Origin of the sequence: Flavobacterium sp. CFS9, from assembly GCF_041154745.1 — a bacterium.
In the GTDB taxonomy this organism is placed as follows: Bacteria; Bacteroidota; Bacteroidia; order Flavobacteriales; family Flavobacteriaceae; genus Flavobacterium.
Genome location: NZ_AP031573.1, coordinates 3,977,333 through 4,035,003, shown reverse-complemented (window position 1 = coordinate 4,035,003; position 57,671 = coordinate 3,977,333). Strand labels below are relative to the sequence as shown.

Annotated in this window: 44 protein-coding genes (1 of these 44 cut by a window edge); 12 read left to right on the top strand and 32 right to left on the bottom strand. The window is 36.1% G+C overall.

What is annotated here, in order from left to right:
• The 4 genes from ACAM30_RS16980 to ACAM30_RS16965 form a co-directional block, all read left to right on the top strand.
• Positions 1-233: the final stretch of an exonuclease domain-containing protein gene (locus ACAM30_RS16980; protein WP_369615762.1), read on the top strand. The gene continues 1,129 nt to the left of window position 1, outside the view; only the last 233 of its 1,362 coding nucleotides appear in the window; the start codon falls outside the window, past its left edge; its stop codon occupies positions 231-233.
• 30 nt (positions 234-263) lie between these two features.
• Positions 264-1,103, top strand: a complete 840-nt coding sequence (locus tag ACAM30_RS16975; protein WP_369615761.1) for an ion transporter — start codon at positions 264-266, stop codon at positions 1,101-1,103.
• 84 nt (positions 1,104-1,187) lie between these two features.
• Positions 1,188-2,108 carry a tRNA (adenosine(37)-N6)-dimethylallyltransferase MiaA gene (miaA, locus tag ACAM30_RS16970; protein WP_369615760.1) on the top strand — a complete coding sequence of 307 codons (921 nt, stop codon included), beginning with the start codon at positions 1,188-1,190 and terminating at the stop codon, positions 2,106-2,108.
• Between the two features lie 62 nt (positions 2,109-2,170).
• Positions 2,171-2,917, top strand: a complete 747-nt coding sequence (locus tag ACAM30_RS16965) for an acyl-[acyl-carrier-protein] thioesterase (RefSeq protein ID WP_369615759.1) — start codon at positions 2,171-2,173, stop codon at positions 2,915-2,917.
• Between the two features lie 162 nt (positions 2,918-3,079).
• Here ACAM30_RS16965 and ACAM30_RS16960 read toward each other — a convergent pair whose 3' ends face one another.
• The 17 genes from ACAM30_RS16960 to ACAM30_RS16880 form a co-directional block, all read right to left on the bottom strand.
• The gene (locus ACAM30_RS16960; protein WP_369615758.1) at positions 3,080-3,586 is read right to left on the bottom strand and encodes a tetratricopeptide repeat protein; all 507 of its coding nucleotides are present in this window, start codon (positions 3,584-3,586) and stop codon (positions 3,080-3,082) included.
• Positions 3,570-4,262 (bottom strand): peptide chain release factor H, encoded by a 693-nt coding sequence (prfH, locus tag ACAM30_RS16955; RefSeq protein WP_369615757.1) that lies wholly within the window; start codon positions 4,260-4,262, stop codon positions 3,570-3,572. The genes ACAM30_RS16960 and prfH overlap by 17 nt, the downstream gene beginning before the upstream one ends.
• Positions 4,250-4,861, bottom strand: coding sequence for a hypothetical protein (locus tag ACAM30_RS16950; protein ID WP_369615756.1), 612 nt, complete (start codon positions 4,859-4,861; stop codon positions 4,250-4,252). Before ACAM30_RS16950 ends, prfH begins: the two co-directional genes overlap by 13 nt.
• 12 nt (positions 4,862-4,873) lie before the next feature.
• On the bottom strand, positions 4,874-6,265 hold the full coding sequence (locus ACAM30_RS16945; protein WP_369615755.1) for an RtcB family protein: 1,392 nt from the start codon (positions 6,263-6,265) through the stop codon (positions 4,874-4,876).
• Between the two features lie 3 nt (positions 6,266-6,268).
• Positions 6,269-7,015 carry a hypothetical protein gene (locus ACAM30_RS16940; RefSeq protein WP_369615754.1) on the bottom strand — a complete coding sequence of 249 codons (747 nt, stop codon included), beginning with the start codon at positions 7,013-7,015 and terminating at the stop codon, positions 6,269-6,271.
• 600 nt (positions 7,016-7,615) lie between these two features.
• Positions 7,616-8,332 (bottom strand): response regulator transcription factor, encoded by a 717-nt coding sequence (locus tag ACAM30_RS16935; RefSeq protein WP_369615753.1) that lies wholly within the window; start codon positions 8,330-8,332, stop codon positions 7,616-7,618.
• A gap of 3 nt (positions 8,333-8,335) precedes the next feature.
• Positions 8,336-9,922, bottom strand: coding sequence for a sensor histidine kinase (locus ACAM30_RS16930; RefSeq protein ID WP_369615752.1), 1,587 nt, complete (start codon positions 9,920-9,922; stop codon positions 8,336-8,338).
• Positions 9,923-9,981: 59 nt separating this feature from the next.
• On the bottom strand, positions 9,982-10,578 hold the full coding sequence (coaE, locus tag ACAM30_RS16925; RefSeq protein ID WP_369615751.1) for a dephospho-CoA kinase: 597 nt from the start codon (positions 10,576-10,578) through the stop codon (positions 9,982-9,984).
• A gap of 2 nt (positions 10,579-10,580) precedes the next feature.
• The gene (locus tag ACAM30_RS16920) at positions 10,581-11,579 is read right to left on the bottom strand and encodes a glycosyltransferase family 2 protein (RefSeq protein WP_369615750.1); all 999 of its coding nucleotides are present in this window, start codon (positions 11,577-11,579) and stop codon (positions 10,581-10,583) included.
• A 127-nt stretch (positions 11,580-11,706) separates the two neighbouring features.
• Entirely contained in the window at positions 11,707-12,897 is a 1,191-nt protein-coding gene (gene fabV, locus ACAM30_RS16915) for an enoyl-ACP reductase FabV (RefSeq protein WP_369615749.1), read from the bottom strand.
• A gap of 105 nt (positions 12,898-13,002) precedes the next feature.
• A complete protein-coding gene (gene recN, locus ACAM30_RS16910) occupies positions 13,003-14,655 on the bottom strand; it encodes a DNA repair protein RecN (protein ID WP_369615748.1) in 1,653 nt (550 codons plus the stop codon).
• 50 nt (positions 14,656-14,705) lie between these two features.
• On the bottom strand, positions 14,706-15,590 hold the full coding sequence (locus ACAM30_RS16905; RefSeq protein ID WP_369615747.1) for a DUF4835 family protein: 885 nt from the start codon (positions 15,588-15,590) through the stop codon (positions 14,706-14,708).
• 74 nt (positions 15,591-15,664) lie between these two features.
• Positions 15,665-16,879, bottom strand: a complete 1,215-nt coding sequence (gene coaBC / locus ACAM30_RS16900) for a bifunctional phosphopantothenoylcysteine decarboxylase/phosphopantothenate--cysteine ligase CoaBC (protein ID WP_369615746.1) — start codon at positions 16,877-16,879, stop codon at positions 15,665-15,667.
• 9 nt (positions 16,880-16,888) lie between these two features.
• Complete coding sequence (locus tag ACAM30_RS16895) at positions 16,889-17,206, bottom strand: DNA-directed RNA polymerase subunit omega (RefSeq protein ID WP_007807938.1); 318 nt, start codon at positions 17,204-17,206, stop codon at positions 16,889-16,891.
• Between the two features lie 9 nt (positions 17,207-17,215).
• On the bottom strand, positions 17,216-18,010 hold the full coding sequence (locus ACAM30_RS16890) for an outer membrane protein assembly factor BamD (RefSeq protein WP_369615745.1): 795 nt from the start codon (positions 18,008-18,010) through the stop codon (positions 17,216-17,218).
• 138 nt (positions 18,011-18,148) lie between these two features.
• Positions 18,149-19,030 carry a 4-hydroxy-tetrahydrodipicolinate synthase gene (gene dapA, locus ACAM30_RS16885; protein ID WP_369615744.1) on the bottom strand — a complete coding sequence of 294 codons (882 nt, stop codon included), beginning with the start codon at positions 19,028-19,030 and terminating at the stop codon, positions 18,149-18,151.
• A gap of 16 nt (positions 19,031-19,046) precedes the next feature.
• Entirely contained in the window at positions 19,047-19,505 is a 459-nt protein-coding gene (locus ACAM30_RS16880) for a hypothetical protein (RefSeq protein ID WP_232424364.1), read from the bottom strand.
• Positions 19,506-19,606: 101 nt separating this feature from the next.
• On the opposite strand from ACAM30_RS16880, the gene ACAM30_RS16875 reads away from it, so the two are divergent.
• Both ACAM30_RS16875 and ACAM30_RS16870 read left to right on the top strand, forming a co-directional pair.
• A complete protein-coding gene (locus ACAM30_RS16875; RefSeq protein WP_369615743.1) occupies positions 19,607-20,386 on the top strand; it encodes a 5'-nucleotidase C-terminal domain-containing protein in 780 nt (259 codons plus the stop codon).
• Between the two features lie 27 nt (positions 20,387-20,413).
• Positions 20,414-21,325: a bifunctional UDP-sugar hydrolase/5'-nucleotidase gene (locus tag ACAM30_RS16870; RefSeq protein WP_369615742.1), complete on the top strand. Its 912-nt coding sequence runs from the start codon at positions 20,414-20,416 to the stop codon at positions 21,323-21,325.
• On the opposite strand, the gene ACAM30_RS16865 is transcribed toward ACAM30_RS16870, so the two are convergent.
• The 10 genes from ACAM30_RS16865 to rpsF all read right to left on the bottom strand — a co-directional run bounded on the left by ACAM30_RS16865 (position 21,315) and on the right by rpsF (position 46,044).
• Positions 21,315-22,010 (bottom strand): lysoplasmalogenase family protein, encoded by a 696-nt coding sequence (locus ACAM30_RS16865; RefSeq protein WP_369615741.1) that lies wholly within the window; start codon positions 22,008-22,010, stop codon positions 21,315-21,317. The genes ACAM30_RS16870 and ACAM30_RS16865 overlap by 11 nt on opposite strands.
• Positions 21,997-24,003 carry an NAD-dependent DNA ligase LigA gene (ligA, locus tag ACAM30_RS16860; RefSeq protein WP_369615740.1) on the bottom strand — a complete coding sequence of 669 codons (2,007 nt, stop codon included), beginning with the start codon at positions 24,001-24,003 and terminating at the stop codon, positions 21,997-21,999. The genes ACAM30_RS16865 and ligA overlap by 14 nt, the downstream gene beginning before the upstream one ends.
• A gap of 246 nt (positions 24,004-24,249) precedes the next feature.
• The gene (locus ACAM30_RS16855) at positions 24,250-26,187 is read right to left on the bottom strand and encodes an OmpA family protein (protein WP_369615739.1); all 1,938 of its coding nucleotides are present in this window, start codon (positions 26,185-26,187) and stop codon (positions 24,250-24,252) included.
• A gap of 12 nt (positions 26,188-26,199) precedes the next feature.
• Complete coding sequence (locus ACAM30_RS16850; RefSeq protein WP_369615738.1) at positions 26,200-27,132, bottom strand: type IX secretion system membrane protein PorP/SprF; 933 nt, start codon at positions 27,130-27,132, stop codon at positions 26,200-26,202.
• 46 nt (positions 27,133-27,178) lie between these two features.
• On the bottom strand, positions 27,179-39,802 hold the full coding sequence (locus ACAM30_RS16845; RefSeq protein ID WP_369615737.1) for a gliding motility-associated C-terminal domain-containing protein: 12,624 nt from the start codon (positions 39,800-39,802) through the stop codon (positions 27,179-27,181).
• Positions 39,803-41,029: 1,227 nt separating this feature from the next.
• Positions 41,030-41,503 (bottom strand): DUF6495 family protein, encoded by a 474-nt coding sequence (locus ACAM30_RS16840; RefSeq protein WP_369615736.1) that lies wholly within the window; start codon positions 41,501-41,503, stop codon positions 41,030-41,032.
• A 120-nt stretch (positions 41,504-41,623) separates the two neighbouring features.
• On the bottom strand, positions 41,624-44,794 hold the full coding sequence (locus ACAM30_RS16835) for a carboxypeptidase regulatory-like domain-containing protein (protein WP_369615735.1): 3,171 nt from the start codon (positions 44,792-44,794) through the stop codon (positions 41,624-41,626).
• Positions 44,795-44,894: 100 nt separating this feature from the next.
• A complete protein-coding gene (gene rplI / locus ACAM30_RS16830) occupies positions 44,895-45,335 on the bottom strand; it encodes a 50S ribosomal protein L9 (RefSeq protein WP_369615734.1) in 441 nt (146 codons plus the stop codon).
• A gap of 65 nt (positions 45,336-45,400) precedes the next feature.
• Positions 45,401-45,697: a 30S ribosomal protein S18 gene (gene rpsR, locus ACAM30_RS16825; RefSeq protein ID WP_002987043.1), complete on the bottom strand. Its 297-nt coding sequence runs from the start codon at positions 45,695-45,697 to the stop codon at positions 45,401-45,403.
• A 5-nt stretch (positions 45,698-45,702) separates the two neighbouring features.
• Entirely contained in the window at positions 45,703-46,044 is a 342-nt protein-coding gene (gene rpsF, locus ACAM30_RS16820; protein ID WP_026729424.1) for a 30S ribosomal protein S6, read from the bottom strand.
• A gap of 177 nt (positions 46,045-46,221) precedes the next feature.
• Here rpsF and ACAM30_RS16815 point away from each other — a divergent pair, with 177 nt between their 5' ends.
• Positions 46,222-46,920 carry a LytTR family DNA-binding domain-containing protein gene (locus ACAM30_RS16815; protein WP_026110001.1) on the top strand — a complete coding sequence of 233 codons (699 nt, stop codon included), beginning with the start codon at positions 46,222-46,224 and terminating at the stop codon, positions 46,918-46,920.
• 2 nt (positions 46,921-46,922) lie between these two features.
• Here ACAM30_RS16815 and priA read toward each other — a convergent pair whose 3' ends face one another.
• The 5 genes from priA to nadC form a co-directional block, all read right to left on the bottom strand.
• The gene (gene priA, locus ACAM30_RS16810) at positions 46,923-49,373 is read right to left on the bottom strand and encodes a primosomal protein N' (protein WP_369615733.1); all 2,451 of its coding nucleotides are present in this window, start codon (positions 49,371-49,373) and stop codon (positions 46,923-46,925) included.
• A 102-nt stretch (positions 49,374-49,475) separates the two neighbouring features.
• Complete coding sequence (gene bla-B1-FLAV, locus ACAM30_RS16805) at positions 49,476-50,219, bottom strand: subclass B1 metallo-beta-lactamase (RefSeq protein ID WP_369615732.1); 744 nt, start codon at positions 50,217-50,219, stop codon at positions 49,476-49,478.
• 18 nt (positions 50,220-50,237) lie between these two features.
• Positions 50,238-50,669: a DUF2147 domain-containing protein gene (locus tag ACAM30_RS16800; protein WP_369615731.1), complete on the bottom strand. Its 432-nt coding sequence runs from the start codon at positions 50,667-50,669 to the stop codon at positions 50,238-50,240.
• 1 nt (position 50,670) lies between these two features.
• Entirely contained in the window at positions 50,671-51,594 is a 924-nt protein-coding gene (locus ACAM30_RS16795; RefSeq protein WP_369615730.1) for a YihY/virulence factor BrkB family protein, read from the bottom strand.
• Positions 51,595-51,722: 128 nt separating this feature from the next.
• Positions 51,723-52,580 carry a carboxylating nicotinate-nucleotide diphosphorylase gene (gene nadC, locus ACAM30_RS16790; protein ID WP_369615729.1) on the bottom strand — a complete coding sequence of 286 codons (858 nt, stop codon included), beginning with the start codon at positions 52,578-52,580 and terminating at the stop codon, positions 51,723-51,725.
• Between the two features lie 193 nt (positions 52,581-52,773).
• Between nadC and ACAM30_RS16785 the strand changes: the two genes are divergently transcribed.
• The 5 genes from ACAM30_RS16785 (at position 52,774) to ACAM30_RS16765 (ending at position 57,648) form a co-directional block, all read left to right on the top strand.
• Entirely contained in the window at positions 52,774-53,874 is a 1,101-nt protein-coding gene (locus ACAM30_RS16785) for a DNA alkylation repair protein (protein ID WP_369615728.1), read from the top strand.
• 376 nt (positions 53,875-54,250) lie between these two features.
• The gene (locus ACAM30_RS16780) at positions 54,251-55,132 is read left to right on the top strand and encodes a pirin family protein (protein WP_089077357.1); all 882 of its coding nucleotides are present in this window, start codon (positions 54,251-54,253) and stop codon (positions 55,130-55,132) included.
• 2 nt (positions 55,133-55,134) lie between these two features.
• Entirely contained in the window at positions 55,135-55,530 is a 396-nt protein-coding gene (locus ACAM30_RS16775; protein WP_369615727.1) for an OsmC family protein, read from the top strand.
• A 6-nt stretch (positions 55,531-55,536) separates the two neighbouring features.
• Entirely contained in the window at positions 55,537-55,821 is a 285-nt protein-coding gene (locus ACAM30_RS16770; RefSeq protein ID WP_369615726.1) for a GNAT family N-acetyltransferase, read from the top strand.
• Positions 55,822-56,229: 408 nt separating this feature from the next.
• Positions 56,230-57,648: an adenosine deaminase gene (locus ACAM30_RS16765; protein WP_369615725.1), complete on the top strand. Its 1,419-nt coding sequence runs from the start codon at positions 56,230-56,232 to the stop codon at positions 57,646-57,648.
• Positions 57,649-57,671 lie beyond the last annotated feature (23 nt).

Here is a 57,671-nt window from a genome sequence, read left to right as displayed (position 1 = left end):
AAAATAAAAGCATGATTCTACTGGACAGAGGCCGAAATGTCAACGAAAGAAGCGCTATTTTAATCGAAAATGGTCTTTATAAAGGATATGCCTTTTACGATCTAAATTATCAGATTACGAACATCGAGATTCTAAAAAACATTTTAATTCCGATGCAGCACAATCGTGACGTGAAAAACATTATTCAAAGCTACCTCCGAAAGAGTAAATCTATAAAGGTTCTTCATTTTTAACACTGCAAAACTTTCCTTATCTTCGTGAGGATGAAAAAAATAAAATCAAAATACGAAATCTTCCGCGAAAAAGTCAAAATCATCCTCTACGGGACCGATACATTTTTTGGAAAAATGTTTGATTTGGTTCTTCTTGGATTAATCCTACTAAGTGTTATTTTGATCATGATGGAAACCGTCCAGGGAATCAATCAGAAATACCACACCCAACTTATTGTCTTCGAATGGATTATCACTGTATTTTTCACTATCGAATATATACTACGAATAATTTCGATTCAAAAGCCAATCCGATATATTTTTAGCTTTTACGGAATTATTGATCTGATGGCAGTTCTGCCGATGTATTTATCGATATTTTTCCCAGGTGCAAGCGTGCTTTCCATAATAAGAGCCTTGCGTTTCTTTAGATTGTTTAAAATACTGCATATTCCGCAAATTTCACATCAGTCGATACAACTTCGGGAAGCCATCGAAGCCAGTAAAGAGAAAATCCTTGTTTTTATTTATTTCGTATTGATCAGCACCATAATAATCGGTTCGATTATGTATCTGGTTGAGGGTAAAGAATCCGGCTTTACAAGTATTCCTATGAGTATTTATTGGACCATTGTTACTTTAACCACAGTAGGTTACGGTGACATTTCTCCACAGACTCCTCTTGGTCAGTTCATTGCAGCCTTTGTTATGATTTTAGGTTACGGAATTATAGCTGTTCCTACTGGAATTGTAACAGCTGAATTCGCAAAAAGCAGTCTAAAAAACAGTGTCGTAAGCAGCAAAAAAACATGCAAAAATTGTAATACACAGGTGCATTTTGATCATGCTCAATATTGCTTTGAATGTGGGACGAAATTACCTAACTATTAATTCAACGAAAATTTCCCAAATCACTTTAATCAAAAGTTAACTAATATCAGGTCTACGGTTTAACCGCCATAAAGACTACAAAACATGAAATACCTAATTACCATCGTCGGACCAACAGCAATAGGCAAAACGGCTTTAAGCATTGCTCTGGCGCAGCATTTTAATTGTGAAATCATCTCCTGCGACAGCCGTCAGTTTTTTAAAGAAATGACAATTGGTACCGCAGTTCCAAATCAGGAAGAATTACATTCAGCGACACATCATTTTATACAGAATAAATCTATTTTCGAAAATTATACAGTTGGTGACTATGAAAAAGAAGCGCTTTTAAAATTAGAAGAATTATTCTCCAAAAATGATTTCGCTATATTAATTGGCGGTTCAGGGCTGTATGTTGATGCCATCTTAAAAGGATTTGATGAGTTTCCTGAAATTGATCCCGAAATACGTTCTGAGATAAACGCAAACTACGAAAAACTCGGAATCCATTATCTACAGGAACAATTACAAAAACTGGATCCCGATTATTATCAAAAACTCACTATAGAAAACCCTCAAACACTTCAAAATCCGCAAAGAATGATGCGTTTCACAGAGGTCTGTATTGGGGCTCAGAAACCCTACTCTTCTTTCTTAAATCAGAAGAAAAACAACCGAAATTTTACTCCTGTTTTGATTGGTTTAGAAGCCGACAGGGCTATAATTTACAACCGTATCAATCAGCGTGTAGATATAATGATGAATGACGGTTTACTGGAAGAAGCCAAAGCTTTGTATCCCAACAAAACGTTAAATGCGCTTCAAACAGTCGGGTATCGCGAATTATTTAGTTATTTTGATGGAGAATTCTCGTTGCCATTTGCCATCGAAGAAATCAAGAAAAATACCAGACGCTTCTCCAAAAGGCAACTCACCTGGTTCAAACGAAACGAAGCTGCCAAATGGTTTGATTACGCAACAGATAGAAAAGAAATCACAACTTACATCGAAAACCTTCTAAAGTAAAATCTATTTCTTTCTTCTGATAGAAAAACAAAAATCAACACTCTAAAATCTAAAATTCAGTAATGCCAATATCTCCTAATTTTACTTCCATTCTAAGCAAAGACTGGGAAATCAATTTTACGCAATGTACGCCAAATGGTTTTCTAAAGTACACCGACTTATGCAACATTCTGCAATTGACAGCTGCTGCACATTCTGAAATTGGAGGCATCAGCTTTACTGATATGCAGGAATTTCATCAGGCCTGGGTCTTAAGCCGTATGCGAGTAGAAATTATTGATCTACCAAAATGGCGAGATGTTGTTACAGTCACAACATGGATCAACAGTTTAGAAAATTCCCGTTCCGTTCGTGCTTTAGAGATACACGCAAACGGAAAAAAAATAGTGGGATGTGAAACTTTCTGGGCTGTTTTTAATACACAACTACGACGTCCGGAAGCTTTAGCACTGCCTTACGAACATTTTGAATTGTATCCGGAGAAACGCGCTACTACAGAAGGTTTTTCAAAAATAAATATCACTCATGAAAAAGAAGCTATTTTTGAAAAAACAGTTTACCTCTCTGATCTGGATATTGTAAATCACGTCAACAATGTCAAGTATCTGGAATGGTGTCTCGATCACGTTGACCCCAAAAAAATCCTGAAACAGGAAGTAAAAAGTTTTGAAATGAACTTCATGAAAGAACTTTCGCTTCAGGATAATGTGATCATTCATGAGGGCGAAAACGATAATCAAACTATTTCAACATTCAGTATTACCAAAGGTGAAAAAACATCTTTTGCTTTAAAATTGCACTGGAAATAACAGAAACTTTTAAAAAACTTCTCTTTAATCTCAACTCATGTGGAGTTTCTAATGTGATTTTTCCTTTCAGTCGAAAAGACAAATGTGGTGTATTTAAAATTTGATTCCCTATAATAAAAATAAAAAACGATGCGGTGTTGCATCGTTTTTTATTCAATCAAGTTATTTTGACTTTTTTTTCTTCTTCTTTAACAGATCCATCTTACCTTCAATCCTTTTCTCAACTTCTCTAATGTTGCATTCAAAGGCAAATTGTAACGTACAAAGTTTGGCTTTTTTAATTTCTTTTAAGGCTAATTCAAACTGTTGCTGTGCTTCGTAAAGAATTGCCTTTTTGACAAAAATTTCAGACTTGTTGATTCCTTTTACCGTTAAAGCAAAATCAATTAATTTTTCTGCCTCTTCAAAATCTTCATTCAAAATTAAAGTTTGCGCATAATGCGGATATATCTCAAGTGCATAAATATTTATTGCCAAAGCTTCCTGAAAATACCATTTGGCTTCTTCATAATTCCACAATTGCTCCGCCTGAATCCGTCCATACAAACAAAAAATCATCGTATTTTTAGCATCAAATGAAAATGCATAATCCAAAGATTCAATCGTTTCTTCTAATGAATAAGGATAACTGTCCAGAGCCTGAAAGAGATATTTATCTATTGTTTTCATTTCGTAAATCTGTTGTTAACTTCTGACGCGTTCCTTTATAACTTTTCTCTATTTTATTCTTTTTAAAATCAGTTCCGGTAAAAACTCTGATCGGATTCCCCCGCTGAATGTTCAGTTGATTTTCCCATTGTTTTCCGACATGATTTTTAAGCTGTTGTAAAGTTTCGTCTTCTATTTTTTTTAATAATCGTTCTGTAGCCAGTTTTTTATTCTGATGCTGTGAACGGCTGTCCATCGCAACAACTGCAATTCCTGTTGGAACATGAGTCGCTCTGATTGCCGAACTCACCTTGTTTACATGCTGTCCGCCAGCCCCGGAACTTCGCATGGCCTGATACTGAATGTTACTTTCTACAATTGATACATTCTGTAGTGGTTCAATCTCAAAAATGCCAATAAACCAATTTTTACGTTTGTGCATTTTCCTAAACTGACTTTGATCAATCCACTGAATAGTTCCTGTCCAGGAAGCTGCAAATTGAGCAGCATTTTTACCTTTTACTGCAATTGTTGCCGTTTCAATTGTTCCATTCTCCTGACCTGCTTCCCGCTGAAGTAAAGTCGTTTCTAATTGCTCCTCCTGTGCTTCCTCCAGAACTTTTTTAAGTACCTGAGCCACTACCCAGGTGCATTCTGCCGGTCCCCGACCTGCTGTTATCTGAATTATTTTTTCCATTTTTCTATTATCTTAAGAAGCTTTTCTCTGTTTTTAGCTTCTTTTACAAATTTTGGAAGTCTTGAAACTACTGTACCGTTACCACTTCCTTTATTATTTCTTTCTCTTAATTCTGCTTCAATGTATCTCCCTAAATAATCGATGTGCTGCTGGTTATAAGCCCAAAAAATAGCTGTTCCCACTTCTTTTTGAAACCAAAGTGGCAGATTGTAATAATGCTCTCTAACTAAACCGTTATCTTTTTTTGAGTTCTTCAAAACCTTTTCTACTTTTGGCTTCCATTCTTCCTGAAAATTACAATGCGGACATTTCGTTTTATACTTATTCGGCTTCTCTTTTAAGGGCTGTGATCTAAATTCATACTTCTCATAGCATTGATTGCAATGCGCTTTACCATAAGCAATATACTGATAAACGGGACTATCCAGTTTAAGATAACAATCTTTACATTCAAAAACTTTAGTATAACAATGCCCGCACTCACATCCCTCTGAAAGTTTGCTTTTTATCTTAGCCTTAGAATCACATTTCGGGCACTTCACTAAAATCTCATTTACAAAACTTTCTAAAAACTTATTTTCATCCTGAAATCTTTTCATAATCTTTGTTTTTTATCGGTCCATTCTAACAATCTTTGGTATGAAAGTTCCCAGAACTTCAACCAAATCACTTTGATTTGACATCACCTTAGTAATGTCCTTGTACGCCATAGGTGCTTCATCAATGTTCCCTCCAATCAAGGTAACCTCATTCGCTTTTAATACCTTTTTAATTTCACTTTGCGTGAAAATACTTTTGCACTTTGCTCTCGAAAATAAACGTCCTGCACCGTGGGACGCAGAGTTTAAACTCTCAGCATTACCTTTACCCTTCACGATGTAACCGGGAGCGGTCATCGATCCGGGAATAATTCCTAATTGTCCCCCTCCTGCAGGCGTTGCACCTTTCCTATGTACAATACATTCCTGACCGTTTACCATTTCTTTCCAAGCAAAATTGTGGTGATTTTCAATCGTAACCACTACCCTTTTTCCGATAGCTTTGGCAATTCGTCTGTGAATATCATCGTGACAGGCTTTTGCATATTCACCGGCTAAATTCATAGCAAGCCAATATTCCTGACCGTCATGCGTATTCAGGTCCAACCAGGCCAAATGCTGCACATTTTTTGGCAACGGACATTGTTTTGTCGCCAAATAGGTATAATGTTTAGCAATATTTGCTCCTAATCCCCGAGATCCGCTATGCGATAAAACTGCGAAATACTCTCCTTTATCAAGCTTCCACTCATTTTCAGGGTTCTCAATTTTAGCAATCCCAAATTCTACAAAATGGTTCCCGCCTCCGGAACTTCCTAACTGTTTATAAGCCTTTGGCAAAAGATTTTTCAATAATGGAATGTCTTGAAATTCACTTTTATAAAAAACATCATGATCTACTCTTGAAGCATGAGTTTCATAGATTCCAAATTTGGTATTGTCCTTCAAAATAGCTTCTAATTGATGTTCTTTACCTTTAAAATGAGAAGCTGGTAAGTCAAAAATCGAAAGACTCATTCGGCATCCAATATCTACACCAACTCCATACGGAATTACGGCATTATCAGTGGCTAAAACTCCTCCGATTGGCAGTCCATAACCCGAATGCGCGTCCGGCATTAAAGCGCCGGCTACTGAAATTGGCAGTTTTAAGGAATCATACAATTGATATTTCGCCTGTTCATCAATCTCGTTTTCTCCAAAAATTTTGAAAGGAGCTCTGGTATTTTTAAGCTGATGCATTCTTACCTGAACCGGTTTTATTAAACCTTCTGCCACCTTACCCCAAGTACCATTTCCTTCGTACTTTTCAGGATTTAGCAAAACATCTTTTGCTTCGGTTAGAATAGATTCTTTTTTCTCTCTTTTTCTATATCTGTTTATTTGCCCTAAGGCGATATTTATTGAATTGTTTTTTGGAAACCCCAATTTAATCAGGTCTTTTCCGGATAATTTATTTCCCATGATTTAGATCATTTCGTCTACATATTGCTGATACAATGCCTGCAGACTTTTATTTTTAATTGGACTTCTCTCTTTTGGATTCTCTTTTTCGTAGTAGCTCCATTTATGAGAAGTGCCATGTATTAATCTGTTTATTTTATATCTCAGATGATTGTTTACAATATAATTGTCTATAAACTGAATTTGACTTTCCAAATCAGAATCAACCATTTGGGTATGTGTTATCACATAAGGACTAACACGCAGCACATATCGCCAAGGCTCATTGAATACATAGTTAATTTTGTATCGTTTACAATTGCTACACCAGCGTTCTCTTTTATAAAAATGTGTTTTTTCTTTTTCGGTCAATTCTAATTTTGAACTTTTCCATTCCCATTCAGAAAATTCTTTTACAGTTTGGATATTCTCAACGTATACATGTTTTCTTTTTCTCTTTTTCTTTCTCTTAAAAGATTTTTCAGGAGAAAACCTCCACGTATTTATTTTTTCCAATAATTCTCTGTAAAATGAAGCTTCACTTGATCTGGCGACATCATCTCTTAACTTAAAATTACGCTGCCATCCTTTTTGATAGGGAACTTCCAATAGAACAAGAGGTAAATCTCTACGCTTTTTCCAAAGGTCAGCTTCAAGCTTTCTTAACTCAATTAATTGCTTTTCAAAATCTTCTTTAATTAATCGTCTTTTCTTTCTTTTACTTTTAAAACGAGCACATAAAGCATACTCATCTACCGTATAATTTTCCATAAAAAAATTATAGTGCATTAAATTAACAGCCCAATAGGCTTAGCATTTTATCCGTGAAGGATAAATAAAAATCGATTTTCGGGAAAATTTGAAGTGTCTAGAATAAAAAAAAGCCCGAAACTAAATGTCTTCGGGCTTTTATATATCTAAAAGTATATTTCTAAGATTGAAATAAGCCACGAAGAAGCACTTCATCAAAATTGTTTGATGTGAAGCTCTGAGATGTAGATGTAAATACAAACATTTTTTCTTCGTTTTTAAAGGGTTATTATTTTTTTCGTCTGCAAATATTCAGAATACTTTTTTGATTTTCCAAATTTATTTTAAGAAAAATCATTACAAAAAATTTATTTATATTATGCTAAAACCAAAACAGAAACTACATTGCTTAAAATCAAAAAGATAGAAATTACACTTTAATAATGTTTTTTTTATCTTTTTTGCTTAACCGCAAAGAACGCAGAGAAAAAAACGCAGTATTCGCAAAGCCTTAAAACTAAATCTTAACGAACTTCTCGTGCCAGGCTGTTAAAATTTCGCATAAAAAAAGTCCTGATTTCTCAGGACTCTAATATTTTTCTGTTTGGTCTTTATTTTTTGTTATTCTGTAACTTTGCTTTTAACAACAAGTCTGAAACCTTCACCGTGAATGTTTAAGATTTCAACATCTTCGTCAGCTTTTAAGTATTTTCTAAGTTTAGCAATGTAAACGTCCATACTTCTGGATGTAAAATAGTTATCATCTCTCCAGATTTTAGTCAAAGCTAATTCTCTTGGCATTAAATCATTTTCATGAAGAATCAACATCTTAAGCAATTCATTCTCTTTTGGAGACAATTTTATCGGTTCTTCGCTTTCAAATGTCAGAAATCTTAATTTAGAATTTAAATGGAATTTACCAATATTAAACTCAAACTGCACTTGTTCAGCTTTTGTATCAGCAGATTTTCTTTGAATAATTGCTTTAATCTTCATCAATAAAACCTCAGAATCAAAAGGCTTATTCAAATAATCATCAGCACCGGCTTTGTATCCTTTCAATACATCTTCTTTCATTGATTTAGCTGTTAAGAAGATAATTGGCACTTCACTGTTCTTTTCTCTAATCTCCTTGGCTAAAGTATAACCATCTTTATAAGGCATCATCACATCAAGAATACATAAATCGTATACATCTTTCTTGAATTTTTCGAAACCTTCCATACCGTTTTTAGCTAAAGTAACTTCAAAGTCATTTAACATTAGATAATCTTTAAGAACTGCCCCAAAATTAAGGTCATCTTCTACTAAAAGTATTCTTTTGTTATTATTTTCCATATTTTAATTTATTAATGGTATTTTTATTATAAAGGTGCTACCTTTTCCTTTCTCGCTTTCAACATATACTTGACCATTATGGTCCTCTACTATTCTTTTCACATAGGCCAGACCTAGTCCGTGTCCTTTTACATTATGTAAATCTCCTGTATGTTCTCTGTAAAATTTCTCAAAAACTCGCTTTTGAGCTATCTTACTCATACCGAGACCATTATCTTTTACTTTTATCAGAATCATGTCTTTCACATTTTCTGTAAAAATTTCTATCTCCGGTGCACCTGGTGAATATTTTATCGCATTCTCCAAAATATTAACCAATACATTTGTAAAATGTACTTCGTTGATCAGGCAGGTCGTTCTCGCTGCATTAAAATGCTTCGCAACGCTTCCACCTCTGTCTTCTAAAATTAAATTTACATGTTCAATTGCATCATCAATAATATCATGAATAGCAGTTGGCTCTTTTGTAATATCTAATTCTTTCTTTTCAAGTTTAGAAATACGAAGCACGTTTTCTACCTGAGCATGCATTCTTTTATTTTCATCCCGGATCATTTGAAGATAGCGATACACTTTCTCTTTATCCTCAATTATCTTAGGGTTTTTAATCGCATCCAAAGCTAAATTAATCGTTGCTATTGGCGTTTTAAATTCATGCGTCATATTATTTATAAAATCCGTCTTGATTTCAGAAATATGTTTTTGACGTAACAACTGATTCAACGCACTGGTATATGCCACTATAATGATTAATGTAAAAATTATTGATAATATGGTAATACTTAATAATTCTGACAATAAGAATTTCTTTTTATGCGGAAACGTAATGAATAATTCATACTTACTATTTCCTTCATTATCTGTATAAATTGGCACGTGGTAACTTGCATCTTTATCGTAATGAAATCCATCCGATCTTACTTTCGTCGCAAGACCATTATTAAGAACTCCGTATTCAAATTTGGTTTTCACACCATATTCTTCCAGTTCTTTCTTTAAGAGTTTTTGAAGTTTATCTTTTGTAATTCTACCTTCTATAGGTGTCAACGAAGCAACATCTTTATACTGAATTTGCTGTTGAACTTTATTTAAAATATCAAGACTCCCTGATTTTTCGATTTTTAAGTCAGGTATAATACTTTGTCCTAAAGTACTATTGTCAATATTATTGTTATTATTGTATACTTCTGTAACTCTCTTCGAACTAAAGTTTTTAAATCTTTCGCTGCTAAATTTTTTATTAAAAATCGAGCCGCTAATATCATAATCTTCAGATGTAAGCGTATTAGAATAAACTATTGTTTTGTTTGTTTTTGCATTTCTTTGAATGTAAAAAACCTGCAGTAAGTCTTCTTTTTTAGGTGTTTTACCGGTACTGTCTTTAATGCGGTTGTATTTATCGTAAAAACTGTATTCTTCCTGCTGCTCCAATTTATCAGCAACATTTCCAATTACCTGAGTAACATGATATTTAAACTGTTCATCGTTATTTTTGAACGAAGAATTAAACCAATATACCTGCACCAAAATTATCCCTATTAAGGACAAGCTCATCAATAAAACAAGTAATCTAAAAAATAATTTATTCATCGAAACAAAATTAATATTTTAACAATATACTAAATAATACATTAACCAAATATTAACATTTAAGACTGATTTTGTTTTATATTTAAAATTTTAAGAATTTTAACAACTTCTTCTCTAGCAATTTTAAGATTACTGTTATTAATAACAAAATTGCTTAAAGAAATTCGTTTTTCATCATCCCACTGCATTTTCATCCGACTCAAAACTTGTTCCCGTGTAGTTTTATCACGTTTAACAACTCTTTCAATTCTTATCTCTTCAGGAGCTATAACAGTTACTATAACATCACAATCTTTATAACGGCCACTTTCAAACAAAATTGCAGCTTCGTAAATTACATAATCGTATTTTTTATTTTTTAACAACCAAAGCTCGAAGTCTTCTTTAACTGCCGGATGTACAATTGAATTTAAAATAGCCAGTTTGTCGGCATCATTAAAAACAATCTCGGCTAATTTTGCTCTGTTTAAAACGTCATTTTCAAAGAGCGAGTCTCCAAAAGCAAGTTTAATTTGTTGTACAATCTTTTCAGACTGCATTACTTTTTTGGCTTCATCATCGGCGATATACAAGGGTACCCCCATTTCTGCAAAGTAGTTTGCAATAGTGGTTTTTCCGCTTCCTATTCCGCCTGTCAGGCCAATAATTTTAGCCATACCTATATTTTAAAAAACATATTAGGAAAAGCCTCTTGGGGTTTTTTCTTTAAAACAATAACTTTTAGGAACGATTTTAAAAATCCGGTTCCATAGCCATAAAATTGCTTCCATACTGCAATTACAGATAGATATCCAATTTTAATGCTTTTATTCTGTATAGTGGCTGTCAGAAAAATTACCACGAAATATACAAAATATAATTGTAACAAGATATCAATATTAAAAATTAACAATAAAAAAGCTAATAATAATCCTACAACAAAAACACTTGGAAAAAAGAATGTCAATTTATTATGTTCCGGATACCAGCTATTTAATATCGGTCTGGCGATTCCGAATTTATTCACCTGAACCGAAAATTTCTCCCAGTCAATTCTACGTTTATGATATACATACGCTTCTGTAAACAATCTGGTTTCAAATCCAAGATTCCACAAACGAATAGAAAGATCCGGATCTTCTCCCGGATGAATATTTCCAAATCCTTTTGAAGCTATAAAAGCTTTCTTTGAAATCCCCATGTTAAAACTTCTGGGCTGAAATTTATTGATCTTTTCAGAGCCCCCACGAATTCCTCCCGTTGTTAAAAATGAAGTCATCGCAAAATTAATGGCTTTCTGAATATCAGAAAAACTATCTAATGCTTTGTCCGGTCCTCCAAAACAATCCACATACTCTTTATTAAGTGCTTTTCGAACCTCTGTCAAATAATTAGGAGGTATAATACAATCAGAATCAAAAATGATAAAGTAATCACCTCTGGCCTTTTGCATTCCAAAGTTCCTTGAATCACCCGGCCCTGAATTTTCTTTAAAATAATACGATATATTCAATTTGCCCTGATAGTTCATTACGACATCTTTACAAGGTATTGATGATCCGTCTTCGACAAGAACAATTTCAAAGGCTTCATTATAATCGGATTTAGATAAACTTTCTAAAAGCTCATCTACTTCATCCGGACGATTATACACGGGTATAATTAAAGAAAAAATCATAGCGATCACGCGGTATTAAAGTGGCAATATTTTAAATTTCAAAATTTTAACAAAGATATGTTATATTCATAAAAAAACCATTCGTCGCAACGAATGGTTTTCATTTATAATTGTATTTTTTTCTTTTTTATTTGATACTTTCAATCTCAACAACTTCATTCGCTTCAGCAGCATAATCTACACCAGCAAATTCAAATCCAAATAAATTCAGGAAGTCGTTTCTATATCCTGCCAAATCTCCAATTGCAGGTAATGTTTCAGTTGTAGCTTCTAACCAAAGTTTAGCCACTTTAGCCTGTACATCCTCACGCATTTCCCAATCGTCGATTCTGATTCTTCCTTTTTCGTCTACAGGAACCTCTCCTCCATTGTACAATCTGTCCTGAAACAAACGCTGGATTTGCTCGATACAACCTTCGTGAATTCCTTCTTCTTTCATTGTTTTGTATAAAAGAGAAATATACAATGGAATAACCGGAATTGCAGAACTTGCCTGAGTTACTAAAGCTTTGTTTACAGAAACATAAGCTTTTCCTCCGATAGATTTTAATGTATCACTAATAGAAAATGCTGTCGCTTCTAAATCATCTTTCGCACGACCAATTGTACCTTTACGGTAAACTGCCTCTGTTAATGATGGTCCAATATAAGAATATGCCACTGTTGTAGCACCTTCAGCTAATAAATTTTCTGCTTTTAAAGCATCAATCCACATTGCCCAGTCTTCCCCTCCCATTACAGCAACTGTATTGGCGATATCTTCGTCATTTGCCGGAGCAATAGAAACCTCGGAAACATTTCCGGTATGAAAATCAACTGTTTTATTAGTAAAAGTTTGTCCGATTGGCTTTAAAACCGAACGATGTAAAACTCCAGTAACCGGGTGCTGACGCACCGGAGAAGCTAAACTGTAGATTACTAAATCAACCTGACCTAAATCAGCTTTAATTAAATCTAAAGTTTGTTTTTTAATTTCGTTTGAAAAAGCATCTCCATTGATACTTTTTGCATATAAACCTGCTTTGTGGGCTTCTGTTTCAAATGCAGCAGAATTATACCATCCTGGTGAAGCTGTTTTTCCTTCAACCGGTGGTTTTTCAAAAAATACTCCAATAGTTGCAGCATCAGAGCCAAAAGCACTTGTAATTCTTGAAGCCAATCCGAAACCTGTTGAAGCACCAATAACTAAGACATTTTTTGCTCCTGCAATTGGTCCTTTTGATTTTATATACTCTATTTGATTTTTAACATTTTGCTCGCTGCCTTTTGGGTGGGCTGTCAAGCAAATAAATCCTCTCATTCTAGGTTCTATAATCATATTTTTGTTTTTTTCGTATTTTAAAAAATCTTTAAAAATGCAAAGATTTTATTTTATTTACGTTTGTTTAATTCGCTTTTAAGATGACAAATATAAATTATTTCTTTAGTTCAACAAGGCTTTAGCATGATTTAAAGCCGAATCAGAGACAACTGCTCCGGATAACATTTGAGCAATTTCTATAACTCTTTCTTCCTGAGACAATAACTTAAGTTCTGATTGTGTATCCTCATCAACCGTTGATTTAGAGACTTTAAAGTGTGAATCTCCTTTGGCTGCAATTTGAGGCAAATGAGTTATGGCAAAAATTTGCATTGTAGTACTCATTTCTTTCATAATTTCTCCCATTCTAATCGCAATTTCTCCTGAAACTCCGGTATCAATCTCATCAAAAATTAAGGTTGGAAGTTTTGAATATTGCGCTAAAATTGCTTTAACTGCTAACATAATACGGGACATCTCTCCTCCTGATGCTACTTTTTTCAGTAAGCCGAAATCAGTTCCTTTATTGGCTGAGAATAAAAACTGCAACTCATCTTTCCCGTTTTGAAAATAGGTCTCAGATGGTAAAAGCTCCATATTGAAACGAACATTTGGCATTCCCAATGTCTCTAAAATTGAAACTAACTTTTGAGACAAAACCGGAATCGCATCGATTCTGTTTTGATGAATGATCACCGCAAAAGCATCTAATTCTATCACTTTCTGTGCTATTGATTCTGACAAAGCAGTGATTTCATCTCCAATATTATCCAATTCCATTAGGGAATTTTCTAATGTCGTCTGTATTCCAAGCAATTCATCAACAGTAGTTACCTGATGCTTTTTCTGCAAATTATAAATCAGCTGCAGTTTTTGACTCACTAATTCTAATTGTGCAGGATCGTTTAAAAGCTTTTCAGAGGCATTCTGTAATTCTTTCGAAACATCATCAAATTCAATGGTTAAACTTGTAATTCTCTCAAAAACACTTTGATATTCCGGAGAAAAAAGCGCTATTTTTTGTAAGGCTGCTTTTATTTCATTCAGATTGTGGAAAACGCCAAATTGCTCTTCATTAGCAATTGCCAGCGATTTGTCCATTGCCTCTTTTATGATCTCAACATTGTTCAGTTTTTCAAAATCGGCTTCCAATTCTTCCTGCTCACCTGATTTTAGTTTTGCAGTAACCAATTCATTTAACAAATAAGTATTGTATTCCTGCTCCTTTCCTGAATCGCTTTGTTTTTTCAACAAAGCATTTAGTTTGGATTTATCTGATTTATATCCTTTCAAAATATCCTGATACGATTGAATCACTTCTCCATTATTGGCAATAGCATCAATAATTTTAAACTGAACTCCTTCGTCTGATAACTCCTGAGTTTGCTGTTGTGAATGAATATCAATCAAAAACAAACTTAGATCCTGCAGTTCCTGCAAATTTACTGGACTATCATTAATAAAAGCACGCGATTTTCCTGAAGGCAAAATTTCTCTTCTAATAATCGTCTCGTCTTCATAATCGAGATCATTTGCTGTAAAAAAATCTTTCAGGTTGTATTTAGAAATTTCAAATTGTGCTTCAATTACACATTTTTCTTCTTTATTTTTTAGCGAAGTTAAATCGGCTCTTTTTCCTAAAACCAATCCTATCGCTCCTAATATAATAGATTTACCTGCACCTGTTTCACCTGTAATAATAGAAAAACCTTTTGAAAAATCTATAGTTAATTTTTCAATCAGTGCATAGTTTTTAATCGACAAGGACGTAATCATGGAAATTTGGGAAATATAAAAATTAATAAAGAGAGTATTTTGTAAGCAGACTAAAATTTAATCTGCGACCATTTGGTACTATTCAACGGAGATACTTTATTTAAGACATCGGTCAGATCTGTAATTGGAATACTCGGTCCTCCTGAAAATATGGAGACAATTTCGTCTGATTTGGCGTCAAAAAACACTCTCGTCAAAAAGGCATTAGGCTTTACCGAATTCAATTTTCCGAGAAGCATCAAACCCGACTTAATCTTTTCTTTAGCCGCTTTCAAATCCTGACTCATCCCGTCTAAACCGTTATGGTACATGAACATGGTTTGACGCAAATCGCTGTACATTGGCGAAATCATATCAGTAATCAGATAATAACGGTTTTGAACTCCATCTGACTGGCTCCAGCCTTTTGATCCTCCTTGCTGTGCTACGCTTGCAATATTCTGTGCGATTTCAAGATACTGATTTCCTGCGCCCATTTGAAAACTATCGGCGTCCATCGCTAAAATTATATAGCTGTAAAAAGAAACTACAGATACTAAATTGGACTCAAACGTAGTCGGATTAAACAACAAAGGTTCGTATTCAATATATCTGAAATTGAAATCTTTATCGTTGTAATTTAATACTGGTGAAGAATAAGTAGAATTATAAATCAATCGTGAGGATTGTACCTGAATCGTCCCTGAAAACTGATCAGAGCTGTTCGATGACAGTGTAATATACATCGAGCAATTGATTCGCTCATTTTGTTTTAAAGCCACTCCGGTCCAATCTGTTTTATTGACAAACTCCGACAAAGAAGTCTGAAGCGTTTTAAAAACCTGCTGATTGGGATTGGGTAATCTTTCTGTATTAATAGTTACAGTGCAATTTAGCTGCTGTGCTTGTGTGAAGCCAAAAATCAAAAATGCTAAAAAAGTAACTAGTTTATTCATACGAAAGATATTATTTTGATTACAGCATATAACAGACTTACTATCCTTGTTATTGCTTTCTTTACTCTAAATCCTTATGATTTCGCAAAATGCAAAATCACTTTATTTAAAATATCAACAGCAACAGATTCTTTTGATTTTAATTCCATTGGTTCTATTTTAAACCCCTGATCAATAAAGGTTACTTTATTGGTTTCTTTTTTAAAACCAGCCCCTTCATCTTGTAAGGAATTTAGAACAATCAAATCTAAGTTTTTTTTCTGAATTTTCAGCTTCGCATTTTCAATTTCATTCTCAGTTTCCAATGCAAATCCAATTAAAAACTGATTTTTCTTTATCGCTCCTAATGAAGCCAGAATATCTTTTGTTTTTTCAAGTTCGATCGAAAATTCATCTGCTGCTTTCTTAATCTTTTGTGAAGCGACTACTTTTGGCCTGTAATCAGCTACTGCAGCAGCAGCGATTGCTACATCAACATCATTAAAACACTCATGACAAGCCTCGTACATTTCCTGTGCCGAAACTACATTGATTACTTCTACTAAACTATTCTTAGCCTTATAATGTGTAGGTCCTGCAACTAAAATCACCTGAGCACCTAAGTTTGCGGCTTCATTTGCCAGATCAAAACCCATTTTTCCCGAAGAATGATTTCCTATAAAACGCACAGGATCGATCGCTTCGTATGTAGGACCGGCAGTAATTAGTATTTTTTTTCCTTTTAAAGGCAATTTACTTTCTAAATCGGCTTCCAGAAAGGCAATAATATTTTCGGGTTCAGCCATTCTTCCTTCTCCGGATAAACCGCTGGCTAACTCACCGCTTTCAGCCGGAATCATAATGTTCCCGAAACTTTTTAAAGCCGTAAAACTAGACAAAACCGAAGGATGTTTGTACATGTCCAAATCCATTGCCGGTGCAAAATAAACCGGACATTTGGCTGATAAATAAGTAGCAACTAAAAGATTATCGCTGTTTCCGGTTGTCATTTTAGACAAGGTATTGGATGTTGCAGGTGCAATCAGCATCAAATCGGCCCAAAGAGCCAAATCAACGTGATTGTTCCAAACAGCATCTTCATCATCCTGATTAAAGAAACTGGAATGTACCGGATTTTTTGATAGTGTAGATAAAGTAAGTGGAGTTACAAAATCCTTAGAAGCAGGTGTCATTATCACTTGGACATGTGCACCTGCTTTTATAAAGAGTCGTACTAATGAGGCTGTTTTATAGGCTGCAATTCCACCAGAAACCCCTAGTAAAATTTTCTTCCCGTTTAAAACTGACATTATACTATATTATTTGTTTGAACCTCTGTGGTATGTTTTACCGTCTAACCACTCCTGAACTGCTAAAGCGTGAGGTTTTGGTAATTTTTCGTAAAATTTAGAAACTTCGATTTGTTCTTTATTTTCAAAAACTTCTTCAAGACTGTCGTTATAAGTAGCAAACTCTTCTAATTTCTCTGTCAATTCTTTTTTAATTTCAGAGTTAATTTGATTTGCTCTTTTAGCCATAATGGTAATTGCTTCATACACATTTCCTGTTGGCTCTTCAATAACCGTTTTATTGTAAGTTATTGTATTTACAGGAGCATTCGTCTTTTTTAAATCCATGACTTTATTTTATTTAGTAAATTTTTGTAAATCTGTTTCCACTCTGGCATTCATTTCATCTGCCTCTTTTTTATACTTCGTAGCACTATTAAACTTAATTAAGTTTCCATAAGCTACTTTAGCCACATTTAAACGCTCTTCCATTTTTGAAGGAATACTGTTAATTGCTAATTTATATGCTGAATCGTATTTATAAAACAATGCATCTTCTTTTAACGGTGTTCCCGGAAAATCAGCAATAAAATTATCAAAAGCAATTAATGCTGATTTGTAATCAGAAATTGTATTGTAACCTTTAGCGTTTTCGTATGCTTTTTTCTCCAGTTTACCATTCAAAACTTTTACAGCTTCATTTGCCTGAGCGATATACTCAGAATTTGGGTAACTTTCAATAAAAGTCTGTAATTTCTCTAAAGCTTTTACAGTATCTGTCTGATCCAGGCTGTAAACAGGTGCTAATTTAGAATAGCTGTACGCTCCTAAAAAAGCAGCTTCCTGAACTTTTTCACTTCGAGGATAACCAGAAACGAAACTCTCAAACTGATAACCCGCTAAGTAATATTGCTTTGTTTTGTAATAAGATTGTGAGAACATGTAAAATAATTTCTCTGCCTGAGGCTTCCCTCTGTAAGAAGATGCCAATTGTTCAAAAAGACGTATGGCTTTTGAATATTTACCTGCATCGTACATTTTCGTTGCCACTTCGAATTTTGCAGCAACATCATCGTTCTTTAATGCCTTTTGGTATTCGCTACAAGAACAAAAAAGGACAACAACAATTAACAGAGATACTATTTTTTTCATTTTCTTACTTTTATTATGATTTCTTAGACAATTATGCCAAAGCAAAATCACACCGAAGTTTCGGTGGCAAATTTAGTTATTAATTTAGCTACTACAAAATATTTTTTTTGGTATAACAAAACACCGATAATCTCATACTTATTTAATGCTGTTTTTCACAAATTCATTCAATCTGCCTGCTAATGAATCATCAACAGTTACCAATGGTAAACGTACTGTGTTCTCAGCAATACCAAGGGCTTGAAAAACTTGTTTAATTCCGGCAGGATTTCCCTGCTCAAAAATCATATCAATACAATCAGACAAAAGATACTGTGTTTTAAACGCTTCAGTTACCTTTTTATTGAGTCCTAAACGAATCATTTCTGTAAATTCTTTTGGAAAACCTTGTCCAATAACCGAAATCACCCCTGCTCCACCTGCCAAAACAATTGGTAAAGCAATCATATCATCTCCTGAAATAATCAGAAAACCTTCCGGAGCATTTTTAATCAACTGTAAAGCCTGAGCCATATCTCCGGCAGCTTCTTTAATTGCTACCACATTAGCAAAATCATTCGCCAAACGAATTACTGTTGACGGCAGCATGTTACTGGATGTTCTTCCCGGAACATTATATAAAATCACAGGAATTGGAGAAGCTTCCGCAATAGCTTTAAAATGCTGATAGATTCCTTCCTGTGTTGGCTTGTTATAATAAGGAGAAACGGAGAGTATCGCTTCAAAAGCAGAAAAATCTCCTGTTTTTAATTCTTCTACTATCTGCATGGTATTATTTCCTCCTACTCCAAGTACTAAAGGAAGTCTTCCTTTATTAGTATCAATAACCGTTTTAATCACCAGTTCTTTTTCGGCTTGTGTCAGAGTAGCATTTTCTGCCGTTGTTCCCATAACTACAAGATATTCAACACCACCGTCTATCGAAAAATTAACGATACGCTGTAAAGCTTCGATATCTACTGAAAAGTCTTTTTTAAATGGGGTTACAAGGGCAACACCAGTTCCTATTAATGATTGCATATTCTACTTTATAATTTTATTTTATACTCTTTAAATATCTAAACAATTCGTGCACGAAAAGTTTGTAATTCTTTATAGCAGTATCAATCATCCATCGATTTAATTTTTCATCTACTGATGCGAATCCTACTTTAAACTTCGCTTTTGACTTGGCAGTTATCAGCATCAAAATGGCCGTTTCGATGTCATAATAACTTATCAAAAGATCAAATTCTGTTTTTATAAATTCATTCAAGAAACCTTCTGTAATCTCCCCTTTCCAATTGACGCTTTTTCGTCCAAAAGTTGGTCTTGAATACGTTTGTTTCTCGCTAAATTTACTTCTGTACACTGCAATTTTGATATTCTCCGGAGTAATTCCTTTTGAAACCAACTCCTTTATCAGGTCTTCTGAATGATCAAATCTACTCTCATCAATCAGTAAACCAATTGTTTGCACATTACTTGTAAATACTTCATTTTTGACATTATTCAAGTTATTTTTTAATGATTTTTTTACAAAAAATTCCTTTATATAATTTAAAAACATAGTACTTTTACCAGATTACAAAATTAATTATTTAAGTCGCATTTAAGATGGTAAAACTAAAAAAGTATAACGGAGTTTTGAAACTTTTTGTTATATTCTTAACACTTTTTTTTATATTTTCCTGTAGCCAGAAAAATTATAATCTAACAAAAATTGAAGGAAAGCTACTTCCGATAACTGAAAAAGGAACTGAAACTCCTGCAATTGAGAACTTTATTAAACCTTATCGTGATCATATCAATAAGGATTTGGATAATATTCTGGCTTATTGCCCTGAAACTCTTGATAAAAGCACAGGAAAATGGCAAACCAGCATTGGCAACCTTATGGCTGACGTTTGTGTTAAAAGAGGAAACCTTGTTTTTGAGGCACGCGAGAAGAAAACTATCGATTTATGTTTATTAAATCATGGCGGTATCCGAGCGATATTACCTAAAGGAAACGTAACAACCAGAACAGCATTTGAAATCATGCCTTTTGAAAACAGTATGGTGGTTATGGCTTTAAAGGGGGATCAAATTTTAGAATTGACTTCCTATATTATTAAGGCGCAAAAAGCACAACCCTTATCAGGCATGACTTTTACAATTGCAAAAGATAAGACTGCAAAGAATATTATGATTCAGGGAAAACCTCTTGATCTTAATAAAATTTACTATGTAGCAACAAATGATTATTTGGCAAATGGCGGAGACAGTATGTCTTTTTTCGCAAAAAGTGTTCAAAAATATGATCTGAACTACAAACTGAGAGATGTATTAATTGATTACTTCAAAGAAGTTGATACGATTCCGGTAGCAAAAGACATCCGAATTACAGAAGAATAAAAATACCATTTCGCAAAAACATACAAAATGAAAAGAAGAGAATTTATCGAAAAAACAGCTGCAAGTACTGCCTTATTAAGTTTAGGTTTGTCGTTGAGCAGTTTTGAAAATAACGATATCAAACACTTAACCATTCTACATACTAACGATGTTCACAGTCATATTGATCCATTTCCGGCTGATGATCCCCGTAATCCAAACAAAGGTGGTGTCTCACGCAGAGCTGCACTTATAGAAACGATTCGCAGAGAAAATCCAAATGTACTTTTATTGGATGCCGGTGATATTTTTCAGGGAACTCCTTACTTTAATTATTATGGAGGGGAACTGGAATTTAAATTAATGAGTATGATGAAGTACGACGCATCGACTATTGGAAACCACGATTTCGACAATGGTCTTGACGGATTGCACGCACAAATGCCTCACGCTAGTTTTGATTTTATCTGTTCGAACTACGATTTCAAAAATACAGTGATGAACGGTCTTGTAAAACCCTATAAAATTTTCAATAAAAACGGAATTAAAGTAGGTGTCTTTGGTTTAGGAATCGAGCTCGCAGGACTGGTTGACAAGCAACTGTACAAAGAAACGGTTTACAACAATCCGGTAGAAATTGCGCAGGATATGACGCAATTGTTAAAGAAAGAAGAGAAATGCGATTTAGTAGTTTGTCTGTCTCACCTTGGATACAAGTACAAAGACGATGAATCTAAAATTTGTGATTTAAAACTGGCTGCTCAGACTCAGGATATTGATTTGATTATTGGAGGTCATACACACACTTTCTTAGACAAGCCAACTGTTGTAAAAAACAAAGCCAATCAGGATGTTTTGGTGAATCAGGTAGGCTGCTACGGAATCAATTTAGGAAGAATAGATTTTTACTTCGATAAAAATAAAGCTCACACAAACGAAGGGAAATCAATTATTGTTTAGCGCTTTTCTTTTTCTTGGTTTTCGTTCTTTCCAGAAAGTACTCGACCATAAAAAAGTACGCTAAAATTTGGGTGACATCCCGGATCAATACCAGAACTACGGAATAGGAAAAGTATTCATTGAAAATATAAAATATGTCTGAAAAGATATAAGAAATTGCCATTAATGACATGAGTAAAGCTAAATAAGTTCCTTTTGTAATATAACTCACAAAAGAAAAAAAGCTTAACACACTTAAGACGATTCCGTAGATCACATAAATCATACTAAAGCGCTTCATATTATCAAATTGCATTCCCAGCGCTGATACTAAGAGATATACAATAAAAATAACTACTATAGAAACTGGAAGAAAATCTTTTTTTTCCAGTTTTATTTTTTCATGTCCTCCCAGATAAAGTCGGATAATTAAAAGGTAAACGACCAGAAAGCACAAGACTCCCCCTAGTTCAGAACTTTCGATATCCATTAGATTAAACACCTGACCAACAAAACTGAATAAAAAGATAACCCCTTCGATTTTCCCGATATTAAATTCGGTACTAATCAAAAAGTAAATAAAAATCGAAGGAATTACAATGGCTTTGGCATAAGTCGCAAATAAAAACAGCTCGGTCCAGTCAAAAATGGCCGTGCATAATAATGCTAAAAAAAATAAAATCAACGACGGTTTATTCGCTTTCATTTAATTTGTTTATAAAATCTTCTTCAGACAGTATAGGGATATTTAACTTACCGGCCTTTTCTAATTTTGCCGGTCCCATATTATCTCCTGCGACGACAAAATCTGTTTTTGCCGAAATAGAGCTTCCTACCTTACCACCATTGTCTTCAATAGTTTTCTTCAATTCATCTCTTGAGAATTGAGTAAAAACTCCTGAAACCACAAATGTTTTTCCGATAAATTTTTCGGTCGCATTCGGGTTTATCTTCTCTACAATTTCAAACTGAATGCCGTAACTTTTGAGACGGTCAATAATTTTCTGATTCTCTTCGTTTTCAAAAAACTCAATTACACTTTTAGCGATTCTTTCTCCAATTTCATCTACCAAAATCAAATCCATCAGGGTGGCCTGACGCAATGCATCAATATTTTTATAATGTTTCGCCAGTTTTTTAGCAACCGTTTCACCTACAAAACGAATTCCTAAGGCGAAAAGAACGCTTTCAAATGGGATTTCTTTTGATTTTTCAACTCCTTTTACCAGATTCTCGGCAGATTTTTGCGCCATTCTCTCTAAAGGTAAAATATCTTCTACTTTTAATTCATACAAATCGGCATAATTATGCACCAATTTATTATTGAAAAGCAAGGCAACTGTTTCACCGCCAAGGCCTTCAATATCCATTGCTTTTCTTGAAATGTAATGTTGAATCCTTCCTATAATCTGGGGTGGACATCCATAAAAGTTAGGGCAATAATGATTGGCTTCTCCTTCGTTTCGAATCAATTCGGTTTGACATTCCGGACAATGCGTGATGTATGCAGTAACTTCTGAATCTTCAGGGCGTTTGGACAGATCTACAGCAATTATTTTTGGAATGATCTCTCCTCCTTTTTCTACGAAAACGGTGTCATTGATTCTGATATCCAATTTTTCAATCTGATCCGCATTGTGCAAAGAGGCTCTTTTTACAATGGTTCCGGCCAGTTGTACCGGCTCTAAATTGGCTACAGGTGTTATTGCTCCTGTACGACCTACCTGATACGAAATAGACTGAAGTTTAGTAGAAACCTGTTCTGATTTGAATTTATAAGCAATAGCCCAACGTGGCGATTTTGCGGTGTATCCTAATTCTTCCTGATGCTGAATGCTGTTTACTTTCACCACTACACCATCGGTTTCATAAGGTAAATTGTGGCGGTGTACGTCCCAATAATCAATGAAGTCGAAAACTTCCTGCATATTTTGTACCAGTTTTGCTTCGTTAGGCACTTTGAATCCCCAATTTCTGGCAGATTCCAATCCTTCAAACTGGGAAGTAAACGGAAGATTGTTTCCTGTAACAAAATACAGTAAACATTCCAGCGGACGTTTGGCAACCTCAGCACTATCCTGTAATTTCAAACTTCCTGAAGCTGTATTTCTGGGATTTGAGTAAGGTGTTTCTCCAATTTCAATTAAATCCTGATTCATTTTTTCGAAACCGGCAAAAGGCAGGATTATTTCTCCTCTAATATCAAATTTGTCCGGGTAGTTTCCTTTTAATTGCAAAGGAATCGACTTTATGGTTTTGATGTTGTTGGTTACCTCATCTCCCTGAAAACCGTCTCCTCTTGTTAAGGCCTGAACCAGTTTTCCGTTTTCATAAGTAATACTGATGGAAGCGCCATCGTATTTTAATTCGCAGGTATATTGCAGCTCTACATTTCCTAAAACTTTCTGAATTCTAGTTTCCCAATCTAACAGATCTTCTTTAGAATAAGAATTATCCAGGGAATACATGCGATACTGGTGTGCAATTGTTTTAAAATTCTTAGTCACAGCACCTCCTACTCTTTGAGTTGGCGAATTTTCATCAAAAAACTCAGGATGTTTATTTTCTAAATCCTGAAGCTCCTTTAGCTTAATATCAAAATCATAATCAGAAATTGTAGCGTTGTCTAACACATAATAATTGTAATTGTGCTGATTAAGTTCGTTTCGTAAAGCCTGAATTGTTTCTTGAGTACTCATAAGATTTTAAAATACCGGAGGTTATGATTTTGAATAATTGAATACCAAAATTAGGATTATTTTTGTTCAAAAACAGTAAAATCCGAAAGTTTTATAAAATCGAAAATCAAGTTGCAAAACGATGCAACTTGATTTTCTTCCTGCCCATTCTTCTTAAAAAAGAATTAATAAAAACCAACTTCCAAATGGTTTCTTCATTTCACAAATTCACACTAACAATCAAATCATTAGTCTAAAAATGTAACTCTATTTTTGAATTATAATAAAGTCTGAGCGTCTGTTTAACAAATGTTCTGCTTCAGTACATTTTACACCATTTTTACATTTATTGATCGGACGGCTTTCACCATAACCAATAGCACTTTCGATTCTTCCCGGGTCAATTCCCTGCGAAAGAATATAATCGCGTGTCGATTTGGCTCTATTGTCCGAAAGTTTCAGATTATAAGCATCTTTACCGCGAGAGTCTGTGTGGGACTCGATTTTGATGCGGATTTTAGGAAATTTTCGCATCACAAATACTACTTTATCCAGTTCAGTGGCAGCTAAAGGCGTAATATCGTATTTGTCGTAATCAAAATAAATCGGGTTAACATCTACTTTTTCGACACCTTGTTTTTTCACTACCAGGTCATCATAATTACTAAGCTCAAAATCAACATCGGTAATTTCAGCTTCATTGATCTTGGTTGTTGCGACCTTTTTTTCGTCGTCACTGTAATTAAATTTTGAAGCTACCAAACGAACCGCTTTATTGCAAGGGATTGTCACAGCATATTTACCGTCAAAATTGGTTTTAGTTTCTGCCAAAACTTCATTGTACGGATCATAAGCTATAATAGTAACATCGGCTAAAAGTGCTTTTGATTTATGATCGATTGCCTTACCAGAAATATTCTGATTGCAAACGGGCTGACCTTTAGTAAAGGAATAAATATCATCATCGCCTTTTCCTCCTGCTCTGTTGGAAGACACATAGCCATAACTTCCGGTTTTATCAATCACAAAAGTAAAATCGTCTTTGTTACTGTTTATCGGAGCTCCTAAATTTTTCGGTGTCGAAAAGCTTCCATCGGGCAACATTTTACTTTCGTACACATCTAAATCTCCTAAACCATAATGTCCGTCTGAAGAAAAATAAAGTGTTCCGTTACGAAAAAACGGAAATAAATCATTTCCTAATGTGTTGACTTTTGGTCCTAGATTTTGCGGCGAACTCATGGTTCCGTCAGTTGCAATTTTAACCACATACAAATCGGTTTCGCCATAACCTCCCGGCATATCTGAAGCGAAAAAGAGTAATTTTCCATCGTCACTCAAACTAGGATGCCCGACCGAATAGTCGTCACTGTCAAAAAATATCTTTTGAGGATTTTCTACTTTTCCGTCAATTAAAGATCCTTTTAGAATTTGGAAGTTATTAATTCTGTCCTGGTCGACTACTAATTTGTTTTTCTTGACAATATTAGACGTATAGTAAATTGTTTTTCCACCGGCATCAAAAGATGCGGTTGCTTCATGATATTTAGTCATGACATTTGGTATAAACAATTTTTCATTGAACAGACCTCCGTCGGCAGGATTTCGTTCGGCTACATACAAATTCAAAAACGGCTGATTGTTCCAGTTGTAAAGTTTATCTGCAAACTTCGTAGTATCTCTTGCGGACGAAAATACGATTCGGTCCTGAAAAAATGTAGCTCCAAAATCAGATTTGCTGGTATTAATGTCTAAGTTTCTGGTGTCGTACAAAGACTTTGTTTTGGCCAGACTGTCTAATTGTTTTTTCTGAGCAACATACCGATTGATCTCTTTCTGATCTCCTTTTTTATTGAGATACTCTTTGGTAATTTTATCGGCATCGTCATAATCCATAACCGCTTTCATACACTGAATATAGCGCAGGTAATAAATATCAGTCAGATTATTCCCTTGAATTTGATAGAGCCTTTTATACCATCTAAGTGCATTTCTTCCATCGGAAATAAAATAATAAGAATCTGCAGCATTCTTTATTGTTTGTGCTGTTGGATTCTCTATATTTTGTAAACACTCTTCGTAAGCTTTAGCTGCATCGGTATAAGAGAAATTTCTAAACAATGCATCGGCTTTTTTTAAATTAGTCTTTTGAGCAAAACCAAAGGTAATGCTCAAGACTAAACTGAGGATATATAGTTTTTTCATAGAATTTATGTTTTAGAAGAATCGAGGTGATTTGATTTTACTTTGTTTTTTCATAAACTGATAACGCAAGATGATCTCATGTGATCCATCGTTGTATTTATTCAAACCACTAACGGTATAATCAAAGGCATACCCCGCATAAAAACTTCTGGATATCTGAAAACCTGCCAGAAAACTTATCGAGTCATCTGTTCGGTAAGATCCTCCTACTACAAACTTTTCTACTATCATAAAATTTGCCGAGATATCAGCAGTAAGTGGTGCTCCACTCACTGCTTTTACCAAAAATGCCGGCTTAAATTTTAAGTTTGGATTCAAATCAAAAACATAACCTCCCATCAGGTAGTAATGCAATCGATCGTAAGATATAGATTCCTGAATATCATTATAATAATCACTTCTGATAAAACTTGGAACTGAAAGCCCAACATACCATTTGTTAGTATAGTAGTAAACTCCTGCTCCTACGGCCAGTTTCAATTGATTATTAATATTCTGATTCAGTAATACATCATTGTTATTATAGAATCGTCCTTTTGACCAATCTACGTTTAACATTCGCATACCCGCTTTTAATCCAAACGCAAGTCTTTTTTCATACCCTAAAGGAATTGAGTAAGCGAAGTTACCGTCAATATACAACTCATTTGACGGACCAATTTTGTCGTTAACAACACTTAATCCTAAACCAATCATCTCGTTTCGAAGAGGTGAATGAACAGAAAATGATTGTGTTTCGGGTGCTCCATCAATTCCAACCCACTGCGAACGATGCAAAAGTGTAGCCTCTATGGTCCCGGTAGATCCTGCATAAGCTGGATTCACCGACATCGTATTGTACATGTATTGCGTGTACTGCGGATCCTGTTGTGCGGCGGCACAAAATGTGATAAAAGAACATATTAAAATGAAATACGATTCTAATGATTTTATATATAGTTTCATAACGATACTTATTAAGTTTAATTAATTAGATGATTAATACGGTAGCTTATCTCATTATAGATAACCATCCTTTTTTAACCGTTCCTTCTCCTAATTCTATCACATAGAAATAAGTACCTGTTGGCAGCATATCTCCTCTATTGATAACTCCGGATACATTAGCGGTTCCGTCCCAATCATTTTCATAATGTTGTTTACTATATACCAATGAACCGTATCTGTTATATACTTTCAACTCATTGTTTGGATAAGTTTCGATACAGTCAATTCTGAACAAATCATTAGCTCCGTCATTGTTTGGCGTAAATTCATTGTAAACGGTCAGACAAATAGGATCTACAAATGCAATTGCTACGTTGTTTGCTGCATCAACATCTAATGGTGTTGACATTTCGACAGTGGCAGTATTCATATATTTTCCAGAACCCGGATTAGGTTCTACGAAATCATATGCACTTAATACCTCAGCAGTAACCGAAAGCATTGTACTTTGCCCCACATCGATAGTCGGAATGCTCCAGACTTTTGTATTGGAATCAAATGAACCTGAGGTTGTACTTGCTCTCATAAACTTTAATCCTTTTGATAATACATCAGTCGCTACAACATTTACAAACTTACCTTGTCCTACATTGTTTATTTTAATGGTAAAAGTTACTTCTTCACCATAGTTTGGTGTAGGATTGTCAACCGTATTACTAACTGTAATATCAGAACAGGTGGCCACAACCACGTTTAATGATTTGGTTGTTCTTTCGTTACAGGTATTAATATATTCGACTTCTATTTTTCCAGGTCCAATATCTGACCAGGAAATGGTTACCTCGCCGTCATTAATTCCTCCGCCGGAAGTAATTGTTCCGTTAGAAACTGACCACACATAATTTGATTTTCCATTGGCAATTGAATATTTAACGCCCTGGAATACACATGGTGTATCATCTGTCGAAACAATAGGAACTAAAGCATCATTCTCAAATGCGACAGTCACTCCTAATCTCGGAACTGCTCCACAGCCATTAGTAATGTTACCTTGTGCCGCAGCATAATAAGTTCCTGCAACAAGAGGAGTATTGGCTGCCAACGGAGTTCCTCCTGATGAAGCTGTATACCAAACCACATTTGCCTCATTAACTACGATATCCTGAACTGTTGGTGCTGCAGATAAACAAAATACTTGTGTCGTTCTTGGAGTAGTAACACTAAGCGGTGTGTTTACAGTTACTGCAACAGCTAATCTAACCGGATTTTCACAACCGGAACTACTTGCGATAACGCCATAATAAGTACCTGTAGTTAAAGCCGTGGCCGCAGGAATAGCAGTTCCTCCAGTTGGAGTACTGTACCAGCTTACACCGGATTCATTTACCTGAATGTTAGATACTTTTGGTGCATTTGTAGCACAGAAGTTTTGAGTTGCCGAATTAGTTGTAGGCGTCGCCATTGGGGTTACAATGGTAATGACAACCTGCAAACGATTAGCACTTTTACATCCTGTTACCGGATCTGTAATCTCTCCGTAATAGGTACCGGAAGTTAAAGCGGTTGTCAATGGAATTGCTGTTCCGCCTGTTGCGCTGCTAAACCATGCTACATTGCTCTCGTTAACCTGGATACTTGCGAAGGTAGGAGCACTTGTAGAACAGAAATTCTGAGCAGCAGCAGTTGTAGTTGGATCTTTCGAAATTCCGACAGTTACAGTAACTTTCAGTCTAACGCTGCTTTCACAACCTGACACCGGATCTTTTATAGCTGCATAGTAATCCCCATTTACGAGTGGTGTAGTTCCCGCAACGACAGTTCCGCCAGTTGCAGCTGTATACCACACAATGTTACTTCCGTTTACCTGAATATTAGCAACCGTTGGGTTGTTTCCTGAACAGAATACCTGAGTGGCAGCCGTTGTTGTTGGTGTCCCTGGATCGATCACATTAACGTTTACTGTCAATCTCACAGCACTTTCACATCCTGATACAGGATCTTTTATTACGGCATAATAAGTACCGCTGGTTAAAGCTGTAGTGGAAGGAATAACTGTTCCTCCGGTCAACGCAGTATACCAAACTATATTGGCCTGATTAAATTGAACACTCGCAAACGTTGGTGCATTTACCGTACAGAAGGTTTGTGTTCCTGCTGTTACCAGTGTTGGTGTACCCGGATCAACAACATTAATAGTTACTGCTAATCTTACGGCACTTTCACAGTTTGTTACTGGGTCTTTTATTACTGCATAATACGTACCGCTGGTTAAAGCTGTAGTGGAAGGAATAACTGTTCCTCCTGTTATTGCAGTATACCAAACTATATTGGCCTGATTAAACTGAACACTCGCAAAGGTTGGTGTATTTACCGTACAGAAGTTTTGCGTTCCTGCTGTTACCAGAGTTGGTGTACCCGGATCAGTAACGCTGATCGTTACGGCTAATCTTTCAGCACTTTCACATCCTGAAACAGGATCTTTGATCACTGCATAATAAGTACCACTGGTTAAAGCCGTAGTCGAAGCAATAACGGTTCCTCCGGTTAATGCTGTATACCAGACAATATTAGCCTGATTAAACTGAACACTGGCAAACGTTGGTGCATTAACCAAACAGAAGTTTTGTGTTCCCGCTGTTACTAAAGTTGGTGTACCAGGATCAGTAACATTGATCACTACAGCTAATCTCACTGCACTTTCACATCCTGACACAGGATCTTTTATCACTGCATAATAAGTACCGCTGGTTAAAGCTGTAGTGGAAAGAATAACTGTTCCTCCGGTTAATGCTGTATACCAGACAATGTTTGCCTGATTAAACTGAACACTTGCAAAAGTTGGCGTATTGGCCAAACAGAAGTTTTGTGTTCCCGCTGTTACTAAAGTTGGTGTTCCCGGATTAGCAACATTGATAGTTACCGCTAATCTTACGGCGCTTTCACAGTTTGTAACCGGGTCTTTTATTACTGCATAATAAGTACCGCTGGTTAAAGCTGTAGTGGAAAGAATAACTGTTCCTCCAGTCGGCGCTGTATACCAAACAATATTCGCTTCATTAAACTGAACACTGGCAAACGTTGGCGCATCTGCCAAACAGAAGTTTTGCGTTCCAGCTGTTACTAATGTCGGCGTACCAGGATCTGTAACGTTAATCACTACAGCTAATCTTACTGCACTTTCACAATTGGTTACCGGATCTTTAATCACTGCATAGTAAGTACCACTAATTAAAGGGGCCGTTGAAGGAATAGCTGTTCCCCCAGTTAGTGTTGCATACCAGACAATATTAGCCTGATTAAACTGAACGCTGGCAAAAGTCGGTGCATTTGCCAAACAGAAGTTTTGTGTTCCCGCTGTTACTAAAGTTGGAGTACCAGGATCAGTAACACTAATTACCACAGCTAATCTAACTGCACTCTCGCAATTGGTTACCGGATCTTTGATTACGGCATAATAAGTACCGCTGGTTAAAGCTGTAGCAGAAGGAATAACGGTTCCTCCAGTCAAAGCTGTGTACCAAACAATATTCGCTTCATTAAACTGAACACTGGCAAAAGTTGGTGCATTTGCCAAACAGAAGTTTTGTGTTCCCGCTGTCACCAAAGTTGGCGTACCAGGATCAGTAACACTGATTACCACGGCCAATCTTACTGCACTCTCACAGTTCGTGATTGGATCTTTGATTACAGCATAATAAGTACCACTGGTTAAAGCTGTAGTAGAAGGAATAACGGTTCCTCCGGTAAGCGCTGTGTACCAAACGATATTAGCCTGATTAAACTGAACACTGGCAAAAGTTGGAGCATTTACCAAACAGAAGTTTTGCGTTCCTGCTGTCACCAAAGTTGGCGTACCAGGATCAGTAACACTGATTACTACGGCCAATCTAACTGCGCTCTCACAATTGGTTACCGGATCCTTGATTACGGCATAATAAGTACCGCTGGTTAAAGCTGTAGCAGAAGGAATAACTGTTCCTCCCGTCAAAGCGGTGTACCAAACAATATTGGCTTCATTAAACTGAACACTGGCAAAAGTCGGTGCATTTGCCAAACAGAAGTTTTGTGTTCCCGCTGTTACTAAAGTTGGGGTACCAGGATCAGTGACGCTGATCACTACAGTCAATCTTACTGCACTCTCACAGTTCGTGATTGGATCTTTGATTACAGCATAATAGGTACCGCTGGTTAAAGCTGTAGTAGAAGGAATAACTGTTCCTCCTGTCAAAGCGGTGTACCAAATGATATTGGCTTCATTAAACTGAACACTGGCAAAAGTCGGTGCATTTGCCAAACAGAAGTTTTGTGTTCCCGCTGTTACTAAAGTTGGAGTACCAGGATCAGTAACACTGATTACCACAGCCAATCTTACTGTACTCTCACAGTTCGTAATTGGATCTTTAATTACAGCATAATAAGTACCACTGGTTAAAGCTGTAGTAGAAGGAATAACTGTTCCTCCGGTCAAAGCCGTATACCAAACGATGTTAGCCTGATTAAACTGAACACTGGCAAAAGTTGGTGCATTTACCAAACAGAAGTTTTGTGTTCCTGCTGTAACTAATGTTGGAGTACCAGGATCAGTTACATTTATGGTAACTGCCAGTCTTACATTACTCTCACAAAGAGTTGTTGGATCTTTGATGGCAGCATAATAAACTCCGGTAGTCAAAGCTGTAGTCGATGGAATTAAAGTTCCTCCGGTCAGCGCCGTGTACCAAATAATATTGGCAGCAACAGCCGGACTTACATCAATCGATGCAAAAGTTGGTGCATTTACCAAACAGAAATTCTGTGTAGTTTCACCAATCACAGGAGTCCCAGGATCGGTTACATTGATGGTAATCGCTAATCTAACAGCACTTTCACAAAGAGTTATTGGATCTTTGATTGCAGCATAATAAACTCCGGTAGTCAAAGCCGTTGTGGATGGAATTAAAGTTCCTCCGGTCAGCGCCGTGTACCAAACAATATTGGCAGCAACGGCCGGACTTACATTGATTGATGCGAAAGTTGGCGCATTTACCAAACAGAAGTTCTGTATAGTTTCTGTAATTACAGGAGTTCCCGGATCGGTTACGCTGATCACTACAGCTAATCTAACAGCACTCTCACAATTGGTGATTGGATCTTTGATTACGGCATAATAGGTCCCGCTGGTTAAGGCTGTTGTAGAAGGAATTACTGTTCCTCCGGTCAACGCCGTGTACCAAACGATATTGGCTTCATTAAACTGAACACTCGCAAAAGTTGGTGCATTGACCAAACAGAAGTTTTGTGTACCTGCGGTTACCAAAGTAGGTGTACCAGGATCGGTAACACTGATCACTACAGCTAATCTAACAGCACTTTCACAATTCGTTACCGGATCTTTGATTACGGCATAATAAGTACCGCTGGTTAAAGCTGTTGTTGAAGGAATAACTGTTCCTCCGGTCAACGCCGTATACCAAACGATATTGGCTTCATTAAACTGAACACTAGCAAAAGTTGGTGCATTGACCAAACAGAAGTTTTGTGTTCCCGCTGTTACTAAAGTTGGGGTGCCCGGATCAGTAACACTGATTACCACAGCCAATCTTACTGCGCTCTCACAGTTCGTGATTGGATCTTTGATTACAGCATAATAAGTACCGCTGGTTAAAGCTGTTGTAGAAGGAATAACTGTTCCTCCGGTCAACGCTGTGTACCAAACAATATTCGCTTCATTAAACTGAACACTGGCGAAAGTCGGTGCATTAACCAAACAGAAGTTTTGCGTTCCTGCTGTAACTAATGTTGGAGTACCAGGATCAGTAACATTTATGGTAACCGCCAATCTCACATTGCTCTCACAAAGAGTCGTTGGATCTTTGATGGCAGCATAATAAACTCCGGTAGTTAAAGCTGTAGTCGATGGAATTAAAGTTCCTCCGGTCAGCGCCGTGTACCAAACAATATTGGCAGCAACAGCCGGACTTACATCAATCGATGCAAAAGTTGGTGCATTTACCAAACAGAAGTTCTGAGTCGTTTCTGTAATCACAGGAGTTCCCGGATCAGTTACGTTGATGGTAATCGCTAATCTAACATTGCTCTCACAAAGAGTTGTTGGATCTTTGATCGCAGCATAATAAACTCCGGTAGCTAACGCTGTAGTCGATGGAATTAAAGTTCCCCCGGTCAACGCAGTGTACCAAACAATATTAGCCGCAACCGCTGGGCTTACATTGATCGATGCAAAAGTTGGTGCATTGACCAAACAGAAGTTCTGAGTCGTTTCTGTAATCACAGGAGTTCCCGGATCAGTTACGTTTATTGTAATCGCCAATCTTACATTACTTTCACAAAGAGTCGTAGGATCTTTGATCGCAGCATAATAAACTCCGGTAGTTAAAGCTGTAGTAGATGGAATTAAAGTTCCTCCGGTCAATGCCGTGTACCAAACAATATTAGCAGCAACAGCAGGGCTTACATCGATCGATGCAAAAGTTGGTGCGTTTACCAAACAGAAATCCTGAGTCGTTTTGGTAATAACTGGTGTACCCGGATCGTTTATGATTACGGTTACAACTGATCGAACTGAGCTTTCACAACCACTCAGGTCTCTTATTGCCCCATAATAGGTTCCGTTTGCCAAAGCAGTTGTCGGATTTAATGCTACTCCTCCTGTGGCCGCACTGTACCAAACCACATTAGTCTGATCGGCCTGAAGATTAGCAACTGTAGGATTACTTATCAAACAGAAATTCTGAGTATAAGTTGTAGATGTTGGTGTACCCGGATCATTAATAAGTACGGTCACCAATCTTAATTCTCCATTTTTATTCTGACAGGTAAAATCACTTGAAACTGCAACATAATAAATCATCGGACTCATTGCAGGAGTTAAACCTGTAGCGGTTAAAACTCCGCTTCCACTAATTGCATAGGTTACTCCACCAATTGTTCCGCTAAAAATAGGCTGCGTTTTGTTCGCATCTAAATACCAGGAGAAAACAGGATTTGACAAAGTACTTGACGGTGTTAATACCGCAGGTGTATCATGACAAATGGAAGCATTGTTTATTGAAATATCGGTTACCAGTGAACTTGGTAAAATAGTAAAAGTCACTTGTTTTCTGTCTGCCGGAAAAGTTTCACAATATTCGTCTGAACTTACTCCAACATAATAGGTATAAGTTCCCGGAACTAAACCGGTAACGACTAATTTAGAAGTTACCTGACCAGGAATTGGCTGACTTGTTGTACCATCAAAACTGTACCAGTGGTATACCGGATTGGTAAGTACCGGTGTGGCACTTAGAACAGCATCTAGTGTTACTGTACCGCTTTCAGAACAAATAATAGTGTTATTTCCTCCATTTATCGTCACATTTGTAATAGTAGCTGCAGGAACAGTGGCTTTTACAGTTACTGTAACTTCACCTCTTTCCAGAGCCGGACAGCCGTAACGAATCGGCTGAATATAATATTTGTACGTTCCGGCAGCTAATGTCGCAGGAAGCGTATAAGTCTGACCGCTGGCCAGCAGATTTCCTCCTGTAGGCGAATCGTACCAGGCATAATCAGCACAAGGTTTCGGAGGGACGACGAGCGTGAGATCGGCTCCCGGACAGACTGTTATTTTATTATCAGGATCAGCCCCTGTAACTTGTGTATTGGTTACACGATCTACTGAATGAACTCTCAGCTGATCTAAAACAGTAGCAACACCTCCATAAGTTATTACTACTTTATCATAAGGCTGCGTTTGAGGCGCCACAATAGTCATTGCCATTGTATCTCCCGAAAGCAATCTTAAGCTTAACAAACTGCTTGTATTCGCAATTGGTCCGCCAACCGGAATATTTCCAGAATAAAGCTGAATGGTAAATCCGGTAAGTAAATTTAGATTTAAAACTATTCCCGGTTTAGAAATTACAATTCTTAAACTGTCACCCACCATCGATGGTGTTCTAAAAGTTGCTGTCAGCTCTGAAGCTGCCAATACTCCTACAGCGTTAAACATTGTTGCATAAGTAGAAATATCTTTATCAGCTATATTCCAAGGATTTGAAACTCCAACCGTAGAAGTTAAAGCTCCCACTCCCAAATCTTTTACACCGGAAAAAACATCTTCGATATCCCCCTGACCACAGGTGATCTGAGCCACTTCTCTTTTGTAATAAGTATCATAGACATTGATGTTTTGTGCTACACTTAAAACAGATCCCAACTGCACACGGATACCGTCGTAATCCTGAAGTCCGGAAGCATTTGAAGGAACAAAAGTATATTCGAATGAATTTTGCCCAGGTAACAGGTTCAATAAAGATCCTGTAACCGATTGTAATGTTCCAATATCGATCGGGTTATTAGATCCGTCACGTTTAGTACCTACAACTGAGATACTTTGCGCTACAGCAAGCAAGCTGTTTTCTAAACCTAATTTTACCGTTACCGGTGTTCCTTTGGCAATTGTAGTTGGCCATTGCAGATTTTGCCAGGTCGTTCCAATACCCAAAAGTCCTAAACCAGTTGTAATCGTTGAATAGGTGCTTGGATCATTATCAGCAGCAAGAGGTCCGTTAGTTACCCCTCCGGTAATAATTGTTCCCGAAGATTCCGTATTAGCATAAACTCTTTCCTGTAAAGTATCACAGGCAGCAGGATCAATCACACTAATGGTGATGGTCTGACTCACTGTACACGTACCATTACTGGCTACTACAGTAAAAGCAAAAACACCCACCGTATTAAGAACACCTGTATTATTTGAAGGTAATACATTACCCTGTTGATCGTACCAGGTGATAGTTCCGTTTGAAGTCGCTGTTAAGGCAACTGAAGAACCTTTGGTAACCGCTATTGAATTTGTTAGTACTGTTAAAGTTGGCAACGGATTAACTGTTACTGCTACAGGCTGTTTAACTGATGGACAATTTCCTCCATTAAGCTGAGCCTGAATAAAGTAATTACCATTTGCAGTAATATTTGACGCGGCCTGCTCTGTAATAGGGTTATTTCCAGCATCAAAGAACGTATAAGTAGTGTTTCCTGATGTATCAAAATTTGTAATCGCATCTTTTAAACTTACTTTAGCACAACCTGACAAAGTTGGAGTTACGGTTAAAGCTGTAACTGTCGGGAAATTGACAACTACTTCTTTCAAAGTTCCCGCAGCATTCTCGCAGATGCCTCCGTTAAACACAGAAACATAATATGTTAAGGGAGTATTTAACGCTGTAAGTCCGCTGATAGTAAGGGCACCTGTTCCTAAATCTTTAGAATAAGTAACCCCGGCTATCGTTCCGGTTGCTTCCTGTGTTTTAGTTGCGTCTAAATAATACTTGAATGTTGCTCCTGCTAAAGGAGAAGAAGGAGTCAAAACAATACCTCCGGCACAAGAAGCTGTTACAGGACTTGTTATATTGATATCGCTGGCTGTTGGCAAAGGTAAAACGGTTACCGTAACAGCCTGACGAACTGTATTAATACAAGTTCCGCCACGTGTAGCTTCTAAATAGAATGTGGTAGTGGTACTTAATGCAGCTGTTGGATTCACGGCTACTATATTTCCTCCGGTTGGCGCATCGTACCACACAAATGTATCTCCTCCGGTTGCAGATGCTGTTAAAGAAGCTGTTTGCCCGGCACAAATTGGTGTTGCGTTCCCTGTTATTACTGCATTGGCAAATCTATAAGAAGCTTCGTAAATCTCCAGACTTGATAAAACAGTAGCTAATCCATTTAATCGAACACGTACACTGGTAAAAGTACCCGCTGCAACAAAACTTGCTTTGAAACGATTTCCCGATAAGATCTGAACATTCAGAAGATTATTGATTGTGCTAAAATCTCCGTTAGGTACCCCTGAGTTAAAACTTTGCAGGCTAACATTAGAAAGTGCGCTTATATCAAGAAGTCCAACAGGAATTCCCAATTCCACATCTATAATATCGCCTGTCTGTCCCGTTGTTGGAAAAGTTAAATCTTGCTGAATATGATCTGTTACTAAACCAATAGGTATTGAAAGAGTAGCTGCTGTAGCATTATTACCGTCTACAGAGTCTCCATCTGCACTGGAACTACAGGTTAAACAGTTTGTGGTTCCTCCTTTAGTAGTTATTTGTGAATTAGCTAATAAACAATTATTTACACCACTAATTACGGTAACAACGATTGGAACTCTTGTAGTATTAATACAATCTGTAGCTAAATCGGTTGCCTCAACATAAAATGTTTTACTGGAAGTTAAAGCCGGACTAGGTGTAAAACTGTTTACATTATAAGCTAAAAGTGTCCCACCGGTTGGCGCATCGTGCCAGCCAACAGCAATTCCAGGCACGCTTTGAACCTGTAACGTTACGTTTTGACCGGACTGAATAATTACATTTGAAACTACCGGAACAGGAGCCGAAGGTATTGGATTGACATTGACTGTAACCGGTGTACGGGTTGCACTTATACAACTTGCAATTGAGGCTTCGACATAATAAGTAGTCGTAGCGGTTAGATTTGGCGTATTGAAAACAGTACCTGTAAATACCAAATTCCCACCAGAACTTGCATCATACCATTTGTAAACAGTTCCTGCAACTGGTGACTGAATCGTTACTGTGGTAGAAGTTCCGTTACATAAATTTGAAGGACTGGCAACGACCGTAGATGGAGCCAGAGGATTATCAACCGTAACTGTAACCGGATTTCTTTCACTATTTACACAGCTTCCGCGGGTTACTTCTACATAATAGGTAGTATTTGCCGTTAAAGCAGGAGTAGTATAAGCCGCTGTACTGGCTAATAAAGTTCCTCCTGTTAGAGCGTCATACCATTTAATACTTTCACCCACAACAATATTTGCTGTTAAAGTGGTGGTTTGTCCTCCACAAATTGCAGTATTTCCTGTAAACGATGGTAATTTATAGCGATGAGTCGCCTGATAAATACTCAAAGTCGTTAAGGCAGATACCAGTCCGCCCAATCTAACTTCTACACGATCAAAATTAGCTCCCGCTTTAATAGTCGCTCTAAACTTATTTCCTGACAATAACTGTAAAGTAACCAGAGCGTTATTGATAAAAATTCGATCATTGTTATAAGTAGCACCATTATAAGTAGCAAGGCTCACTGCCCCTAACAAACTAAGATCAGTAATTCCTCCCGGTAATTCCAGGTCAACATCTATAAAATCGCCTGTTTGTCCCGGATTATTAAATTGTAATGTTTGTTGAATCCATCCATTAGCTAAACCAACCGGTAATGTTATAGAAGATGCGGTAGCACTATTTCCGTCAACAGAATTGTTTTGGTTACTTGAAGAACAAAGTAAACAAAGACCATTTTGAGTAGTTTGCTGGCTGTTAGCTTCCAGACATCCTCCCAAAGGATTAACTAAAACCGTTACTGTAACAGGAGCCCTCGTAGCACTAACGCAGCCTCCTGCAGTATTACGAGATTCCACATAATAGGTTTTACTTGCCACTAATATCGGAGTGGTAAATGTATTTGAATCCCCTAATAATTTTGTTCCGCCAGTAGGTACGTCATACCAATCCAGAGTTACTCCCGGTTCAGATGTCGAAGCACTTAGTGTAGCATTCTGGCCGGATAATATAGATACGCTTTGGGTTAAAACAGTAGCGACCCCGGGAACCGGAGTTGAAGTAACAGTAACCTGAGTTCGTGTTGGTGTTACACAGGAACCAATCGATGCCCCCACATAAAAATTAGTTACACCCGTCGGAACAGTTGGTGTATAGGTACTGCCCGTACTCAATGCTACACCGCCTGTAGGTGTACTGTACCAGGAATAAGTCGTTCCCAGTACGGGATTAATAACCGACAAAGTAGTTGCCTGTGTTGCTCCCGAAGAACAAATTGAAGTTCCAGTTGTACTAATCGTTGGTAATGCAGGGTCCAGAACATTAATTGTTACCGGAAATCTTTCGTCACTTTCACAACCTGCACTTCTTGTTATACCTATATAATAAGTAGTACTTGTGGTTAATGCCGGTGTTGTAAAAGTATTCACGCTTGAAAGTGCTGTGGTAGATGTTGGCGAACTGTACCAGGCCAATGTAGTTCCAGCGGCAGGAGTTGCAGTAAGTGCAATAGACTGACCTACACAAACAGACTGAGTAGCTCCTCCTGTAATGGTAGGTTTTGCAAATTCTAATCGCACATCGTATATACGTATATTAGTCAGGACACTAAGTAATCCGCCAATCTCAACTTTAACCTGATCAGAATCGGCCGTTAGGGTATACTTTATTGTACCCGTAGTTGCTCCACTGATAGCGTTCACATTTAGCAACGGACTGTTTAAGGCCAATGCCGTACTGCTTGTACTATTGACTGAATTGCTAGGCTGAATTGTAGCGTTAGACAATAATCCAACATCCAACAAGTCGGCATTTGATCCGTAAATAATTACAATCTGGTCACCGGCTTTTGCCATCTGACTAAATTTAACCGTTTCCTGCACAGAACAAAGGACGCCCAGTGCATTGGTCAATGAAGCGTATGTGCTTACATTCGCATCATACGCAAAAGTTGGATTAAGAACTTCTGTAGTCCCCAGACATACTCCTGCTCTACTGTTTGTTTGGGAGATGGGTCTACAAAAAGTCTGGGCAAAATTTTCATTGCAAAAGAGCAGCAAAAAAATTAATCCCAATAATCTCCTCTTCATAAGAAGATCATAAAAAGTAAATTTTTTTTTCATAATTTGGAAGATTAGAAAATGGACAATAAAATACCTTTTGCGATAAGCACGTATGCTTAGGCAATTTCAAAAACACTAATAATCAACTTGTTGAAATAAAATTTAGATTCCCAGAATACTAAGAATGTAAACAACATTTCAGTAAAAAAAATCATGCTGTACGCTCTAAACAGAAGTACATTAAAGAGCCGCTCCTATTCTCTCGAATAAAAGACATACCAAAAAAAAGTGCGGAAATGCCGATCGAAATCAGACTTCCAAAAAGGGTGATTTGTTATTAACCAATTTTCATGAAAGAAAATATACGTTTTGGAGAACTGGGAAATTCTACCTCCTATATAGTCTGATTCAATATTCATAAAAAGTTGATTATTCTTTTTATAAACTTTGTTTCTTTTAGAACAGAACTCTAAAAATTGAATCAATTCATTTTAAAAAACGCAATGCCTATTTAAAAAATTTAAACACAACAATACGTTTCATCAACAAACCCCCTATTGGGATTTGAAAATAAAAAAATAGTAAAACTGGAAAATTTACGAAACAAGTCTGAAGTGGAACAAAAATTAAATTTGATGATAAATTCATTTTTTTTCAAACTCTTACAAGATAAAGCTAAAATAATACGAAAACCTAATGCAAACTTGATAAAGAAAGTAGTGATCAATTCCATACGCAAACTAATTAAGTTATTATAAAAAACCTCAACTCTAGATAATCATACAAAAAACACTATTTGACGTATTACGTAATAACTTAAATAGTTGTTTTTGGAAAAAAAACAAAAAAGTTTTGTTTAACTTTTTCTTATACTAAAATTAGGAAAAAGGAGAACACTAAACAAGTATAATTTTCCGGTTTTTTCAATTTGGAGAAAAAACGAAAATAGAAAAAACAGGTAAATCATCGGAAAAACCTGCCCTTATAGCGGTAAAATGGGATGCAATAAAGGAATGAAAATATTTTATCTTTTTTCAAAACCTACAAAAAAACAAAGTAAAAGACTACAAAATAAAAAGGTAATCGATTGAAATTGAGCAAAAAAGACATAAAACCGAGAAGAATTTGTTATTTAATGCAATAAAACTACATTCTTTAAATTATTCAGAAAAAATGCGTAGAAATACGGGTAAAAAAAAACATTAAAACTTCAACAAAAGTTAAAAAATTAAAAATTAGCAAACATCTAAACGTTAAACACTTACTAATTTTTAATCTTAAAAAATGCTATGATTCAATAATTGTGTTGATCTGTGTAAACAATTGACCGTCGCTTAAAAATGCTCCTTGCTGAATTAATTGAAAAATAGAAGCGTTTCTTTCTTCTGTGAACACTTTTTTTCCAACCTTCATCTCTATGTTTTCGGTAAACATATTATCAGAAAGCCATTGCAATCCTTCCTTACTCAAAAAATCAGTTTCGGCAACCAATGATTTCAATACGATCGACTGAACATGAGTTTCAAAACACTGGAATAAAAAAATATGATTTTTAGAAAAGTGCTCTAAGAATTCTGCTCTAGACAAAACACCTTCCCAGATTAAATCTGAAAAAACATCCAGTTCCTGCTCCGCAACTTCCGGTTTATTTATTTTAAGGGCATCCCACTCTGCTTTATCGATAGCCTGCGTCGCCAAAAAGCTTGCAAATTCTCCATGCAATTCATCAAATTGCTCTTTTGTTAATCTTGCGTATTTCATTTTTTTTTCTTGTGTTAAACGCTCCAAAAAGAGCTCGTGTAAAATTTCGGAACTCTCTGTTATTTAATAAAAAAAAGCCCCCGCAAATGCGAGGGCAAATTTATAACTTTTTTTGCTTTACTAAAAAATGTATCGTATCCCAAATTGTGCCTGCCATCTGGACACTAAACTGGCATCATAACTAAACGTTTTGGTCTGAGTACCATTAAAAGTATACGTTGGTGTATTTCCGGCAACTGTAACCCCGATAGGCTGAACACTTGTAGGCACCTGAACAACTCCCCAATCTGAATTTAGTAAATTCCCGAAATTCAAAACATCGATACTAAACTGAATCGTATTCTTTTTATCTGAAGTAGAAGAAATTTTAAAATTATAATCCTGAAGAATTTTCAAATCACATCTGCCTCTCCACGGAGATATTGCTCCATAACGTTCAGCATATTGCCCTCTCCTGTCTCTCATATATTTATCCTGAGAAATAAACTTATCAAAAGCAGCACCTTCTCCTGGTGCACTAAAATTCATCAAAGCAATTTCGGCCGATGTAGGAATGTAAATCAAGTCGTTAACACTGGAACCGTCTCCGTTAATATCTCCGCCATACGTGTAATTAAAACGCCCTCCTTGTGCATATTCAAGAACAGTCGACACTGTTGTCGCCCATTTATCTTTTCCATATTTCCATTTCTTGGAAGCTACTGCTATAAAACGATGATTGTCTCCATACTTCGAATTCGAAAGCACATCATTATTTACATTTCCTAAAGCCGGATTAAAAGCGAATGCATCTCCCGTAATTTCAGCCTCAATAGAGTTAACGTCTTTAGATTTTAAATAATTATAAGCTACGCTGGCATACAATCCATTTTCGAAGTTTTTCTGCACTTTTAAAGTCGCATTAAACGCACTTCCCTTATTCGAGTTCGTCATTACATAAGCATTGTTTGTACCTTTATCTGCTGCAACATAAATAGGTCGGTTATCCACACCTGCCAATGTTCCGGTTGGAGATTTCAATCCCCAGTTCTGAACGTGTACCGCATTAATATCCTTATTATAAGACAAATCTGCTGTTACGATATAATTATTTTCAAATCGATGATCAAACCCTAAACTGGTTCTCCAGACTTGCGGCCATTTGTAATCCGGATCCATAATCTGAAAAAAGCCATCATCAGCACCGCTTACCTGATTTCCCAACCATACAAAAGGAATTCTTCCGGTAAAAATTCCCGACCCACCGCGAAGCTGTGAAGTAGCGTTACCTTTAACATCCCAGTTAAAACCAATTCTCGGCGACCATAAAATTCGGTCACTTGGCAAATTGGTCGAAATCAATTTAACAGCCTGACCTGTTTGCGGATCATAATAATCGGTATCGTTATTTCTTTTGGCTCCGCCATTATTAGTATCTATATATTTCTGAATCAAATCGGCAGTGTTAAAATACAAAGGCTTATCAATTCTTAATCCCAAAGACAATTTAAAATTATCATCGATACTAATATCATCCTGAGCGTAGAAGGCCAGCTGTCCTACATTCAATTCCGCCAATTTCCAGCCTCCATCGCTTCCCACTTTAAAATTATTTTTAGCTGCAAAAACATCCTGGGCATATTTCAAATTCTGAGCAATAATACTTGTAGCAAAAGGTTTAGCCGCATCATTTAAAAAATCCTGTGTTGTGAAATAGGGCGTAAAGAAGGTTCCGGCATATCCGTTCGGATTTCCAAAATTATCATATCCGGCCAAGTTAAAAGAGTTTGCGAATTTAAACTTCTCAAAAGAAGCTCCAAAAGTAAATGCATGTTTACCCACATTATAGTTCAGATTATTAGTGATCTGAATTACTTTCTGATCTAAAGTATTATTGATCGAAAAAGGCTCATGCCCTGCAATGATGTAATTAGCACCTGCTCCGTCCTGAATATTAATCACAGGAGCCGGAACTGAGAATGGCACCCTGTAATCGTTAAAATGCGAATAACCTGCCTGCAGCTTATTAGAAACCGATTCACTAAATTTTGAATTTAATTCTACCAGAAAAGAACTCAGGTTATTATTAATCTGATACCCGGAATTTCTAAACTGTAAAATAGAAGCATTCGGCCCTCTGAAACCAAGTGCGGTCGGATGCGCCGGTTTGTCTTTTGAAGCATCCAGAAAATTATAGATAACCGCCAGTTTATGATTATCATTGATATTCCAGTCTATCTTAATAATCCCTTTGTTTGAATTCGATTCGTGCTTAAACCCCTGATAAGGTCCCGTCTCGTAACCTAAATTGGCCAAAGCCTTTGAAACTGCGATTAAATCCGATTCTAAAACTCTCGATTCATTAATTCCCGTTACACCATCATTATTATTGGCCACAAAATTGGATCCTAAATCACTTCGTTTGTCAATTTCAAAATTTCCAAAGATGAACAGTTTATCTTTGATAATAGGAGCACCCAAACTAAAACCGGCCTGAGTTTGTTCTAAAGTAGGTACAAATATTTTTTCTCCTTTGATTTTATTTCCCGTCAAATCCTGATTTCTGTAAAAACCATAAGCCGTACCATGAAACTCATTAGTTCCCGATTTGGTTACCGCATTAACAGAAGCTCCTGTGAAACCCGACAAAGTAACATCATAAGGAGCCGTCGCCACCTGAATCTGCTCAATAGCATCAAGCGAAATAGGCTGTGATCCCGTCTGACCTCCGGGCGTTGCAGCATCCAGACCAAACGGATTATTAAATACCGCACCATTTAAGGAGTAATTATTGTATTGATCGTTTCTTCCTCCAAAAGAACCTCCGCTTGCAGTTGGTTCCAAACGGGTAAAATCTTCCGCCGATCTTGAAATTGTTGGCAAAGCCGTTAACTCTCTTTTTCCAATCGTAGTTTCGGCACCCGTTTTACCACTTTTAAAAACTTTATCCTTAGATACGATTTTCACCTCTTCGAGTGTCTGACTTTCGTCTTCCAAAACCACATCAAGATTAAAAGGTTTTCCTAAATCGAGATTCACATCGGCATATTCATGATTTCGAAAACCTACAAAAGTCACAACAATTTTGTACGGACCTCCAATTCTCATATTCAAAATATTAAACCTGCCGTCTTCATTAGACACAGCTGAATATTTACTTCCTGTAGGAGTATGGATCGCTAAGATAGTAGCGCCGGGCAAGAGTTCGTTGGCAGAGCTCTTAATAATCCCCTTAATACTCGACGTCGTGGTTTGCCCGATAGCAGTGGTTATGGCAAACACACCTAGTAATAATGCAAAGATTTTTTTCATTTTCCTGGTTTTGAGAGTGTTATTCCTTTCAAAATTAGGCAAAAAAAAACCACTCAAAAGAGTGGTTTTTATATTTTATTAACAAGAAGTTAACAAAATGTTATTTTTCAGCGATAATCTCGTAGGCTAATTCTACAATAACGTCTCTGTGTAAACGAACGCTAGCTGTATATTTTCCAGTACGTTTTACGATACCACTAGTGATGAATTTTCTATCAATAGCGTTACCTGATTTCTCTAAAGCTTCAGCAATGTCGATGTTTGTGATAGAACCAAAAAGTTTCTCTCCACCAGCTTTTGCAGTAAGTTTAATTTCAAGAGCTTTTAAAGTTTCAGCTAATGCTTTAGCATCAGCAACCACTTTAGCTTCTTTATGTGCTCTTTGTTTTAGATTTTCAGCTAAAACTTTTTTAGCAGAAGGAGTTGCTAAAGTAGCAAAACCCTGAGGAATTAAAAAGTTACGACCGTAACCAGGTTTTACAGATACTACATCATCTTTAAATCCTAAGTTTTGTACGTCTTGTTTTAAAATAAGTTCCATGTTGTTGTCCTTAAATTTTAGAAGTTAGGTTCTGCATAACAGAAACCAGCGACTAGAGTTTTTAATTATTTTAATAAATCGGCCACGTATGGCATTAAAGCTAAGTGACGAGCTCTTTTTACAGCTACAGACACTTTTCTTTGGTATTTTAATGAAGTTCCTGTTAAACGACGAGGAAGAATTTTTCCTTGCTCATTAACGAATTTCAATAAGAAATCAGCATCTTTATAATCGATGTATTTGATTCCTGATTTTTTGAAACGACAGTACTTTTTAGTTTTGTTAGTTTCAATGTTTAAAGGCGTTAAATATCTGATATCTCCGTCTTTTTTTCCTTTTGCAGATTGCTCAATTGTAGACATAATAATTACGCTTTAGTAGATTTTAATTTAGCTCTTCTTCTTTCCGCCCATGAAATAGCATGTTTGTCTAAACTTACAGTTAAGAAACGCATAACTCTTTCGTCACGTCTGAATTCAGTTTCAAAAGCTACAAGAACTTCTCCAGCTACTTTGAATTCGAATAAGTGATAAAAACCACTTTTTTTGTTTTGGATTTCGTAAGCCATTTTTTTAAGACCCCAATCCTCTTTCGATACCATTTCAGCTCCTCTACTAGTAAGAAATTCTTCAAATTTCGTTACTGTTTCCTTCACCTGAACCTCAGATAAAACGGGATTTAAAATGAAAACAGTTTCATAATGATTCATAAACAATATATTTATTTGTTAAAATTGGGTGCAAAAGTAACCATAAAATTTAAATATACAACACTTTTTTACTTTTATTCGTTGTACAGCAAAAAATACACGCCAATTTTAGTTTTTTTCTTAAAAAAAGAATACATTTACTATTGCTATCCTGAATTTATTCTAAATTTTTATGTTATGAAGCTAAACTGTGTTGTTGTAGATGATAGTTCTATACAAAGAACTATTATTGCAAAATTAGTTAATAATCACCCAGGTTTGCATTTAATCGGGGATTTTTCAAATGCAATAGAGGCAAAAAGCTGTATCTCTCTAAATAATATTGACTTAATTTTTCTTGATATAGAAATGCCCGTTATTAATGGGTTTGATTTTCTTGACGGACTAAAATCTAAGCCACAAATTATATTTATTACTTCTAAAGCAGAATATGCTTTAAAAGCTTTCGACTATGACGCTACTGATTACCTTCAGAAACCTATTGCGGTAGATCGTTTTAATGCTTCTGTAAAAAGAGCTATTGACATGCATTTACTAAAAAAGGACATCAAAGAAGAAGAAGGCGAACATATATTTATCAAAAGTAATCTGAAAAAACTTAAAATATTCACCGCAAAAATCAAATGGATTGAAGCTTTTGGGGATTATGTAAGAGTGGTTACCGAAGACGACAGTAATCTGGTGCTTTCAACCATGAAATCTTTTGAAAACGATCTGTCGAAAGACAAATTCATTCGCGTGCATAAGTCCTATATCATTAACATTGATAAAGTAGAACGCTTTAACAGTAAATTTGCTGAGATTGGCATAACCAAAATTCCTCTTAGCCGAAACAAAAAAGAAGATCTGGTAAAAGCGCTCTCAACTTCTTCGTAATTTTAATAAAAGTCAACATTGGCAATAACTTTTATAGCTCTGTACTGAGCAACAGCCTCAAAACTATTCAGCATTTTCTGAATAGTTTTTTTCGTATTCACCAAATGCTGATTTTGCGGAATCTTAATCAAAATCGTTCGGATATATTCATTTCTGATTCTGCTGATCGCAGGCTCTTCCGGACCCAGTACCGGCATATTTAAATTTTGACTCAAAACCTGATACAGCCACATCGAACCTTCCTTCAATTTATCGAAATCCCGATGCTTTAAAGTCAGCTTTATAATTCTGAAGTAAGGCGGGTATCTGTAGATCTGACGATCGTACAATTGCTCCTTATACATACCTATATAATTATGGTTGGTCACCTGCTGAATCGTATTGTGATTCGGATTATAGGTTTGAATCACTACTTTCCCTTGTTTTTCTGACCTTCCGGCTCTCCCCGCTACTTGTGTCATCATTTGATAACTGCGTTCGAAAGCCCTAAAATCAGGATGATGCAGCATATTATCCGCATTCATAATTCCAACCAGACTTACATTGTCGAAATCCAGTCCTTTCGCCAGCATTTGCGTACCGACCAAAATATCAATTTCACGATTTTTAAAGGAATCTATTATTTTTTCGAAACCAAATTTCCCACGGGTGGTATCCTGATCCATTCGGCCTGTTTTGGCTTTAGGAAAAAGTGTAACCAGCTCCTGCTCGATTTGTTCTGTCCCGAATCCTTTAGTCGTCAAATCGATACTCGAACAACTATGACAATGCGTTGGTTTTGCAATCGAATAACCACAATAGTGACAACGCAGCTGATTTTTATGTTTGTGAAAAGTCAGACTCACATCACACTGCTGACAATGCGGTACATGACCGCAAGTCATACATTCTATTATAGGTGAATATCCTCGTCGGTTTTGAAACAAAATAATTTGCTCTCCCAAAGACAAAGCCTCTCCTATTTCTTCAATTAAAAGATCACTGAAATGTCCGGTCATTCTTTTTCTGAAATGTTTGTCTTTTAAATCCACTAAAAGAATTTCAGGCATTCGAACATTATTATAACGTTCTGTAAGTGATACTAAACCATACTTATCTGCCTGCGCATTAAAATAGGTTTCAATACTTGGTGTCGCCGAACCCAATAGCACTTTTGCTTTATGAAAATTAGCCAAAACAATTGCCGCATCTCTCGCATGATAACGTGGTGCCGGATCGGTTTGCTTAAAAGTCTGTTCATGCTCTTCGTCTACAATCAATAAACCTAAATTATCAAAAGGCAGAAACAAAGCCGATCTTGCCCCTATTACAATTTGGGCTTTTTCTGAATTTTCAAGCGTTTGCTTCCAAACCTCAACTCTTTCATTATTACTGTATTTCGAATGAAAAACAGCTACTTTGTCTCCAAAATAAAACCTTAGTCTTGAAACCAATTGCGTCGTCAAAGCTATTTCCGGCAACAAATAAAGAACTTGCCTTCCGGTTTTCAGATATTCTTCAATCAGTTTGATGTAAATCTCTGTTTTACCACTTGAGGTAACACCATGAAGCAAACATACTTCTTTTTCTGTAAAACTCTCTTTAATTGCAGTAAAAGCTCTCGTTTGTGCTTCACTTAACAACAATTGATCGTCTGTTGTTTGTCCTGTAAACGAAACTCTGTCTTGCTGCAAAAGATACTCTTCAAAAATTTCTTTATCAATCAAAGCTTTTACGGCAGCTGAAGTAGAACCCGAAACCTCAACCAACTTTTTTACTGTGATGGGTTTCTTTTCAGAAGCCATAGTTTGAAAATACGCCAGCACCAGTTCCTTTTGTTTGTTGGCGTTTTTTAGAACTTCAAGCAATTCTCCTAAACCATTATCGGATTCGTATTGAGCATGCAGCTTCACATATCGAACCAGTTTTGGTTTGTATCCTTCTTTAATTTCTTCATCCAGAACAATAACATCTCTGGCAAGTAACTTTTGAAGTGTAGGAAGGATATTTTTCTTATTCAAAATCGAAGCAATCTCCTGAACTTTTAATGAACTTTGATGTTGTAGCGCTTCATAAATCAAAAATTCATCATCAGAAAGCTCAGAATCATTTACAACAACTTCAGGTTTGTGCGAAACAATAGTCTCACTTTCCAGCAATAATCCCGTTGGAAAAGCGCCTCGATAAACATCACCGATAGCACACATATAATAATTCGCCACCCAAAGCCAGTGCTTGATCTGGACTTCGGTTGCGATAGGTTTTTCGTCTAATATCTGATGAATTTCCCTGGCTTCATACAAACCCGGTTCATTTTGATGCAGTTCAATAACCAATGCCGTATAAATTTTATTTTTACCAAATGGCACCGCAACCCGCATTCCTTTTTTAATAAAATGAAATTCAGCCTCAGAAACACGATAGGTAAAAGTTTTAGCTAATGAAAGCGGTAAAACGACTTCAATAAAAAACATGTGGATATTTTATAGCATTTATAACTGAAGATGGAATTTAACCCAGCTTCTTTCCAACCAAATCATAAAACAAATTTACTTTTGATTCAGAACAATAGAGTATTATTTAACCGAAGACTTTGCAGCATTGTATCCCTTAACCAGTTTCAATGTATGTTTCAAAGAGTTTAAATCTTTCAAATCATCATGACCAGTAACAATGTATTTTGGATTTTTAAACTTCGATTGCACTTTCAGAATGGATTTCTCCCACTCTTTTACATCTGCATCTCCAAGATAACCTAAATCTTTTGCTTCTACACTTTTAACAAAACAGCCTCCGTAAAGTACTTTTTCTTTATTGAACCAAACTACAATATTATCAGATGCATGTCCTTTTCCAGGATAATACACTTCAAAAGTATATTTACCAACTGTAAACAAGGTATCATCCGGAATAACAAACTCAGCTCTTCCTTCTTTATTTTTCTCCAGAATCTGATCTGTTGCTTTTATTGTATAGGTCTTAATTCCTTTTTTTCGGTAGAAATCCAAACCACCTGCCCTGTCTTCATGCGCATGCGTGGCAAAGTGCATCACAACTTCTTGATGATGTCTTGCCTTAATACTGTCCAACAAAGGCTGAAATTGTGTTTTGTCCCAAGGAGCATCAAACAAGACAACTCCTTTATCTGTAACCAAATACATAGCATTGGCTGAAATCAGCGTGCCTTTATAATCGTGAAACGTCTTATAAACATAAAAGTCACCTGTAAGATGACTTATTTGTAATGGCGAATTCTTAGACTGTGCAAAACTTTGGGATAGCTGTACCAGGAATAAAGCTATCAATGCTAATTTTCGCATTTTATTTTATTTTTAAAATTAATTCTTCACTCTGCTCCAGTATTGTGTTCTTCCCATGATAGAAATACCAACATAACCACGAAGTTTAAGTTTATCTACTGATTCTAATGCAATATAACACTTGTATTTTTTTCCGTTTGTCGGATCTAAAATGGTTCCTCCACTGTATTCAGAACCGTCTTTTTTAAGTCCGTTGATGATGACCATACCTAAAATTGGTTTGTTTTTATCCGCTCCGTCACATTTAGCACAAACGTCTTTTTTGTGGTTTTCGCGAAGTATTTCTACAATTTTACCATACACTTTTCCGGATTTTTCATAAATCTCTACAATAGATTTTGCTTCGCCGGTTTCATCATCAATTGTTTTCCATTTTCCAATTACACCCTGACCCTGAATTGTGCCTAGTGTCAGAAAAAAAATACCAATCGTTAACATCCAATTTTTCATCTTATTTATTTTTTTTTTGTTTTAATTTTCTGATAGTGGCATTCAATTCAAATCCCAAAAGCAGAATCATACAGTTTATCCAAATATAAAACATTAGAATTAATAATGTACCAATCGAACCATAAAGTTCATTATATTTTGAGAATTTTATAACCCAAATCCCAAAAAAGAATGAAGATATCACAATTAAGATGGTTGTAAAAACTGATCCAATACTTATAAAAGGCACTTTATTATATTGCTTCGTACCATAACGTAATAATAGTGAAGAGGTTATCAAAATCATTAAAACAACGAACAAATATCGCCCTAAAATAATCAGCGGAATGCGATCGCTTAACACATCCTGAATGATTGTTTTTTGAATGAACACCTCAAAAACAACAATTGTAGCTACTGTCACAAACAATATAACGGTCATAATAAGCGAAATCGCCAGCGCCACCAGGTATTGATTCAGAAAACCACGTTTGTCAAAAACATGTTTTGAAGATTCGAAACCGCTCAAAATACCGTTAATACCATTTGCCATCAAAAATATCGAAAGCAAAAATCCCGACGACAATAAACCGGAGTGACTGTTGTTCAAAATATCACTTATAATTTTACTGATGGCCTCGTAGGTATTTGGAGGAACTCCCTGCTGCACAAACTGCAAAAAGTCCTGCTGAAATCCATCAATAGGAATAAAGGGAATTAAGTTTAAAATAAATAATGCAAAAGGAAACAAAGCCATAAAAAAGCTGAACGAAACAGCACTCGCATGATACGAAAATGCTCCTTCGATAATACCAATGGTATACATTTCAAGCAAATCATATAACGAGAAACCTTCGAGCCAGGGCAATTTTATTCTCTTGAAAAAACGAACTACAGATCGTACCACGGGAACTTTCTCAATCCGCTCTTCTATTTCTTTAGACATACTTATTTTAGATATTTCGATTATTAGATTTTTAGATTTTTGAAATATAGGACATAATCTATATTAACTATATCCTCCATTAATACAATTCACGTTTTACATCTCACATTTCACAACTCATAACCCATTTAAAAAGCCTTCAGACTTAAATCCATGTTATAAACAGAGTGCGTTAGTGCTCCAGATGAAATGTAATCGACACCGCAAAGTCCGTATTCACGGATTGTTTTTTCATTAATATTGCCTGAAGATTCCGTCTGACATTTATTGCCTATTAATTGCACCGCTGTTTTAGTGTCTTCGTAATTAAAATTATCGATTAGAATTCTGTGAACACCATCACTTAAAAGAATCTCACGAATCTCATCTAAATTTCTGGCCTCGACAATAATTTTCAAGTCTAAATGATTCTCTTTTAAATACTCTTTGGTCTTCTTGATCGCAAGTGTAATTCCTCCTGCAAAATCAATATGGTTGTCTTTCAGCATAACCATATCGTACAATGCAAAACGATGATTTTCTCCTCCTCCGATTTTGACTGCCCACTTTTCAGCAACTCTGAAATTTGGAGTCGTTTTACGGGTATCTAATATTTTTGCTCCGGTTCCGTCCAATAGCTGTACATATTGATCTGTTTTGGTTGCAATGGCAGACATACGCTGCATGCTGTTCAAAACCACTCTCTCTGCTTTTAAAATAGACTGAGAACTTCCTGAAACTTCAAAAACTACATCGCCATATTCTACATGAGTCCCATCTTCTATAAAAACTTTCATTTTTAATTTCGGATCTACGTATTCAAAAATCATTTTTGCCAATGCAACGCCAGCAATAATTCCCTGATCTTTTACCAGTAATTTAGCCTGCCCGTGCGCCGTGTCCGGAATACAAGCCAGTGAACTGTAATCTCCCGCTCCTACATCTTCCCGAATTGCATTGCTGATTAATAATTGTAATTCGCTTTGAAACTGTTCTTCGCTAATCATTTTCCTAAAATTTTATATGATGCTAAAGTAGGACATATTTTGTGGATTTAAAAGCTTCGCTTTGATTTTAAAATTGAGAAATTAGCGGAAGATTGAGAAAAATAAAGATTAAACTCTTAACTAAACTTAATCTTTTAGCAACTCAAATAATTAACGAACATTAAATACCTTTGAGGCTCATTCAAACAAAATCATGGGATTAATTAAAGACATTTACTCCGTTTCTTTCTACGAACAATTTGGTCAGGCTGTTGCAGAAGTGCATCCAACATTTGACAAACAAAAATTTATTGCGGCCATTTATGAAGGCGATTTTAGCCAAAAGGAATGGAAAGACCGCATGAAGCACACCACGGTTGTTTTACATCAGTTTATGCCTGAAAATTTCCCGGAAGCTGTTGCTTTATTGGACAAAATTATTGAAAATCTGAAGAAAAACAGTTTTACCGATAGCAATCTGGCCTTTATATTTTTTGCTGATTATATCGAAATGTATGGCCTGGATGATTTTAAAACCTCTGCGAAAGCCTTTGTTTCTATCACTCAATTTATAAGCTGCGAATTTGCCGTTCGCCCTTTTATTCTAAAATACAAAGAGCAGATGATTGATGAAATGACCAAATGGTCTCTGCATGAAAATCATCATGTTCGTAGATTGGCCAGTGAAGGCAGCCGACCAAGATTGCCGTGGGCAATGGCGATTCCGTACTTAAAAAAAGACCCTGCCTCTATCCTGCCAATTTTAGAGAATTTAAAAAGTGATCCTTCAGAATATGTGCGTCGCAGTGTCGCCAATAACCTGAACGATATTGTAAAAGACAATCCGCAAATCGTCTTAAAAATTGCCCGTAAATGGAAAGATCAAAGCAAAGAAACGGATGGAATTATCAAACACGGCTGTCGTACTTTATTAAAACAAGGGCATCCCGAAATCCTGAGTCATTATGGTCTGGACAATACCAATGTTGAACTTTCTTCTTTTGAAATCAAAACACCTCTTGTAAAAATTGGAGATTATCTGCAGTTTCACTTTCATCTGAACAATAAAAATAATAAACCAAAAACGATTCGTTTAGAATATGCTGTTCATTATAAAAAAGCAAAAGGACATCTGGCGAAAAAAGTCTTTAAAATTAGTGAGAAGGTTTACCAACCCAATGAAACCATTAAAGTGGAGCGAAATCAGTCCTTCAAAATCATCACTACACGTGTTTTTCATACCGGAATGCATCAGTTATCGATTATTATCAATGGAATAGAAAGTGAACCACTCGATTTTGAATTGATTAAATGATATAAGACAAGAACACGAATTACGCCAATTTTCACAAATTGATTGAGTAAATTTTTAAACACATAGAAACATAGTTTCTGATTGTACATATAAAGTCATTTCATTTTAAATAAGACTTATAGCTTTGTGAAAAAATCTTGATTTCTTGAACCTTCGCATCCTATTTAGAGTTCTATGTTCCTAGTGTGTTCAATCATTACACATATTAGTTCGTGAAAATTGGTGTAATTCGTGTTCTTTTTCAATTCGTATCCGATCTTTTTAATTCTATTCCTTACTTTTATATCACTCTAAACAAAAACAAACTTTCTTAATCTAAATTAAGTTACAGATTGTGACTACAGCTGTAATTTTGCTTTCAACTAAAACAAAGAACATGTCAAATATCAGTTTAATCATCGAAGAACGTGCTGCCAATATTGGTAATTTTATGGTAGGCCGTCTATTGCCTTTCCGTGAAAAAAGAGCGGTTGGCCCATTTGTTTTTATCGACCATATGGGGCCGGCACATTTAAATCAGTATCAAAATATGGATGTCCCTCCTCATCCGCACATCGGACTTTCTACTTTGACTTTTTTGTTTGAAGGAAGTATTATGCACCGTGACAGCTTGGGTACCGAACTGGAAATAAAACCCGGCGCCGTAAACTGGATGACAGCCGGAAAAGGAATCGTGCATTCAGAACGCACTCCTGAATATTTAAGACATTCTGACAAGATGCTCCACGGTCTTCAAATTTGGGTGGCATTGCCTAAAGAACTGGAAGAAATGGACCCCAACTTTACACACGTAGAAGCCAGTGATATTCCGAGTTGGGAAGAAGACGGAGTTTCATATAAATTAATAGCAGGAGAAGCATTTGGTAAAAAATCACCTGTTCCTGTATATAGTCCGCTTTACTTTATCGAAATCAAAAGTACCGAAGCCAGAAAAATTAATATTGGAAAAGATCTTTTTGGCGAAAGCGGTTTGTATATTCTTGAAGGAAGCATTAAAAGCGGTGAGCATGTCTACGATCCAAAACAAATTCTAATTACCAACGACAGCACTTTATGTGAGTTCGAAATAGCCGAAAACACAACGGTTTATATTTTTGGAGGACAGCCCTTTCCGGAAGAACACTTTATCTTTTGGAACTTTGTTTCCTCTGATAAAAATCGAATAGAAAAAGCTAAAAAAGACTGGACAGAACAGACTTTCCCTAAGGTTCCGGGTGAAACTGAGTTTGTTCCTTTACCTGATCCTAAAATGCGATAACCATGAATACACTATCAGCACACATCGATACCCGTTTGTACCGAACGGAAATCACATCTGCCAGCGGAAATATTGTAATTGCCGACGAACCTCAGGAAGCAGGTGGCAAAAACTTAGGATTTAGTCCGTCAGAATTACTGGCTTCTTCTCTGGCTTCCTGTACTTTGATAACGCTTCGAATGTATATCAACCGCAAACAATGGGATGTAAGCGAAATCAATATCAAAGTTGACTTTGAAAGAGATTTGGACAACAAAATCTCTCTGTTTACAAGAAAAATAGAAATTATCGGCGAGGTCGACGACAAACAAAGACAACGTCTTGAAACGATTGCCAACAGCTGTCCGATACATAAAACCTTAACCAATTCAATCGAAATTAAAACCACACTAATATAACACATTATGGAAATTCAACAAATAAACGATACAAGAAGAGGCTATTTTGAAGCTGTAGAAGAAGGAAAACAAGCCGGAAAAATGACTTATACCTGGGCAGGTGATTCAAAATTCATCATCGACCATACTGAAGTAAACGAGGAATTTAACGGAAAAGGAGTCGGTAAAAAACTGGTTATGGCCGCTGTGGAATACGCCCGAAATAACGATTTGAAAATTATCCCGCTTTGTCCTTTTGCCAAAAGTGTTTTTGATAAGGTGAGCGAAATTCATGATGTACTTTTTTCTTAAGTTTCTGAGGTTCTAAGGTTCTAAGTTTTTTTTAAACCGCAACGTTTGCAGAGAATTACGCAAAGTTCGCAAAGTTTTTTTGGTAAAGCTTTGCGAACTTTGCGTTTATATTAAGCTTAGCACATTACAAAAACTTGTGCTCTTTGTGGTAATTTTTTTTCTCTAAGACTGCTACAGTACTGTGTAACCAAAACCTTCTAAGACGTTTATTTTTAACCGCAAAGTACACAAAGAATTACGCAACGTTCGCAAAGTCTTTTTAGTTAAAGCTTTGCGAACGTTGTGTTTATATTAAATTCTGTATATCACAAAACCTTGCGCCTTTGCGGTAAAAAAAAGTACATAACGAAATCAATTTTTAAATCTCGCCAGAAACTCGTATATTTGCATGTAATTTAAACTTAGAGTATGACAAGGATAATTACACTTTTCTGTATTTTTATAGCACAAATCGGCTTTTCTCAAACAGCTGATAGTTATTTAGAAAAAATAAGAAATAACGAAGCGCTCTCCACAGCTTTCTTCCAACAAATGCCAAAAGGCGGAGATTTACACCATCACTTTTCCGGATCGATTTATGCAGAACCTCTTTTGGAAAGAGCTATTGCAGAAGATTTTTATCTGAATACGGAAACGATGGAGGTATCAAAAACCAAACCTTCAAAAGGCAACTGGCAAACTTTCTCTTCTATAAAAAATGATGGAAAATTAGCCTATTATGAGCAGCAGATCATACAAGCCTGGTCGGCTAAAGATTATAATGGTGTAAGTGTTCCTTCTGATGATTTATTTTTTGATTCTTTCCAGAAATTCGAATCCACAATCAAAGGTCATTTCGCCGAAGGAATGCTGGAATTAAAAAAACGTGCTTTGACTGAAAATGTGAGTTATATCGAAACTCAATTATCAACGATTCCATGTGATATGAATGTTTCTGATCTTGCTGATTTCAATGCAAAACTTCGTCAGACTGTGGCTCAGAAAGATGAAAAAGCAGCTTTAAAACTTTTAGACGAATTGTACCAATCACTTCAAAAGAAAGAAGCTAAAAAATATGCTGCTGACTTCAATACTAATTTTATTGCCAAACTGCACAAGGATCTGAAAATTGACGACGAGCGTTTTACCATGCGTTATCAAAATTTTGTGCTTCGCTTTATGGATCCTGTAGATTTGTTTAAAAACCTGACGATTGCCTTTATTTCTGCCAACGAAAGTAAATTGGTTGCAGGTGTAAACATTGTTTCTCCTGAACACGGTGAAAACTCCATGAAGGATTACTGGCTGCACATGGTGATGTTTAAATACTGCCATACTAAATTTCCTAACGTAAAATACACGCTTCATGCAGGCGAACTAACTTTAGGACTGGTTCAGCCGGAAGATTTAACCTGGCACATTAACGACGCCATTTACATCGCGGGAGCCAACAGAATTGGACATGGTGTTGATATTGCTTACGAGGCGAATTCTTATGATTTATTACGTCACATGGCTCAAAAAAACATTCCAATCGAGATCAATTTAGCAAGTAATGAGTTCATTTTAAAAGTGAAGGAAAACAGACATCCGTTTACACTTTACAAAGAATTTAATGTACCAATTGTAATTAGTACAGACGATGCAGGGATTTTAAGAACTAATATGACAGAACAATATGTTTTACTAGCCAAAAGATACCCTGATGTTTCGTATGCAACGATAAAACAATATGTGTACAACAGTATTAACTACAGTTTTATTCAGGATGAAGCGGTTAAAAAACAACTGATTAAGGATCTGGACAACCGTTTTAAAGCTTTCGAAGCGAAATTTTCTAAAAACTAGTACAAAAAAAATCTGCTGAATCA

What these genes read in the sequence shown, in the direction of transcription:
- ACAM30_RS16835 (WP_369615735.1), bottom strand. Translation starts at nt 44,794, where the DNA reads ATGAAAAAAATCTTTGCATTATTACTAGGTGTGTTTGCCATAACCACT.
- ACAM30_RS16855 (WP_369615739.1), bottom strand. Translation starts at nt 26,187, where the DNA reads ATGAAAAAACTATATATCCTCAGTTTAGTCTTGAGCATTACCTTTGGT.
- ACAM30_RS16795 (WP_369615730.1), bottom strand. Translation starts at nt 51,594, where the DNA reads ATGTCTAAAGAAATAGAAGAGCGGATTGAGAAAGTTCCCGTGGTACGA.
- ACAM30_RS16785 (WP_369615728.1), top strand. Translation starts at nt 52,774, where the DNA reads ATGGGATTAATTAAAGACATTTACTCCGTTTCTTTCTACGAACAATTT.
- recN (WP_369615748.1), bottom strand. Translation starts at nt 14,655, where the DNA reads ATGATTACGTCCTTGTCGATTAAAAACTATGCACTGATTGAAAAATTA.
- ACAM30_RS16780 (WP_089077357.1), top strand. Translation starts at nt 54,251, where the DNA reads ATGTCAAATATCAGTTTAATCATCGAAGAACGTGCTGCCAATATTGGT.
- ACAM30_RS16890 (WP_369615745.1), bottom strand. Translation starts at nt 18,010, where the DNA reads ATGAAAAAAATAGTATCTCTGTTAATTGTTGTTGTCCTTTTTTGTTCT.
- ACAM30_RS16940 (WP_369615754.1), bottom strand. Translation starts at nt 7,015, where the DNA reads ATGGAAAATTATACGGTAGATGAGTATGCTTTATGTGCTCGTTTTAAA.
- fabV (WP_369615749.1), bottom strand. Translation starts at nt 12,897, where the DNA reads ATGATTATAGAACCTAGAATGAGAGGATTTATTTGCTTGACAGCCCAC.
- ACAM30_RS16840 (WP_369615736.1), bottom strand. Translation starts at nt 41,503, where the DNA reads ATGAAATACGCAAGATTAACAAAAGAGCAATTTGATGAATTGCATGGA.
- ACAM30_RS16850 (WP_369615738.1), bottom strand. Translation starts at nt 27,132, where the DNA reads ATGAAACTATATATAAAATCATTAGAATCGTATTTCATTTTAATATGT.
- ACAM30_RS16960 (WP_369615758.1), bottom strand. Translation starts at nt 3,586, where the DNA reads ATGAAAACAATAGATAAATATCTCTTTCAGGCTCTGGACAGTTATCCT.
- rpsR (WP_002987043.1), bottom strand. Translation starts at nt 45,697, where the DNA reads ATGTCTACAATTGAGCAATCTGCAAAAGGAAAAAAAGACGGAGATATC.
- rplI (WP_369615734.1), bottom strand. Translation starts at nt 45,335, where the DNA reads ATGGAACTTATTTTAAAACAAGACGTACAAAACTTAGGATTTAAAGAT.
- miaA (WP_369615760.1), top strand. Translation starts at nt 1,188, where the DNA reads ATGAAATACCTAATTACCATCGTCGGACCAACAGCAATAGGCAAAACG.
- ACAM30_RS16875 (WP_369615743.1), top strand. Translation starts at nt 19,607, where the DNA reads ATGGTAAAACTAAAAAAGTATAACGGAGTTTTGAAACTTTTTGTTATA.
- ACAM30_RS16895 (WP_007807938.1), bottom strand. Translation starts at nt 17,206, where the DNA reads ATGGATTTAAAAAAGACGAATGCTCCTGTAAATACAATAACTTACAAT.
- ACAM30_RS16945 (WP_369615755.1), bottom strand. Translation starts at nt 6,265, where the DNA reads ATGGGAAATAAATTATCCGGAAAAGACCTGATTAAATTGGGGTTTCCA.
- ACAM30_RS16930 (WP_369615752.1), bottom strand. Translation starts at nt 9,922, where the DNA reads ATGAATAAATTATTTTTTAGATTACTTGTTTTATTGATGAGCTTGTCC.
- rpsF (WP_026729424.1), bottom strand. Translation starts at nt 46,044, where the DNA reads ATGAATCATTATGAAACTGTTTTCATTTTAAATCCCGTTTTATCTGAG.
- ACAM30_RS16815 (WP_026110001.1), top strand. Translation starts at nt 46,222, where the DNA reads ATGAAGCTAAACTGTGTTGTTGTAGATGATAGTTCTATACAAAGAACT.
- ACAM30_RS16950 (WP_369615756.1), bottom strand. Translation starts at nt 4,861, where the DNA reads ATGAAAAGATTTCAGGATGAAAATAAGTTTTTAGAAAGTTTTGTAAAT.
- ACAM30_RS16965 (WP_369615759.1), top strand. Translation starts at nt 2,171, where the DNA reads ATGCCAATATCTCCTAATTTTACTTCCATTCTAAGCAAAGACTGGGAA.
- ACAM30_RS16935 (WP_369615753.1), bottom strand. Translation starts at nt 8,332, where the DNA reads ATGGAAAATAATAACAAAAGAATACTTTTAGTAGAAGATGACCTTAAT.
- nadC (WP_369615729.1), bottom strand. Translation starts at nt 52,580, where the DNA reads ATGATTAGCGAAGAACAGTTTCAAAGCGAATTACAATTATTAATCAGC.
- ACAM30_RS16770 (WP_369615726.1), top strand. Translation starts at nt 55,537, where the DNA reads ATGGAAATTCAACAAATAAACGATACAAGAAGAGGCTATTTTGAAGCT.
- ACAM30_RS16775 (WP_369615727.1), top strand. Translation starts at nt 55,135, where the DNA reads ATGAATACACTATCAGCACACATCGATACCCGTTTGTACCGAACGGAA.
- ACAM30_RS16800 (WP_369615731.1), bottom strand. Translation starts at nt 50,669, where the DNA reads ATGAAAAATTGGATGTTAACGATTGGTATTTTTTTTCTGACACTAGGC.
- ACAM30_RS16905 (WP_369615747.1), bottom strand. Translation starts at nt 15,590, where the DNA reads ATGAATAAACTAGTTACTTTTTTAGCATTTTTGATTTTTGGCTTCACA.
- coaBC (WP_369615746.1), bottom strand. Translation starts at nt 16,879, where the DNA reads ATGTCAGTTTTAAACGGGAAGAAAATTTTACTAGGGGTTTCTGGTGGA.
- ACAM30_RS16975 (WP_369615761.1), top strand. Translation starts at nt 264, where the DNA reads ATGAAAAAAATAAAATCAAAATACGAAATCTTCCGCGAAAAAGTCAAA.
- ACAM30_RS16870 (WP_369615742.1), top strand. Translation starts at nt 20,414, where the DNA reads ATGAAAAGAAGAGAATTTATCGAAAAAACAGCTGCAAGTACTGCCTTA.
- ACAM30_RS16920 (WP_369615750.1), bottom strand. Translation starts at nt 11,579, where the DNA reads ATGATTTTTTCTTTAATTATACCCGTGTATAATCGTCCGGATGAAGTA.
- ACAM30_RS16765 (WP_369615725.1), top strand. Translation starts at nt 56,230, where the DNA reads ATGACAAGGATAATTACACTTTTCTGTATTTTTATAGCACAAATCGGC.
- ACAM30_RS16865 (WP_369615741.1), bottom strand. Translation starts at nt 22,010, where the DNA reads ATGAAAGCGAATAAACCGTCGTTGATTTTATTTTTTTTAGCATTATTA.
- ACAM30_RS16845 (WP_369615737.1), bottom strand. Translation starts at nt 39,802, where the DNA reads ATGAAAAAAAAATTTACTTTTTATGATCTTCTTATGAAGAGGAGATTA.
- prfH (WP_369615757.1), bottom strand. Translation starts at nt 4,262, where the DNA reads ATGGAAAAAATAATTCAGATAACAGCAGGTCGGGGACCGGCAGAATGC.
- priA (WP_369615733.1), bottom strand. Translation starts at nt 49,373, where the DNA reads ATGTTTTTTATTGAAGTCGTTTTACCGCTTTCATTAGCTAAAACTTTT.
- ligA (WP_369615740.1), bottom strand. Translation starts at nt 24,003, where the DNA reads ATGAGTACTCAAGAAACAATTCAGGCTTTACGAAACGAACTTAATCAG.
- bla-B1-FLAV (WP_369615732.1), bottom strand. Translation starts at nt 50,219, where the DNA reads ATGCGAAAATTAGCATTGATAGCTTTATTCCTGGTACAGCTATCCCAA.
- coaE (WP_369615751.1), bottom strand. Translation starts at nt 10,578, where the DNA reads ATGGCTAAAATTATTGGCCTGACAGGCGGAATAGGAAGCGGAAAAACC.
- dapA (WP_369615744.1), bottom strand. Translation starts at nt 19,030, where the DNA reads ATGCAATCATTAATAGGAACTGGTGTTGCCCTTGTAACCCCATTTAAA.